The 57,671-nt window shown below is 45.2% G+C and carries 52 protein-coding genes (2 of these 52 running past the window's edge); 15 read left to right on the top strand and 37 right to left on the bottom strand.

What is annotated here, in order from left to right:
* The 4 genes from GT360_RS15510 to GT360_RS15495 form a co-directional block, all read right to left on the bottom strand.
* Positions 1 to 470, bottom strand: the start of a protein-coding gene (locus tag GT360_RS15510; protein ID WP_164649873.1) for a serine hydrolase domain-containing protein. It extends 763 nt beyond the left edge of the window; only the first 470 of its 1,233 coding nucleotides appear in the window; its start codon is at positions 468 to 470; the stop codon falls past the left edge of the window.
* A 166-nt stretch (positions 471 to 636) separates the two neighbouring features.
* Complete coding sequence (locus GT360_RS15505; protein ID WP_164649872.1) at positions 637 to 1,677, bottom strand: nickel/cobalt transporter; 1,041 nt, start codon at positions 1,675 to 1,677, stop codon at positions 637 to 639.
* Positions 1,678 to 1,733: 56 nt separating this feature from the next.
* Positions 1,734 to 2,411 (bottom strand): DUF1007 family protein, encoded by a 678-nt coding sequence (locus tag GT360_RS15500; protein WP_164649871.1) that lies wholly within the window; start codon positions 2,409 to 2,411, stop codon positions 1,734 to 1,736.
* Positions 2,412 to 2,563: 152 nt separating this feature from the next.
* Entirely contained in the window at positions 2,564 to 3,520 is a 957-nt protein-coding gene (locus tag GT360_RS15495; RefSeq protein ID WP_239502672.1) for a LysR family transcriptional regulator, read from the bottom strand.
* 121 nt (positions 3,521 to 3,641) lie between these two features.
* On the opposite strand from GT360_RS15495, the gene GT360_RS15490 reads away from it, so the two are divergent.
* Both GT360_RS15490 and GT360_RS15485 read left to right on the top strand, forming a co-directional pair.
* Positions 3,642 to 4,463, top strand: coding sequence for a DUF4437 domain-containing protein (locus tag GT360_RS15490; protein WP_164649870.1), 822 nt, complete (start codon positions 3,642 to 3,644; stop codon positions 4,461 to 4,463).
* 66 nt (positions 4,464 to 4,529) lie between these two features.
* On the top strand, positions 4,530 to 5,048 hold the full coding sequence (locus tag GT360_RS15485) for a DUF3299 domain-containing protein (RefSeq protein WP_164649869.1): 519 nt from the start codon (positions 4,530 to 4,532) through the stop codon (positions 5,046 to 5,048).
* A 142-nt stretch (positions 5,049 to 5,190) separates the two neighbouring features.
* Here GT360_RS15485 and ppsR read toward each other — a convergent pair whose 3' ends face one another.
* Positions 5,191 to 6,012 (bottom strand): posphoenolpyruvate synthetase regulatory kinase/phosphorylase PpsR, encoded by an 822-nt coding sequence (gene ppsR / locus GT360_RS15480; protein WP_164649868.1) that lies wholly within the window; start codon positions 6,010 to 6,012, stop codon positions 5,191 to 5,193.
* 173 nt (positions 6,013 to 6,185) lie between these two features.
* Between ppsR and ppsA the strand changes: the two genes are divergently transcribed.
* Positions 6,186 to 8,555 (top strand): phosphoenolpyruvate synthase, encoded by a 2,370-nt coding sequence (gene ppsA / locus GT360_RS15475; protein WP_164649867.1) that lies wholly within the window; start codon positions 6,186 to 6,188, stop codon positions 8,553 to 8,555.
* Between the two features lie 98 nt (positions 8,556 to 8,653).
* Here ppsA and GT360_RS15470 read toward each other — a convergent pair whose 3' ends face one another.
* A complete protein-coding gene (locus tag GT360_RS15470; RefSeq protein ID WP_164649866.1) occupies positions 8,654 to 9,985 on the bottom strand; it encodes an MFS transporter in 1,332 nt (443 codons plus the stop codon).
* A 320-nt stretch (positions 9,986 to 10,305) separates the two neighbouring features.
* On the opposite strand from GT360_RS15470, the gene GT360_RS15465 reads away from it, so the two are divergent.
* Complete coding sequence (locus tag GT360_RS15465) at positions 10,306 to 10,500, top strand: hypothetical protein (protein WP_164649865.1); 195 nt, start codon at positions 10,306 to 10,308, stop codon at positions 10,498 to 10,500.
* Positions 10,501 to 10,602: 102 nt separating this feature from the next.
* On the opposite strand, the gene GT360_RS15460 is transcribed toward GT360_RS15465, so the two are convergent.
* Positions 10,603 to 11,850 (bottom strand): DEAD/DEAH box helicase, encoded by a 1,248-nt coding sequence (locus GT360_RS15460; protein WP_164649864.1) that lies wholly within the window; start codon positions 11,848 to 11,850, stop codon positions 10,603 to 10,605.
* A gap of 105 nt (positions 11,851 to 11,955) precedes the next feature.
* Positions 11,956 to 12,336: a winged helix-turn-helix transcriptional regulator gene (locus GT360_RS15455; RefSeq protein WP_164649863.1), complete on the bottom strand. Its 381-nt coding sequence runs from the start codon at positions 12,334 to 12,336 to the stop codon at positions 11,956 to 11,958.
* A 150-nt stretch (positions 12,337 to 12,486) separates the two neighbouring features.
* On the opposite strand from GT360_RS15455, the gene GT360_RS15450 reads away from it, so the two are divergent.
* Complete coding sequence (locus GT360_RS15450; protein ID WP_164649862.1) at positions 12,487 to 13,029, top strand: nuclear transport factor 2 family protein; 543 nt, start codon at positions 12,487 to 12,489, stop codon at positions 13,027 to 13,029.
* Positions 13,030 to 13,093: 64 nt separating this feature from the next.
* Here GT360_RS15450 and GT360_RS15445 read toward each other — a convergent pair whose 3' ends face one another.
* Positions 13,094 to 14,056 (bottom strand): linear amide C-N hydrolase, encoded by a 963-nt coding sequence (locus GT360_RS15445; protein WP_204274592.1) that lies wholly within the window; start codon positions 14,054 to 14,056, stop codon positions 13,094 to 13,096.
* Between the two features lie 374 nt (positions 14,057 to 14,430).
* On the opposite strand from GT360_RS15445, the gene GT360_RS15440 reads away from it, so the two are divergent.
* Positions 14,431 to 16,020, top strand: coding sequence for a CehA/McbA family metallohydrolase domain-containing protein (locus GT360_RS15440; protein WP_164649860.1), 1,590 nt, complete (start codon positions 14,431 to 14,433; stop codon positions 16,018 to 16,020).
* Positions 16,021 to 16,081: 61 nt separating this feature from the next.
* Positions 16,082 to 16,471 carry a hypothetical protein gene (locus GT360_RS15435; RefSeq protein WP_164649859.1) on the top strand — a complete coding sequence of 130 codons (390 nt, stop codon included), beginning with the start codon at positions 16,082 to 16,084 and terminating at the stop codon, positions 16,469 to 16,471.
* Positions 16,472 to 16,524: 53 nt separating this feature from the next.
* Here GT360_RS15435 and GT360_RS15430 read toward each other — a convergent pair whose 3' ends face one another.
* The 4 genes from GT360_RS15430 to GT360_RS15415 form a co-directional block, all read right to left on the bottom strand.
* The gene (locus tag GT360_RS15430; RefSeq protein WP_164649858.1) at positions 16,525 to 16,941 is read right to left on the bottom strand and encodes a VOC family protein; all 417 of its coding nucleotides are present in this window, start codon (positions 16,939 to 16,941) and stop codon (positions 16,525 to 16,527) included.
* A 220-nt stretch (positions 16,942 to 17,161) separates the two neighbouring features.
* The gene (gene guaD / locus GT360_RS15425) at positions 17,162 to 18,538 is read right to left on the bottom strand and encodes a guanine deaminase (protein WP_164649857.1); all 1,377 of its coding nucleotides are present in this window, start codon (positions 18,536 to 18,538) and stop codon (positions 17,162 to 17,164) included.
* A 231-nt stretch (positions 18,539 to 18,769) separates the two neighbouring features.
* Positions 18,770 to 19,399, bottom strand: coding sequence for a DUF1349 domain-containing protein (locus GT360_RS15420; RefSeq protein WP_164649856.1), 630 nt, complete (start codon positions 19,397 to 19,399; stop codon positions 18,770 to 18,772).
* Positions 19,400 to 19,540: 141 nt separating this feature from the next.
* Entirely contained in the window at positions 19,541 to 20,401 is an 861-nt protein-coding gene (locus GT360_RS15415) for an SDR family oxidoreductase (RefSeq protein WP_164649855.1), read from the bottom strand.
* A gap of 150 nt (positions 20,402 to 20,551) precedes the next feature.
* Here GT360_RS15415 and GT360_RS15410 point away from each other — a divergent pair, with 150 nt between their 5' ends.
* Positions 20,552 to 21,478 (top strand): LysR family transcriptional regulator, encoded by a 927-nt coding sequence (locus tag GT360_RS15410; RefSeq protein WP_164649854.1) that lies wholly within the window; start codon positions 20,552 to 20,554, stop codon positions 21,476 to 21,478.
* On the opposite strand, the gene GT360_RS15405 is transcribed toward GT360_RS15410, so the two are convergent.
* Positions 21,475 to 22,119, bottom strand: a complete 645-nt coding sequence (locus GT360_RS15405; protein WP_239502671.1) for a flavin reductase family protein — start codon at positions 22,117 to 22,119, stop codon at positions 21,475 to 21,477. The genes GT360_RS15410 and GT360_RS15405 overlap by 4 nt on opposite strands.
* 301 nt (positions 22,120 to 22,420) lie before the next feature.
* Here GT360_RS15405 and GT360_RS15400 point away from each other — a divergent pair, with 301 nt between their 5' ends.
* Positions 22,421 to 23,746 (top strand): patatin-like phospholipase family protein, encoded by a 1,326-nt coding sequence (locus GT360_RS15400; RefSeq protein ID WP_164649853.1) that lies wholly within the window; start codon positions 22,421 to 22,423, stop codon positions 23,744 to 23,746.
* A 66-nt stretch (positions 23,747 to 23,812) separates the two neighbouring features.
* Here the strand turns inward: GT360_RS15400 and GT360_RS15395 are convergent, their stop codons facing one another.
* A complete protein-coding gene (locus GT360_RS15395) occupies positions 23,813 to 24,967 on the bottom strand; it encodes an amino acid permease (RefSeq protein WP_164649852.1) in 1,155 nt (384 codons plus the stop codon).
* Positions 24,968 to 25,471: 504 nt separating this feature from the next.
* Between GT360_RS15395 and GT360_RS15390 the strand changes: the two genes are divergently transcribed.
* The 3 genes from GT360_RS15390 (at position 25,472) to GT360_RS15380 (ending at position 27,577) form a co-directional block, all read left to right on the top strand.
* Positions 25,472 to 26,158: a DUF4336 domain-containing protein gene (locus tag GT360_RS15390; protein WP_164649851.1), complete on the top strand. Its 687-nt coding sequence runs from the start codon at positions 25,472 to 25,474 to the stop codon at positions 26,156 to 26,158.
* 115 nt (positions 26,159 to 26,273) lie between these two features.
* Positions 26,274 to 27,059: a polysaccharide lyase family 20 protein gene (locus GT360_RS15385; protein WP_164649850.1), complete on the top strand. Its 786-nt coding sequence runs from the start codon at positions 26,274 to 26,276 to the stop codon at positions 27,057 to 27,059.
* A gap of 116 nt (positions 27,060 to 27,175) precedes the next feature.
* Positions 27,176 to 27,577 carry a globin gene (locus GT360_RS15380; RefSeq protein ID WP_164649849.1) on the top strand — a complete coding sequence of 134 codons (402 nt, stop codon included), beginning with the start codon at positions 27,176 to 27,178 and terminating at the stop codon, positions 27,575 to 27,577.
* A gap of 19 nt (positions 27,578 to 27,596) precedes the next feature.
* Here the strand turns inward: GT360_RS15380 and GT360_RS15375 are convergent, their stop codons facing one another.
* From GT360_RS15375 to GT360_RS15360, 4 genes are all read right to left on the bottom strand, one after another.
* On the bottom strand, positions 27,597 to 28,703 hold the full coding sequence (locus tag GT360_RS15375) for a lipocalin-like domain-containing protein (RefSeq protein ID WP_164649848.1): 1,107 nt from the start codon (positions 28,701 to 28,703) through the stop codon (positions 27,597 to 27,599).
* Positions 28,703 to 31,177 carry an ABC transporter permease gene (locus GT360_RS15370; RefSeq protein ID WP_164649847.1) on the bottom strand — a complete coding sequence of 825 codons (2,475 nt, stop codon included), beginning with the start codon at positions 31,175 to 31,177 and terminating at the stop codon, positions 28,703 to 28,705. Before GT360_RS15370 ends, GT360_RS15375 begins: the two co-directional genes overlap by 1 nt.
* 7 nt (positions 31,178 to 31,184) lie before the next feature.
* Complete coding sequence (locus GT360_RS15365) at positions 31,185 to 31,865, bottom strand: ABC transporter ATP-binding protein (protein WP_164649846.1); 681 nt, start codon at positions 31,863 to 31,865, stop codon at positions 31,185 to 31,187.
* 259 nt (positions 31,866 to 32,124) lie between these two features.
* Positions 32,125 to 32,643, bottom strand: coding sequence for a nuclear transport factor 2 family protein (locus GT360_RS15360; RefSeq protein WP_164649845.1), 519 nt, complete (start codon positions 32,641 to 32,643; stop codon positions 32,125 to 32,127).
* A gap of 241 nt (positions 32,644 to 32,884) precedes the next feature.
* Here GT360_RS15360 and GT360_RS15355 point away from each other — a divergent pair, with 241 nt between their 5' ends.
* On the top strand, positions 32,885 to 33,193 hold the full coding sequence (locus GT360_RS15355; protein WP_164649844.1) for a DUF1330 domain-containing protein: 309 nt from the start codon (positions 32,885 to 32,887) through the stop codon (positions 33,191 to 33,193).
* A gap of 68 nt (positions 33,194 to 33,261) precedes the next feature.
* Here GT360_RS15355 and GT360_RS15350 read toward each other — a convergent pair whose 3' ends face one another.
* Positions 33,262 to 36,336, bottom strand: coding sequence for a hypothetical protein (locus tag GT360_RS15350; protein WP_164649843.1), 3,075 nt, complete (start codon positions 36,334 to 36,336; stop codon positions 33,262 to 33,264).
* Positions 36,337 to 36,445: 109 nt separating this feature from the next.
* Positions 36,446 to 38,251, bottom strand: a complete 1,806-nt coding sequence (locus GT360_RS15345) for a bifunctional helix-turn-helix transcriptional regulator/alpha/beta hydrolase (protein ID WP_164649842.1) — start codon at positions 38,249 to 38,251, stop codon at positions 36,446 to 36,448.
* Between the two features lie 291 nt (positions 38,252 to 38,542).
* Here GT360_RS15345 and GT360_RS15340 point away from each other — a divergent pair, with 291 nt between their 5' ends.
* Positions 38,543 to 40,063 carry a DUF1800 family protein gene (locus GT360_RS15340; RefSeq protein WP_164651123.1) on the top strand — a complete coding sequence of 507 codons (1,521 nt, stop codon included), beginning with the start codon at positions 38,543 to 38,545 and terminating at the stop codon, positions 40,061 to 40,063.
* A gap of 4 nt (positions 40,064 to 40,067) precedes the next feature.
* Entirely contained in the window at positions 40,068 to 41,405 is a 1,338-nt protein-coding gene (locus tag GT360_RS15335) for a DUF1501 domain-containing protein (RefSeq protein WP_164649841.1), read from the top strand.
* Between the two features lie 74 nt (positions 41,406 to 41,479).
* On the opposite strand, the gene GT360_RS15330 is transcribed toward GT360_RS15335, so the two are convergent.
* The 16 genes from GT360_RS15330 to mukF form a co-directional block, all read right to left on the bottom strand.
* Positions 41,480 to 42,742: a metal-dependent hydrolase family protein gene (locus GT360_RS15330; RefSeq protein ID WP_164649840.1), complete on the bottom strand. Its 1,263-nt coding sequence runs from the start codon at positions 42,740 to 42,742 to the stop codon at positions 41,480 to 41,482.
* 171 nt (positions 42,743 to 42,913) lie between these two features.
* Positions 42,914 to 45,394 (bottom strand): hypothetical protein, encoded by a 2,481-nt coding sequence (locus GT360_RS15325; protein WP_164649839.1) that lies wholly within the window; start codon positions 45,392 to 45,394, stop codon positions 42,914 to 42,916.
* A gap of 268 nt (positions 45,395 to 45,662) precedes the next feature.
* Positions 45,663 to 46,316, bottom strand: a complete 654-nt coding sequence (locus GT360_RS15320; RefSeq protein ID WP_204274601.1) for a cupin domain-containing protein — start codon at positions 46,314 to 46,316, stop codon at positions 45,663 to 45,665.
* Positions 46,317 to 46,430: 114 nt separating this feature from the next.
* The gene (locus GT360_RS15315) at positions 46,431 to 46,943 is read right to left on the bottom strand and encodes a DUF6653 family protein (protein WP_164649837.1); all 513 of its coding nucleotides are present in this window, start codon (positions 46,941 to 46,943) and stop codon (positions 46,431 to 46,433) included.
* Between the two features lie 15 nt (positions 46,944 to 46,958).
* Positions 46,959 to 47,600 carry a GyrI-like domain-containing protein gene (locus tag GT360_RS15310; RefSeq protein WP_164649836.1) on the bottom strand — a complete coding sequence of 214 codons (642 nt, stop codon included), beginning with the start codon at positions 47,598 to 47,600 and terminating at the stop codon, positions 46,959 to 46,961.
* Positions 47,601 to 47,620: 20 nt separating this feature from the next.
* Complete coding sequence (locus GT360_RS15305) at positions 47,621 to 48,118, bottom strand: YbaK/EbsC family protein (protein WP_164649835.1); 498 nt, start codon at positions 48,116 to 48,118, stop codon at positions 47,621 to 47,623.
* A gap of 98 nt (positions 48,119 to 48,216) precedes the next feature.
* On the bottom strand, positions 48,217 to 48,759 hold the full coding sequence (locus tag GT360_RS15300) for an NADPH-dependent FMN reductase (RefSeq protein WP_164649834.1): 543 nt from the start codon (positions 48,757 to 48,759) through the stop codon (positions 48,217 to 48,219).
* Between the two features lie 111 nt (positions 48,760 to 48,870).
* A complete protein-coding gene (locus tag GT360_RS15295; protein ID WP_164649833.1) occupies positions 48,871 to 49,278 on the bottom strand; it encodes a GNAT family N-acetyltransferase in 408 nt (135 codons plus the stop codon).
* Between the two features lie 32 nt (positions 49,279 to 49,310).
* A complete protein-coding gene (locus GT360_RS22070; RefSeq protein ID WP_164649832.1) occupies positions 49,311 to 49,703 on the bottom strand; it encodes a GFA family protein in 393 nt (130 codons plus the stop codon).
* A gap of 52 nt (positions 49,704 to 49,755) precedes the next feature.
* Positions 49,756 to 50,307, bottom strand: a complete 552-nt coding sequence (locus GT360_RS15285; RefSeq protein ID WP_164649831.1) for a cysteine hydrolase family protein — start codon at positions 50,305 to 50,307, stop codon at positions 49,756 to 49,758.
* A 47-nt stretch (positions 50,308 to 50,354) separates the two neighbouring features.
* Positions 50,355 to 50,702 (bottom strand): SH3 domain-containing protein, encoded by a 348-nt coding sequence (locus GT360_RS15280; RefSeq protein ID WP_164649830.1) that lies wholly within the window; start codon positions 50,700 to 50,702, stop codon positions 50,355 to 50,357.
* A 30-nt stretch (positions 50,703 to 50,732) separates the two neighbouring features.
* Positions 50,733 to 51,206, bottom strand: coding sequence for a MazG-related protein (locus GT360_RS15275; protein ID WP_164649829.1), 474 nt, complete (start codon positions 51,204 to 51,206; stop codon positions 50,733 to 50,735).
* Positions 51,207 to 51,776: 570 nt separating this feature from the next.
* Positions 51,777 to 52,172 carry a DUF3465 domain-containing protein gene (locus GT360_RS15270; RefSeq protein WP_164649828.1) on the bottom strand — a complete coding sequence of 132 codons (396 nt, stop codon included), beginning with the start codon at positions 52,170 to 52,172 and terminating at the stop codon, positions 51,777 to 51,779.
* Between the two features lie 267 nt (positions 52,173 to 52,439).
* Entirely contained in the window at positions 52,440 to 56,894 is a 4,455-nt protein-coding gene (gene mukB, locus GT360_RS15265; RefSeq protein ID WP_164649827.1) for a chromosome partition protein MukB, read from the bottom strand.
* Positions 56,891 to 57,625, bottom strand: coding sequence for a chromosome partition protein MukE (gene mukE, locus GT360_RS15260; RefSeq protein ID WP_164649826.1), 735 nt, complete (start codon positions 57,623 to 57,625; stop codon positions 56,891 to 56,893). The genes mukB and mukE overlap by 4 nt, the downstream gene beginning before the upstream one ends.
* A protein-coding gene (mukF, locus tag GT360_RS15255; RefSeq protein ID WP_164649825.1) for a chromosome partition protein MukF crosses the window boundary here: on the bottom strand, positions 57,606 to 57,671 show its 3' portion. The gene runs 1,272 nt beyond the window's last position; 66 of the gene's 1,338 nt are visible here — the last part of the coding sequence; its start codon lies off the right edge, out of view; the stop codon is at positions 57,606 to 57,608. Before mukF ends, mukE begins: the two co-directional genes overlap by 20 nt.

The following is a 57,671-nucleotide window of genomic DNA, read 5'->3' as shown; positions in this document are numbered from 1 at the left end:
TAATGTTTAAGCGGCTGCATGACGTCAATTTTCCCTTCCGCCTCAAGCATTGCGACTAACGTTCCCACGATGGTTTTGGCGTTGCTCATCCAAACATGGCGGGTGTTGTATGGCATGTTGAAATGCTCAAAGATCACCTTGCCGTTTTTGATGATCATCATCGAGTTCACTGAAGGGTTATCACCCTGCATCAAGCTCCCTAACTTTTCATCTTTATACAGAGTACCGTAAACTTGATTTACATCGACGAGATCACGAGGGAGAGGCTTCACTTGTTGAACAGTGCGCTTGACAGTCGCCTGAGGCAACACCTGATCGAGGTTCTGCCAATACCAAGAAGCTTGCTCGCTCGGATACATGAACTTAATCATCGAAAACTCGGCAATGTATTGCTGGCGAGTTTCAGGGCTGATGGCTAATGCGTTTGCGCTCATGGCTATTGATATCGCTAGGGCTGTCTTTTTTAGCATGGTGTGTTCTTCAAATTAATGAGGTTATGAAAAACTACACCCTGAACGAAATCTGGAATAGGTCAGTTAACGACATGCAGATTAACCATACTTGGAAACTAATTGTGAGGGATTAGGATGGAACTAACTAATATCATCGAGATTAACTCAATTGGCCAAACCTCAATCAGACAGCAAACACCGGAGATATCCCAGAAGCATTACCACCCAACAGCAGTATCCCAATCAACATCAGCAATACACCTCCCACCAGCTGTGCATAGTACCCCGCCAGTTTCACTGATTGACCACTCCTATTACTGCCTGCGGTCAGATAGCGATTAACGATCTTCTTACCCGTTAAAGTCATGATAGCGATGATTGATGTGGTGAGCGCAGTACCGCCCGCCATAGCTAGCGCGGAGATAACCCCCATCCAATACATACCGACAATGTTAGCGAACAGCAAGACCATGATCGCACCAGTACACGGTCTGATACCGATGGTGATGATGATTCCAATGTACTCGCGAAGGGTTGAAGCTTGGTTGATGGCTTGTGGGTCTGCGACGTGTTGGTGTCCACAGCCACAATCGGCGCTGTGGGTATGGTTATGTTGCTGCTGAAGCATTAGTGATGGAGAGGCTGGGTTGAGCTTAGTTGCTCCGTCGACCGCTACCGCTGACAATGCCTTAATTTTCAGTTTTGGCTTACGCAGCGTTTGAACGATCTGCTTTAGCGCTTTGCCACACAGCATAACGCCCATGACCACCACCAGCATGAAGCTCAATGAGACAAACGTTGTCGCTTTATCATTCACTGTTTGCATTGTTGCTTGGAATCCCCAAACCAACACGCTCACCAAAGCAATAGCGACCAACGCCTGACAGATAGCTGAAATGATGGTTAGGTAAAGACTCGCCTTCACCTTGGTTGGATGAGTGGCGAGATAAGTCGACACAATCACTTTGCCGTGACCAGGCCCCAATGAGTGCAGCATACCGTAAATAAAGCTAAACCCTATTAGGTAACTGCCTGCCAACAGCGGGTTCTCTGTGGCATCATAAAGAAGATCCGCCAGCTCGGCGTTCACATCACGCTGCCACTTACCCGCTTCTATCACCAATGTCGGCCACATCTGCCAAAGTTGATAAAGCCCAATCGCCAATAGCGCCAGAACGGCAAACGCCACGACTTTGCGGTTGGTTGTCACTCGATTTTTCGCCATGTTAGCGACTCTCCGTATTGATTCTATTTTGCATAGCTATACAGCTTACTTTGACATTAAGGCATTGAAGCACAGTGGATTTCTGCAGTTTGAGTGAACAGTTCACCAAGTGTGTTATCGGGATCGGCATCTTCTGGCAATGACATTGCGTAGCTCATTTGCTCTGGCGTTGGGTTTGGTTCCACGATATTGAGTGAGCACTGTCTTGCTAGGTCGTTAGAGAGGCTGACGTGCCTGTCCGCTCTCCAAGACATATCAACAAAGTGTGTTTTGTCATAAATCATCAAACGTAATGAATCTCTTGTCACTGGCTGAGGCTTTGCCAGTGGTAAGTAGTAACTCAATACGAGCTTCGCTCTGTCTCTCTCCAGCTTTTCACTATGGCCGACTCCATAACGAATCGGAGTTTCTCCATCGTAAAAATAGGTAAAATAGTGCTCGTATAGAATATTATCCATGAGTGAAGCGGCAATATTTTGGAACGTTTCATCAATACGCTCCGGTGATATGTCCTCACCATCAAGAACATACGCGGAGGTCATGGCATCAAATGACCACTCCATGGTTAGCCCGTTGATCATGCCATTTTCCCCTTCAATCGTGGTTTTGAGTTCGATCCACGAATGGGGGTGGGCATGCACATGTTCATGAATACCAACAGAGAGACATAAGGCGAAGAGCGCAAGTAGAGGCCTTTTGATGAAAGAAAGCTGCAGAGTTTTAAATAATCTCATGACAAAATTAAGCACTGTTTAAACGACGTAAGGTTATAACATAACGATAGACGTTTTTCATGGTCGATTTGAGACAACTATCCTGCAACAGGGGCTTGATCCGATTGCATTAGTCAGAATGTCAGAGACAAGCTACTTTTAAAATAACAGCCCTATTCAAAATAGGTCCATTCATTCTCTTTGAGCAACCCTTTCTCTATTAAGCGCTCTCGCAAATTCCCTACCCGTTGTTTTAGTTCATCTCTAATCAGTCGAACCGCCGGTGAAATCAGTTGCCGGCTAGGCAGAACCAGCCACATCTCAGTTTCAGGGATCGTATAATTGGTCATGATGCGACTAAGACGACCGGCTAACAGATCTTCTCCAACATCAATGGCAGATTTCTTCGCAATTCCGACGCCATCAACACACCAGCGCCTTACGATATCGCCATCATTCACAGCGCGATTACTATTTACCTTAACCTTGTACCTTTGTTCGGCTTCAAACAGCTCCCACCCATCGTGAACAACTTCATATAACTTATAAAGCAAGGTATTGTGCTGCGGGAGTTCTTCAATGGTTTGAGGTGCGCCATATTTCTCGATATAGCTGGGAGCGGCACAAAGGACATGGGGGATATTACAGATTTTAAACCCATATAGGTTGGATTCGAGAGCGGCCTCTTTGGTCATCGCTCTGAGGGCAACATCGACCCCATCTCTATAAAAATCAGTGCGACTGTCACTGGCATGTAGCCTCAGCGATACTGAGGGGTGTTGCTCCATCATATCATTAAGCAACTCACGCATCAGATTGCGTCCCATCTCTGATGACACCGCTATTTTAACTTCGCCACTCACTGAGTTTTGTTCTTCATTAATTAGGACTTGTCCTTGCTGAAGCAGCTCTAGTGCCTGATAGCAAAGTGGCAAATAACGCTCTCCTTCCGGCGTTAAACGTAACTTGCGTGTCGTTCGTACGAAAAGCTGTGTGCCTAAAGATTGTTCTATCCTTTTTAAAGAGACACTCGCGGCTGATGAACTCATATCTAGCTGATTAGCAGCAGCGGTAATTGAGAGTAGCTCGGCAATTTTCACCACTACTTGTAAATCGGAAATCTTCATCATGCCTCTATGTTGTCATTTTATTATCCACGTTTTAACGAAAGTGTATTGAAGATTTGCCCGTTTATCGAGTTAATCATTCCAAATACTATGACAGCCATCCAAACACGAAAGAGAAAAACAAATGAAATACTTACTCAATGCCTCAACAATAACACTGGTTGCAACTCTCCTGTCTTCACCCTCTTTTGCAACTGAAAGTACCTCAAAAGTTGTCGCCGCCGATGACATTGAATGGGGTTACCTCAATCCTTTGCGTGGTGTGCTGAGCCCTGGCGCCGCTGACCTTTGGGGCGATCGAACAACCGATACGGCAACGGGTATGCTAGTACGATTCAACAAAGGCTTTGAGTCTCCTCCGCACATTCACAACATCACTTACCGCGGTATCGTGATTGATGGCCTGATGCATAACGACGATCCGACTGCTGCCAAAATGTGGATGCCAACAGGTTCGTTTTGGACACAGCCTGCTGGAGAAGATCACACCACCGCGGCGAATGGTGAAAACAACCTAATCTACCTTGAGATTGACGCAGGCCCGTATTTGGTTCAGCCGTCTGCTGAGGCATTTGATAATGGTGAGCGACCGCTTAACTTGCATACCAACAATATTGTTTGGTTAGGTAGCAGCGATTTACATGATATCAATGTTGAGGGTGTTCAGGCGACTTACGTATGGGGAAACGCTGCGGAAATGAATGGGTCAATGATCAAGCTACCTTCTGGTTTTGACGGTTCAATCAATACGCAAGCACCAGAGTTTCGCGCTGTCATTATTTCTGGTGACGTCGAATACCGCTCCGAAGATGCAAAGAAAGAGACTCACTTAGCAGCGGGTAGCTATATCGAATCAACGGGTAATTTTACTCACCGAATTGTTAATGACTCGGAAAGTGAAGTGACAATCTACATTCGTACCAACGACAAATATCAAGTTAACTAATCTTAGCTTCCGAGCCCCTTATCACTACGAGGGGCTTAAATCCCACTTAATAAACCGTGCAAATCCATGCGATATTTACTCTTTGTCTTCACGTTGTTCCTATCCGCTATTCAACCTGCCAATGCAGTCATCAACTTGGAGTCTCGAACGTTAGTTGAACTCGAGTGGGCAGACCTGATTCCTCAGCAGCAAAAAGAACGAGCTTTGCAACTTGCTTCCCAAGTCGTCGATCATAGCGGTGATCTTACTCAGCAAGCAAAGTTAGGAGATGTAAGGAAAGATCTAAATGGCGCTGAAGTAAAAATCCCTGGTTTTGTGATTCCGTTAGAAGGCGATCAAAATACAATCACCGAGTTTTTACTCGTCCCCTTTTACGGTGCCTGTATCCACGTTCCACCTCCGCCACCGAATCAAATTATTCACGTGAAGTTTGAGGAAGGTGCCCCAACAAAAGATCTTTGGGATATTGTCTACATCACCGGTACGCTAAGAGCCGAGACGCTATTTACTGCGGATATTGATGTTGAGTCTGGTTATACCATTGATGGCGCATCATTGGAGCTGTATGACAAGGCACAAAGCTGAAACTTACTCATACTCAAGGTTCAAGGTCTGTATACTATTGGAACCTTGAGCCGACATATGAACGATAACTACAAGGCAACAATAAAACTGGCCGATCTAAATTCGTTATTTCACAGACAGCATTCACTCATGCCCTCTATCCTCAGACAAGTCTGCGCTTCAGACCCGTCTGCTCTAAAATTCGAGTCGAGATCTCTTCAACAGATAGTGATGAGGTGTTGATGTAGGGGATCGCCTCACGCCTAAATAGCCCCTCAACTACGGCAAGCTCTTCCAAACACTGTTGGTGACTGGCGTATTCACTGCCAGCAAGCCGATTTTCTCGAATCTCCGTCAACCGCTCCGGCTCGATGGTCAAACCAAACAGTTTATAGCGATAGATTTCAAACTCTGGCAACAAGCGCATATTGCTCATGTCTTCGGCAATGAACGGATAGTTCACAACTCGAAGGCCGAACTGCATCGCCATGTATAAACTGGTTGGGGTTTTGCCACTGCGAGAGACGCCAAGCAAGATGATGTCTGCTTGTTCGAGATCGCGTAACGAAACCCCATCATCATGGGCTAAGGTGTACTCTACCGCAGCGATACGGTCGAAATAACGGTCACTGTCTTTGGTGACACTGCGTGAGCGTTGCAGTTTGGGCTGCGCTGCTAAGCCCAAATCTTGTTCCATTTTTCCTACGAAACCACCCAACACGTCATACAACTCAGCAGGCGCTTTGCTGAGTGCTTCTCGGATTTCTGGTAGCACGATCGAGAAAAACACCAAAGGTTTGGTGCCTCTTTGAGAGAACGAAAGCTCAATCTGCTTAATCAGCTCTTCAAGTTTATGATTCGACTCAACAAAAGGAAAAGTTCGTTCATGAGCTTGAAACGAAAACTGGCCTAAAACGGCGTGCCCCACAGTTTCGCAGGTGATTGCCGTTCCATCAGAAACGTAGAACACGTCACGAATTTGCATTTAAATTTTAATCCTTCAACATTTTTTGAATACTATAGCTATCAATAACAAAATTATAAATAAACACTAGCGAATACTTAGAACTTGGTAACAAAAGCGCAAAGCTTGCTAACAAGTCTTAAGATACTCGCATTAATCCCCCTACACAAAATGCAAAGATTCAGGAGATGAACATGCATAATTACACTCTTTGGTTTGACGGACTGTCAATGAACGATGTTGATAAGGTCGGTGGTAAGAACGCCTCCCTCGGCGAGATGGTGTCTAACCTCTCTAGCGCAGGCGTTGCTGTACCTAATGGTTTCGCTACCACGTCTTATGCTTTCAACCAGTTCCTTGACCACCAGGGTCTCGATACGCGTATTCATCAAAAGCTTGATGAGCTGGATGTAGAAAACATTGAACAGCTGCGCGATACCGGTCAGATGATTCGCCAGTGGGTGCTTGACGCTCCCTTCCCTAACGAGCTCGAAGCACAGATTCGTGAAAACTACGCGACGCTGACTGACGGCAATGATGAAATTTCGGTTGCTGTACGCTCATCTGCAACAGCCGAAGATTTGCCTGATGCCTCTTTTGCAGGTCAGCAAGAGACCTTTCTAAATGTGAAGGGTATCGATGCCGTGCTTGAAGCAACCAAACACGTTTACGCTTCGCTGTTTAATGATCGCGCCATCTCCTACCGCGTTCACCAAGGCTTTGATCATCGAGGCATCGCACTGTCTGCGGGTATTCAACGTATGGTTCGTTCAGATAAGGGCTCATCGGGTGTGATGTTTACGCTTGATACGGAATCAGGCTTTGATCAGGTGGTGTTCATAACCTCAGCTTGGGGCTTGGGTGAAATGGTGGTGCAAGGTGCGGTCAACCCAGATGAGTTCTATGTACACAAGCCGCTTTTAGATGCGGGCCAAGCGCCGATTGTGAAGAAAACCTTTGGCTCCAAACTGCTTAAAATGATCTACTCTGAACGCCAAGAAATTGGTAAGCAAGTAGAGATTGTCGACACCAATGCCGAAGAGCGTCGTCAGTTTTCTCTCACAGACTCTGAAATTACTGAGCTTGCGAAACAAGCCATGATCATTGAGCGCCATTACCAACGCCCAATGGACATCGAGTGGGCGAAAGATGGCATTGATGGCAAACTCTACATTGTGCAAGCGCGCCCAGAGACGGTGTGCTCCCAAACCGAAAAAAACGTGGTTGAGCGATTCCAACTGCAAGATAAGTCAAAGGTGTTGATTGAGGGGCGTGCGATTGGTCAGCGTATTGGCCAAGGCCGCGTGCGTATCGTCGATTCGCTCGATCAGATGTCACTGGTTGAAACCGGCGACGTGCTCGTGACTGATATGACTGACCCCGATTGGGAGCCAGTGATGAAGAAAGCCTCGGCTATCGTCACCAACCGTGGCGGTCGTACCTGCCACGCGGCCATTATTGCTCGTGAACTAGGCATCCCTGCAATTGTTGGCTGTGGCGATGCCACTAGCAACCTTGCTGATGGTGATGTAGTCACAGTGTCTTGCTCTGAGGGGGAGACGGGCTATGTTTATCAAGGTGAGCTGCAATTTGACGTGCAGCGCTCTTCTGTGGATGAGCTGCCTGTCCTTTCAACCAAGGTGATGATGAATGTCGGTAACCCTGAGCGAGCATTTGATTTTGCACAATTGCCGAATGAAGGGGTAGGTCTAGCGCGCCTCGAGTTCATCATCAACAAGATGATTGGCGTTCACCCGAAAGCACTGCTCAACTATGCGCAGCAATCTGCCGAGGTGCAAGCGCAAATTGATGACAAGATGCGTGGGTACTCTGATCCGGTAGAGTTCTACATCAGTAAATTGACAGAAGGGATCGCAACGATTGCTGCCGCGTTCTGGCCTAAGCGTGTCATCGTTCGCATGTCTGACTTCAAATCCAACGAGTACAGCAACCTCATTGGTGGTCAAGGCTTTGAGCCACATGAAGAGAACCCAATGCTCGGTTTCCGTGGAGCCTCGCGCTATATCTCCCCTGCATTTGAGGACTGCTTCAAGCTCGAAACGGAAGCCCTCAAGCGTGTTCGCAATGAAATGAGCTTGAAGAATGTTGAAATCATGATTCCATTTGTTCGCACACCAAGTGAGGCTGCGTCTGTCATCGATCTGTTGGCTAAGTTTGGTTTGCGTCGTGGCGATCAGGGTTTAAAAGTGATCATGATGTGTGAGCTGCCATCCAATGCTGTCTTGGCGGAGGATTTCCTACGCTACTTTGACGGTTTCTCAATTGGTTCCAACGACATGACTCAGCTCACTTTGGGGCTTGATCGCGATTCTGGCGACGTTGCTCACCTGTTTGACGAACGAAATCCAGCCGTAAAAGCGATGCTTAAAATGGCGATCGATGCTGCGACTAAAGCGGGTAAATACGTGGGTATCTGTGGGCAAGGCCCCTCTGACCATGATGACTTAGCTCAGTGGTTAATGGAGCAAGGGATTAGTTCTGTGTCATTGAACCCGGACACTGTGGTGGATACTTGGATTAAGTTGGATAAATCGCAGGATTAAATAGCCGGCTATTTTAGTCGTTTCATTGTGTTAACAGATGCTAGCGTTATCGGCTGGCATCTGTCATTTTCCAGTAATTATTGCCCCTCAGCCGCACCTCAAAATATCGCCTGTTTCTTATCTTTGACGTAAAAAATGACGCCCACCACCACAAATAAGAAGGTGAAGTAATAGAAAAACGAAGATAACGAAGCAATAAAATCAATATGTTGCTCGATTTCAGCTTCACTGAAACCCTGAGAAAGCACTTTGTAGTAGTACGCGTAAAGAATACCTATCGTGCCGTATCCAACATTGAACATCAGGCCTTTAAAGCTCAGTACCGTTGCTCGGTTGTGTGACTCGGTCTTTTTGTTTAAGTGGTAGCTGATAAAGATATTCATAGTCATGATGATAAAGATGAGTATCAATGCTGGAATTACGCCGTAGATGGACCAGCCTAAACTAATCCAATAGTAGGTTGCCATCGTGGCGATACCCATAACCAAAATAAACGCTTTAGGCGACATGCTTTCAGCTAATCTTCGGCTCTGACCTGCGAATAGGATTTTTAGTACACTCACCCCCGCCCCAATAAAGCCGAAATAAATTATGGGAATGTCGATAGCGCGATAGTACTGGCTGTCCATTGTCAAAAACATGCGCGATGTGTGCTCAAACAAGGCGTAGTAGAGCAGAATAAACAACACATAAGGCGTTGCCATCACCCATCTTCCGGCGTTTAATGTCAACTTAAGGCTTGCTTTCATTGTGGCAATTTTTCCCGCACCACTCACAACGGGTTGATACTCTTCTTCCATATCAAAGGCCGCATAGATAGCCACCAAGGCAACGAGCAAGGTGGCGAAAACGGGAATACGCATTAGGTCCCGCGTGCTTTCCGGTGTATCTAAACCAAAGAACTGAAAGATATGCGCCATGAAATCGACGTCATACATCGCCGCACCAATCAGTGTCACGAAGATCCCCACTGTTGACGCTATGCGAAGCTGAATTTGCAGTACGCGCGGCCACAGGTCTTCATTGCCTTGCTCTTTTAACGTGTCGTAAGCCAGCGCTTCATCGGCGCCACTCGCCAGTGCCATAGCGAGCCCGCTCAACACGCGGTTAACGAAGAACACCATAAACACAATGGTTGAGTTACCCGTTGGCACAAAAGCGATCATTGCGATTTCGATAAACATCACTAACGAAGAGAGGACCACCAGCTTTTTGCGGCCGAGGGTGTCAGCAAATGCACCCGAGGGGACTTCGGCCAATACGATGGTTGCGGCCCAAACCACATTGAGCATCGCGAACTGTGACAGGGTTAAGTCATAATCTAGATAGAGAAGTGTGAATACTGGGTAGTAGAAGCGGGCAAAATAGCTACTGCGGAAAATTAAGAAATTGCGAACATTACGGATCAGGAGAATGTCTTTTAGTGTCATGCTCTCTTCTCCTTCGTTGCCCAAAAAACTTGTTATCTCAACAAGTGTAGAGAAGAGTTAAAAGTTTAGGTGACTTTCTTCATGCTAGATCCTTAACCCTGTTTGATAAAAACTTAGTGAGCGCGCTTCCGATTGAGTATCTTCTGATGTAATCATCAAGTGAACAGACACACTCGATATAAATATAACGCATATCTACTATCGAATTTCATCATTGGCACGAATATACTCAGCCCGCTATTCTCCATCTTGTTTCCCGACCACTCCCAAGTTATGACACGCTGGGAGTCGCTAATCCAACACTATTAGGTGAAGAACTCATGAAAAAATTCGCTGCTACTATTCTACTATGTACTCTGTCTGGCTCTGTATTTGCGGGGATCACACACCGCGCAGATGATCGTCAAGAAGACCGTAATGATAGACAAGATACACGAGTTGAGTGCCGTGTTGATGAGGGTGCTGGGAAAGATAAGCGTGATTGCAAACAAGAAGGTCGTTCACTAAGAAATTAAGTGCGAATAAAGCACTACTTTGCGATTAATTGATACCGATTAAAAACAGAAAAAGCCCTGCATAGGGCTTTTTAACGTTCTAATAAGCAGTCACGTAGTGTTCTAATTACGCTTCTTTTTCTTTTTGCCTGTGCCTTCTGGCTTCGCTCGAGGCTTCATCGGCGCAAAGTAGGCTTCACTTTGATCTTCTTCTACTTCAAATCCAGCGACTTCCTCGCGCTCTAGGCGGAACTTGTTCTTTTTCTCGATAACCTTGAAGTGATGGTAATCATCGTAATCAATCAAAGAAAGACCTAGACCCACTTCACCAGCACGGCCACTACGTCCGATGCGGTGCATGTAGTCTGCTGGGCTGCGTGGTAGGTCGAAGTTGATTACAACGGGTAGCTTTTCAATGTCTAGACCACGTGCGGCGATGTCTGTGGCAATCAGTACTTGGATTTCACCTGATTTGAATCCCTCTAACACACGAGTACGAGCGCCTTGGCCTTTATCACCGTGGAAGACTTCTGCGGTAATACCACGATTAGAAAGCTTTTGCGCTAGATGGTTACACGCATTCTTTGCGTTAACAAAGATAAGCGCCTGACGCCATTGGTTCTGTTTAATCAGATGCGCCAGTACCGCAGTCTTCTGACCTTTGTTCACGCTGAACACGCGCTGCACGAGCGTACTCGCTTCTGCGCTTTGCAATTGGACTTCAACTGGGAAATCAAGCAACCCTTTAGCCAAATCCGTCACTTTTTCAGGGAAGGTCGCAGAGAATAGCAATGTCTGCTTCTTCTCTGGCAGTAGATCGAGAATTTTGTTTAGCTCTTCAGTAAAACCAAGACTTAACATGCGATCAGCTTCGTCAAGAACCAAGGTTTTTACTTGGTCTAGCTTAATCGCATTGCTTGATACGAGATCAAGCAATCGACCCGGTGTCGCCACAACAATGTCACTGCCACCACGAAGCTGCTGCATTTGTGGGTTCACTGATACACCACCGAATACAGCCACCGTTTTGATCTCGTTTCTTAGGTGATAAGAGTAAGACTTAATGTTGTACGCCACCTGTGAAGCAAGTTCGCGGGTTGGTACCAAAATTAGGTGAGAGACGTAATTGCCACGGCGAGAGCGCGTGTTTTCTTGCTGATAAATGTTTTGCAGGATTGGCAAAGCAAACGCAGCCGTTTTACCCGAACCTGTGTTAGCACCACCAATCAGGTCTCGCCCTTCAAGCAGGTGAGGAATCGTGTGTGATTGGATTGGTGTCGGTGTGGTGTATTCCAACTCGCCCAAACGTTCTACTAGGGTTGGAATCAGACCAAGGTCGGTAAATGTTGCTGGCTGTGTATTATCAGTCATCACTAAAAGTGGCTCAAGGCTAAACAAAGGGCGTGTATATTAGTCGATCTCGCGCTTCGGCGTTAGTAAAAATCGTACTAAATAGGGTTATTCGTATTGTTCGGCTTAGTTTCTCGCATCATAGACTTCGCGCGCCTGTCTGATTGCATCATGATGTTCATCAGCCCAACAAACAAGTTCATAGAGTGGCTTAACCAGCTTTCTGCCTAAATCAGTCAGTTCGTATTCCACTCGGACAGGCACTTCTGGGTAGACTGTTCTATTTACATACCCATCTCGCTCAAGGTCACGCAGGGTTTGAGTCAACATGCGTTGTGAGATCCCTTCTATTCGCGACTTGAGGGCATTAAATCTATCTGAGCCATCCACCAGCGCAAAGAGAATCAGCAGTGACCATTTATCCCCTATCTGTGAAACAACATTGCGCACGGCACAATCTTCATTGTTGTGAAAAGTTCGTCTCTCTGAGGTTTCTTTAACTGTCACTTGTTTGCTCCTTGTTCGTTATTTCACGCTACAACGGTTACCAAAATGTGCCTAGCGCAGTAAATAGTGCCTTCTTGTTATGTAGGTTACTATTAATTACTATGGTTATCAATCTATACCAAAAGGACAAAACAGCCAAAGGAGTTCACCATGCTTAAATCACTTATCTCATTCGTTTTACTTGTTGCAAGCACAGTAGTGTATGCGCAATCTAAAGACACCTTGATTGTTGATTTACCCTCACTAAAGAAAGCCAACTGGACAGAGCAAGAGCTGGCAAATGCGGAATTGGTGACAGATTTCGTGCAGCATCTGATGAACAATCACGATTTCGACTACGTGATGCAGCACTACAACGACAGTGCGTATATCCAGCACAACCGTAACCTCCCTGATAAAGTCACTGGTCTAGTCGGCTTCCTTGAAGAGTTTGTCGAGGAGTACCCGGACTATGCTTATGATGTGAAGCATATTTATGTCGATGGCGATTACGTCATCTTCCACTCCCATGCCACCTTAGAGAAAGAAGATCGTGGCAACGATGAAAAAGGTATGAACATTATCGACACTTGGCGGATTGAAGATGGCCGAATTGTGGAGCACTGGGACTCTATTCAAGCGCTTGATTTTTCGATGCGAGTGTATTCGCTAATTAGTGGTGGGGATATTGCCAATTCAAACGGGGTTTTCTAAACACTATGGGGAAATAGAAAGCCCAAACTGTTTAATTTGGGCTTCAAACGTTAAACGACTCGACTTACATCCAGTCAATCATCTCTGCTGGCTGCAGTTGTGCATTAATGTTGCCATTTAGATGAAGTGGACCACTGACTTTTGTCATCAGAATCGGTGCACCTTGTTCGATGTTTAGACCATCAAATTCAACGTAGAATAGTGATGGGCTTGATGCTGATTCAAAGTAATAACGGTTACTGCTGTGATCTGCGTATGTGCGCCATAGCGTTGCAGAAATATTTGGGTGATCGGGATCTGCCATTCCTAAAGGAACGCCGGTCGAACGCATTAGTGAGATGGTTGCGGCTACCGCTTCTTCACCATCCGTGAATTTAGGCGTAGTCTCAAGTAAGTAGCTGCTACGTACGTATCGGTCAGCAGCATTGATTGTACCAGGAAGCGCACGGTTACCACCGACCAACTTCCAGTACTTGTTGATCGCGATTTGCTCGTCATACGTTGGTGAGTTTGTCATTACCTTAAACTCCGAACCATGATGGATCACTAGCTCACCATCAATGTATTCAAGGATTGCAGAGTCACCCGAAGTATCAGACAAAGAAACGTGCGCGGTCGCTGGACGACCATTAGCTAGCAAAGGTGCCGCAATCACAAAGGGCAAGTCACCTCGCATCGCTTCAACGGCTTCACTCACTGTCGCAAAGTTATCAAGGAAGTACTGTGTCCATGCACCCACTGAGATCTTTGGTTTGTCAGACTGAATGTAATCACCATAATCAGCTTCAGCGAAATACAAAGCGTTCGCTGACAGACCTTTCTCATTCATGCCGTCGGTTGACGCAGCGTTGTACATTGCAACAAAGAACGATGCGTATCTTGAAGTCCAAGTGATCGCATTATCTAGTCGACTTCCCACTTGCTCACGACCTCTTGGTAACACATAGAGGTCAAAATCTGATGTTGGGTCATTCCAGTCCATGCCACGACCCGTAATGAACTTTCCTGATTCAGTCTGATAAATCATGCGTGTGCACATAGTTACTTCTCCACAAAGGTTTTCAGTATTGCAGTCGCTTGCATTCAAGATTGAACTTGCTCGCGACCAACTCGTTAAGTTGCGGATAATTTAAAGAAGAATTTTCGATGTGAACAATCACGGATGACGGATGGAACTCGTCATGGATAAGGTGTAAGCCGTACTTGATGCAAACAACAACCGCTAATAATTGATGACTATTAGAGAAGAAATAATTGTATTCATATCTGTTACACGTTTTCTACGCAACATATCACAGAACCAATCTCCACTATTTAGCAGTCAAATAACTGAAATCAATTTTTCACAATACAAATCTACATTACCGCGTCCTTTTAATTGTTGTACTAGGAAAACTAGAAATGAAAATGAGTAAAAGCGCGGCACTTGTCGCTATCGCACTGCTTGCAGGGTGTTCATCTGATGATGATAACTCAACACCGAACATCCCTGAGGCTCGCACAGGTGAATGGTTAGTTGGAGATCTTCACGTTCATAGCGCAGTATCTAATGATGCGCGTGATACCACTGTGAACATCCTTTATCACGCGTTTGACGAGTTTGACATTGACTACGTTTTCTTCTCAAATCATATGCGTGACGAAGGGAACGACCACCAAGACAACGACATCGGTCGTCACCTATACGCTAATCGCCTAAAACACTATGAGCTGCCAGAGCTTCGCTCTCTGCAAAGACGCTTTTACGAAGACAAGATTCTGACAACCACCTTCGAGTGGGACTTCCCTGGTTTTGAGCACTACAACATCGCTATTGTTACTACACCTGATCAAGATGATGAACTGATTGAAGCAGTGAAGCTATTTGAGTACAAGTTCAGCGAAAAGAACAACATTGATCAATTCGACCCTGCTGATGTCGCTCGTTGGGAAGAGTTAGGGATTGAACGCTACAATACTTCGGCTAACGCGGCAAAGGCACTCACTTGGCTTAAAGAAAACTTCCCTGAAAACAGCTACGGCATGTTAAACCACCCTCGCCGCTATGCCGATACTTACACCTTGGCAGATGTTCGAGATCTCAACAACCTAGCACCGAACGTTTTCTTCCTAATGGAAGGTATGGTGGGTGGTCAGTTCCACCCGTACGATCGTGGCGACTATGCGGGCAGCAGTGCGGGCCTATATGGCGGCGCCGATCCGATGCTTGCGGAAGTTGGCGGCTGGTGGGACGCACTACTTAGTGAAGGTCGTCGCATTTGGAACGTCTCTAACTCAGATTATCACTTTAAAATCAGTGCTAACGGCCAATACACCAGTGGCTATTACCCAGGTGAATACTCTAAAAACTACACATTTGTCACTGAACAAAAGGATGAATTGGGTCTTCTAGAGGGACTGCGTTCAGGTGAAATGTTTGGTGTGACTGGCGATATCATTAATGCGCTTGACTTTACGATCAGCGCAAACGGAAAAACCGGTTACATGGGTCAGCAAGACTTCACTGTCTCTAAAGGCGATGAAGTCACTGTCTCTATCCGTTTCCAAAGCCCTGATTTCAATAACCAAGAAATCTACGTCGGTGACGGTATCTTTGGTGCGCACCAAAATCCTGGAGTCCATCACGTCGACGTTATCTCAGGCAGTGTAACTGGTATGGTTGATCCAACATCAGAAGAGTACAGCTCAACGGCAAACTCAGATGCTCAAGTTGTTGCAAGCTTTACTGAGCAAGATTGGTATCTTGACGACGAAGGCTACTACTCGATGTCGAAGACCTTTATTGCCGAGGGTGATCAATACTTCCGCTTACGCGGTACAGCTCTTGATTATAACGAGTATGGTTTGACGGTTGATGGCGAACCACAGAAATGGGAACCACTGGTTCAAGGTGATGAAGAGACGACCTATCAAATCCAAAACCGAGCAAACCGTTTGATCTATCGTGATGTTTGGTTCTACTCAAACCCTGTTTACGTAAACGTTAAATAGACCAAAATCTACTCATAAAATGGAGCGGTAACATACCGCTCCCTTAACTAAGGTAACTAGCATGCGTTTATTTTTAGGATTGCTGTTCGCAATAGCATTTAATGCATCCGCTTGCTTTGACGAGCGCTTCCATCAACTCGGCGGGCCTAGTGGTGCGCTTCCTGATGGTGTCGAACTGAACATTCCTGTCGTCGTTGAAGGAGATAACGGCCAAATTGAGTTTACTGTTGATATTGACTCGCCAACTGATATTGAAGAGCTTGCTTTCAAACTACTACCTAACCCACGAGTTGATCTTGGTGAAGAGGAAGATCTACTCATTGTCGGCAAAAAATCCCACCTAGTGAAAGGCCAAGTCACACCAGGTACTCGGGGCGCTGTTCGAGTTTTAGTCACAGGGCGTATAGGCGATAAGGATTTTCTCACAAGCCGTTTTGTGATGGTAATGTAATTTCACTTAGGGTCAGAATATAGCTACCAACTCTGACCCGTTTTATCGATATACTACATTTTACTTTCATCCCAAAACGCCGCTTCGATCTTGTGCCCGTCTAAATCCCTAACAAAGCATCCATAGTAAGGTGCACCATACTCAGGCCTTGGTCCGGGCTTACCATCGCATATAGCACCTAGCTCTATTGCTGTGTCATAGAAAGCATGTACAGCCTCTTGTGAAGGCGCAATAAACCCGAAGTGAACGCCGTTAGCTACCTGTGCAGGCTTTTGATTATAGGGTATTTGGACCCAAAATTCTGGGAATCGCTTTCCGTAAGCGACAGCGATTTCAGGCACTTCCTCTTGGCGACTGGCACCGATGGTAGCCAGAACTTTGTCGTAAAAATTCAATGCGTCTTCGAGCTTGTTTGTGCCTACTGAAATATGAGAAATGATGGAAGGGATATCGTCGGTGGTTTGAGACATAACAGTGTTCCTTTTGTTGTTAAAATTACGATTTATATCCCATAACAATAACATTTGGACGGAAATAGCACGAGTGAGCAAGCACTCCAGCACCATATTTAGTTTTGTCCAACTCATTACCTCAAAAAGTGCAACGCCCTATATTTTTGTGCGCTGCACTTTGTATTTGAACTCTGGCTAAATAAGTTCAGTCTTATAAACAATGCCTATTGTCTACAACCTATCTATTTGCTGAACGCTCCTGAGAGTATGCCAACTTACCAGCAATATAAGTCGCACTCACGTTTCGATCATCTCCAAGCATCATCAACGCAAACAGTTTGTCTTCAAGGTCTGTCGAATACTCAAAGCGTAGCTTTTGTAAGTCTGTTGCTGACCAATTCAACACCACAAAATCGGCTTCTTTGCCCTTTTCGAAGTTACCTACTTTGTCGTCAATACTTAAAGATTCAGCACCGCCCAACGTCGCCAAATATAAGCCTTTAAATGCGGATAACTTTTGACCCTGAAGTTGCATTATTTTGTAGGCTTCATTTAACGACTCTAACTGTGACAAGCTCGTTCCAGCCCCCACATCAGTGCCTAAGCCAACACGAACGTTCATTTGCTCTGCTTTCTTGAGGTCAAACAAACCACTGCCTAAAAACAAATTGGATGTTGGGCAAAATGAAATGACCGAATCAGTTCGTTGAAATGATTGCCACTCTTCGTCCGTAAGGTGCACTGCATGAGCGAATACCGACCGCTGACCTGCAAGACCATAGTGTTCATAAACATCAAAATAGCCTTCTCGCTCCGGAAACAAGGATTTCACCCATTCTATTTCATTCTTGTTTTCAGATAGGTGGGTGTGCACATAAACGTCGGGATATTCCGCTTTCAACTTGCCAGCCAATTTAAGTTGCTCTGGTGATGATGTTGGAGCAAAACGTGGCGTAATCGCGTATTGAAGTCGTCCACGATTATGCCACTTCTCTATCAACGATTTCGACTCGTTATAACTTGTCTCAGGCGTATCGAGTAAGTAATCGGGGGCATTTCTATCCATCATCACTTTACCAGCGATTAGCCTCATATTCTTGTCCAGAGCTTCTGTAAACAGCGCATCCACTGATTGCGGGTGCACTGTTCCAAAAACTAGAGCACTCGTCGTGCCATTTTTTAGTAACTCATGGACAAATAGAGCAGAAATGCGTTCAGCATGACTTGAATCCTCGAACTGTTTTTCTGTTGGAAATGTATAAGTCTCCAACCATTCAAGTAGTTGCTCCCCATACGCAGCAATCATTTGAATTTGAGGATAGTGCACGTGGGTATCAATAAAGCCAGGGATAATCAACTGACCCCGATGGTCAACAATGTTGTCAAACCCACGGAGATCAGCCTCCAAAGTAGGCTGTAGAGATTTTACTTTTCCATCTTCAATCACCAAGATCGCATCGTCGAAGTACTGATAGGCTTCTTGGACATCACTAACTTGTGCAGGATCTTCTAAGAAGTGTAGAAAGCTAGAACGTATCACTTGCGTTTCCGCAAATGCATGATTTGAAAGTAAACTAGTGCTAAGTAAGGCGAGCTTTAAAGCTTGTTTGTTCATAAACCACTCCATAATTGATCAATATTGAAGAGGTTTTTGACTTATAGGAAAAAGTCCTTGTAGAAATCATCATGTCGTACAACCGAAAACCAAAAAAAGCATTAGTGACGTAGCGAAAACTATGCCAACCAAAGTCAGCTTTGTATTTCGGTGTTATTGGCTGTTTTTCAATCATTTGGCACCAAGTTGGCGCAAAGCTAGAGTGCAATGCACCAACATTGGTCCACAAAGTTAAACCGCATGCGCCAACCACTGGCATGGCTGTAAACTCATCTCAGCAAACTGCGCTGTGAATGATGAATCCAGCGGGCTACACGCATACACACCAAAACGTACCGTATTTGTTGCCGCCATTGGAGGGTTGCACTGCCCCATCTCCTTGGTGGTTTCACCCAGTTTGTGGAGATGAAAAATACGCATTTGCTTGAACGTGACACCATCCAATGAAGATTCAATCAAGAAGTCTGGGCCTCGGCGGCTCAGTCGATACCAAATTTCTTTTGGTAGTGGGATATCCGTTGTAGCCCAGTCTGAGTAACCTAGATTAGTTACGACACTCCCTAGCCTCGAAAACTCATCGTTCTCATACTCGATGGAAGCCTTAAACCAGTTTTCACTATCCAAATAGAGTATCACGCCACACTGGTCAAACTGGGCTTGATAGTCAAAACTGACCTTTGTAGTGAAGGTGAAGTTTTCATCGGATTCTATTTGTAATGCCGGGGCATTATCGTTTCGAAAACCGTAGTAGGAACGCTGCCAAAAGTCTGTCTCTGGCTCTGTGGTGATGGATACCGAGTTTGACGTCACCTCGCTCAGCTTAGGCTTAAAGATCCATTCGCCAACTGTAAAATCGACCATCAATTATTTCTCTTGTTACTGGTTATGTATTGTGACTCTTATATCTTGAACCTATGGGTGCCTTCAATAGGTTCTAAGTCAACTTGAGAACAAAAATCAACAAAGCCTCCACTTGGGAGGCTGTGTATCAACGATAGCAATTTACTTTTCAACCACAGCAGCAAACTCTTCTGCGAATGCACGGAAAGTTCTTGGTTTTTTGCCTGTTACTTTTTCGACAGTATCAGTCACATCGGTGTAGTGTCCTTCACCGAACCAAGCCATAATTTCAGCGAGTTTTTCAGCGCTCCAATCATCCAATCCTGCTTCTTTCATTCCGCTTTCTGCGGCTTCTTGAGAGACTGCAACATATTCTATTTTCTTGCCTGATGTTTCACTCAGGATCGCTGCTTGCTCTGCGAATGTGAGTGCTTCAGGACCTGAGATTAGATAAGTTTGATTTTCATGGCCTGATTGCGTTAGCGCGGTCACGATAACGGCGGCAACGTCACGAATATCGATAACGCTCTGTTTTGCTTGCGCTAATGGCAAGAAAAACTGTCCTATCGCATTGATCGTTGGCAAGCTGCCGTATAGGTTTTGATAAAATGAGTTTGGCTGCACGATGGTGTACGCAATGCCTGATGCTTTTACCATATCGTCAGTGATTACATGTGTGCGGATTATTTCAGAGCCTGCATCCGCTTTTGCCCCCATACCGGATAGCTTCACAATTAACTCAACCCCTGCCGCTTTTGAAGCTTCTACAATGTTCTCAATCCACTGTTTATTGCTTGGGTGAACTGGCATCGCAACGTAGATTTTCTTGATACCGGTAAGCGCTTCAGTCATGGTCTCTACGTTGTCGTAATTACTTACTCTTACCTGATTGGCTTCAAGGTCTAATTTTTCAGCTGCAGATGCGTTACGCGCCATAATACCAAAACTCGCGTTTGCTTCTTTGAGTTGACGAACCACTTCTGAGCCTGTGTTGCCTGTTGCGCCTAATACGAGAATATCCATGTTGAACCCCTTCTAATCAATACTGTTTTGTGGACCTGCGGCACACTGTGCTGCGTTGGTATGGGTTTACTATAGTCAAACCCAAATATGTTGATTAGATGGTTAAAATGAACTTTACTATCCCATATATGGGACAAGCAAAAATGAGCTATGAAAGAGTTATCCGCATTACCGCTGTTTGCGAAAGTTGTAGAGCTAAAAAGCTTTGCCGAGGCCGCGCGCTATTTGAACGTGCCGACTACGACTGTGAGTCGTAAAATCCAGCAACTGGAGCAGGACTTAGGGGGGAAGTTGTTAAACCGCTCCACCCGCTCTTTGTCGTTGACAGAACTTGGCTCTCAAGTTTTACCTAAAGCACAGCTAATTGCCGATACGGTCAGTGAGCTTTACAACGAAGCCGAGGAGATGGCCCACCAGCCCGTTGGCACCTTAACTATCACTGCCCCGAAAGCGCTTAGCCAGGATACCTTAGCTCCAATGCTTGCTGAGTTTCGCGCTCTTTACCCCACCATTAAAATCAACTTGGCCTCATCGAATCGCTTTCAAGACTTGACCAAACAGAGTATCGATTTTGCTTTTCGCTTAGGTCCACTGCACGACTCGAACTTGATGGCGCTGACACTTTCTAACGTCAAATATGTTTTAACGGCTTCAAACACGTTTCTCGCAAAGTATGGGGAGCCAGATCACCCACTCGAGCTCTATCAACGCCCTTGTATTCACAACCATGTAGACGGTTATTTCCTGCCTTGGCGATTCGCGTACCAAGGTGAAGAGATAGAAATTAGCAGTAATTCAGAGCTGATCTCAGATGATTTTAATGTAACCAAAGCACTATCAGTGAAAGGCGCAGGAATTTGCTACTTGCCCCACTCTATGCTCAGAAACGAGATTGCGAAAGGTGAGATGAAGACTGTGTTAGATGAATGGGTTCCACAAGATAGGAGCATGTTGCTGGTCTATCCTGATAAACGCCACCTTCCCCTCAAATCACAGCTCTTTCTTGAGTTTATGCGCAGCAAGCGACCTGAGTTTGTGGAGATTCTATCGGGACAATCGCCTAGCTCAATAACCTAACCGAATATCTCTGGTTTGGTATTGGGCTTGGCATAAGTCAGCCGACCAATACCATTTATTACGTGGTAACTATCAAGACCAGAGACTGCAACTGTATCGAGGGATTCGATATCAATATAGCCTCCCTCTGAAACAGCTTCTCTTTCTAAATAGAGTTGTGTGATCTCTCCAATGAGCAGCATCACCCCATTGAGCTCAATGGTTTGGCTACTGACCAACTTTAGAGAATATTTAAGGCGACTTTCTGCAACAAACGGCGCAAGAACCCCTTCTTGCCATTCTGGGGTCAGCCCGACTTCTTCGAACTCAGAAACATCACTAGGATAACGCGCTGATGTTTGGTGGGCTTGTTTCCAGATAGCACTGTTGACGTGGTTGATGGTGTACTCGCCGGTGGTGAGAATGTTCTCCAGAGTATCGCGTGTAACGGTGTGAGGCCGTGAGATCATGCCGAGCAATGGTGGGTTTGCACCAAGATGGAAAACCGAACTGACGATTGCGAGGTTGGTTCTGCCATTGGCATCAACGGTTCCCACTAGGTTGGCACTTTTGAATCCCGATAAGCTGTTCACCAAATTGGCTCGATAGCGGTCATCTAGGTTTTTTATATCATCACTGGTCACTTTCATGTTCATGGTCATGAGGCACTTGCTCTTCTTAAGTGTTTGTTTGTGGTTTCATTACTCGCTAGTGGTGATATTCGATCAGTTTTGCATTGCTCAAGATCATTTCGTGAGGTTTAGTAGCATTTTTAAACCTCTAAGTGGCGACTTTTCCGTGGCTTCATTATTCTTTTTGGTATATCTGTTATTCATGTTGCTGCGGACATTTTTACTGTATTTTCCTGCACATAGCGTTTGGATATCACACAATAAAACGAGTTAAGTCCAAAACGAGATTTAACTCTCCAACTGGGAAAACAGCCCGATGATAAGAACACTGATGACATGCGGTTTAGCTTTGATGATTACGGCGTGTAGCTCAACGCCTGAGCGCAACGCTGCACCAGCGAATATGGTTGCAACGCAAGGTGTTCTGACTGATCCTGCAATTAGAATTTGGGGTGATGTGCCCTACTCTATCGAGCAAGCCATCATCAATGAATCCAACCGACGCGACTTTTTTGACCTCTCATTGATTGTCGATGAAGGCGGTAAACGTAAACCTCAACATCACCTAACTATTTCCGGTGGCGGTGCCAATGGCGCTTATGGTGCAGGAATCCTCAATGCGTTGAGTGACAGTGGTGAACGTCCAGAGTATCGATTAGTCACGGGGATCAGTACTGGCGCCATCTTGGGGCTTTACGCGTTCTTAGGTGAAGAGTATGACTACAAAATCAAAGAGCTCTACACCGAGCTTTCCGATGAAGACCTCTATGACACTCGCTACATCTGGCAGCTATTTAATAGCTCATCTATCTTGAACACCGAGTTATTCAGTGAACGTGTGCGTAATGAGGTGAACAGAGAGCTGTTAGACAAGGTGAAGCACGAGTATTTGCGTGGTCGCACCTTTCTCGTAAAGACCACTAACCTTGACTCCCAACGTCCTGTTATCTGGAACATGGGAGCGATAGCCATGCATGATAGCGAAGAAGCTGAGCAACTGTTCGAGAACGTCATTATCGCCTCTGCATCCATACCGGGGGTTTTCGAGCCCGTTCAAATCCCCGTTTATGATGGCGACCAAATCTATGATGAAATGCATGTCGATGGCGGTGTGATATCACAAGTATTCTTTGTACCTGAAGGTGTCGACATTGGCTCTTATTCGGCCATTGAAGATCGACTGCTATTTAAAGCTGGGTTGACGGAATTGGATGAAAGAACCAATCATATTTGGTTGATAAACAATGGCCGTTCAGCAGCAACATGGCGAGCCACCGATCCAAGCTTGATGGCTATTATGGTCCGCTCGATTGCCACTATGATTAAGTTTCAAAGTCGTAGCAATTTAGCGCTTATCTATCAGCAAAGCCAAGAGGCGGGAGCTTCATTTAATCTCTCTTTCATTCACAATGATGTACCCGACCCGGCTTCTGATGCACCATTTAATCGAGAGTATATGAGAAGCATGTATTGCTACGGTTATGTACAAGGGCGAGATCCTGAGCATTGGAGTCATACGCCGCCTGATTACGAAAAACTGCAGAATCTTCATTCGGAGATAGACGAAGATGCAAATATCGACACTTTTGATTGGGACGGTGTTGCAGTTGGGTTGAATGCAAAGATCAAGGAATGCTTGATGGGTCTGACGGATTAATCGCCGCATTTAGTCAAATAGCGCGCCAGAGTTTGCTGGCGCGGATAATTTGTGAGTTTCAGCGATTTAGAGGAGCTGTGACACCAAGAGGAAGCCACCAAACATCAAAGAAAAAACCATCATTGGTACACCACCCTCTGCGGTATAACTTTCAGACTCTGTTTTCTCTTTACGCAGTTTGTGTACCATTGCCAAAGGAATGAATACTGCCAAGAACACAAGAATGATCCCTGCATAGCCAAGCACCGCGAGGAACTTGTCTGCAGCCAGCAGCGAGCCCGCTAACGGCAGAACAAAGGTTAGTGCATAAGTAACAGCTTTGTTCTGATTGAACATGTCGCGGTTTTGATTGAACAGCGCCATCGCAACGCCAAAGAACGATGTCAGCAATGCGAGCCCGGTAAATGTCGAAAGCAGAGAGGCAATCCAGCTTGATTTATCAGAGAACACGGCGATAAGACCGCCTACACCATCAATCTGCCCAAGATGCTGAGCATCGAGATTACCGACAACTGCATATAGCCAAACCAAGTAACACACCAACGGAATCAGTGAGCCCATAATCACCATATTACGCAACTGCTTATTGGTCGCGCCTGCGTTATATTCGACTAATGATGGAATCACGACTGCTGAACCAAAGCTGGTGAAGAGTACTGCACTGGTTTTAATCAAACCGATATGATCAGGATCGAGCACACTCCCATCGCGGCTTAAATCCATGTCTGGTACTAAGAAGCTGAGGGTCATGACTAGGCTAGCAATCATGACGAAAAAGAGTGAGCGATTCAGCTTATCAATAACCCCCGTGCCGCAGGTGATGATTAAGCCAGAAATGAGAGTAAAGAGAACTTGGCTCTGAGTTGGACTAAATTCGAAGCCCAAGTTTTGAGTAAACTGACTAATAAGATCAGCTGCGCCTAAGATGTAGGCCATCAGCAAACAGATGAGCAGTGCGTAAAGCAAACCATTGGTTGCTACTTGCCCCGGAAGTCCCAGTGTTTTTCGGGCAACGGTGTTTAAACCCAAGCCTCCGCCAGTTTTGATGGTCGCTTCAAGCAATAATAGCGATGCGTAGGTAGTTCCGAAGCAGATAAAAATCATTAATAACGTCCCGTACAGTAGGCCAAATTGAGCCAATACCATTGGGATCGCGAGCATGCCAGCACCAAGCGCCGTGCCAGAGATAATTAGGGAGCTCCCTAGAAGTTTTGTGTTCATGTTTTCGTACTTAAATTTTGATGTTGTAAACAGACTGAAATGTCTAGATGTGCGCGTGCCTAGCGCGATGGCTAACAATCAAAAATAATACGAATAGTGGGCTTTATAGCAGGTGTGACGCTGGAGCAGCGCTAACTGAGAGTGGGTTGTTGAGACGTTTGATTGAAGTACAGCCAATACATGAGGCGACCCTTCAGTTGGCTCAATAATTGGGCCAGATGTGATTTTGAAGTTCATTGTGTTGTCCAAACTACATAGACAATCCTTTGGATTAAAGCAGTCTTCCGTCGACTGCTGGCTCTTTGAATTTAAGAGACAGGCCATACTAACCATCGTGGGTGATGAAATGCAATACGGTAAGGTTTAGTTGGCTACTAAGTAAACACCGAACTTCCCACACTTCTCAGCCAGTACTTATGTCGAGCAAGTCTAATTATCCGTTAAACACAAGTGATAAGGTAATGTTATCGTACTCAGGTGGACAATATTGCTACGGAAAACAACATGGAAATGTTAGCTCAAAATATATGGATATTCGACGGCACCTCAGTTCAATTTTTAGGTCTCCCCTTTTCAACTCGGATGACCATTGTGAAGCTGTCATCTGGAAAGCTTTGGGTGCATAGCCCTATTCAACTGTCTGAATCAATCAAACACCAAGTTGACGAGCTCGGGGAGGTTGCCTATCTCATCGCACCCAATCACTTGCATCATTTGTTCTTACCTGAGTGGCTTTGTGCCTATCCCAACGCTCAACTCTTTGGGACTGATGAAGTCATTAAAAAGCGTAAAGACCTTACCTTTAGCGAAACATTAAACCAGTCGCAAAACTGGCCTTGGAGTGACGATATTGATCAAGAGCTCTTCTCCGGTTCACCTCTGATGGAAGAGTGTGTGTTTTACCATAAAGAGTCCAAGGTGCTCATTGTCACTGACTTGATTGAGAACTTTTCCGGCCAGGACTTTACTTACTGGCAAAAGCTCGTTGCCAAATGTGTTGGAATATTAGCTCCCAATGGGAAAATGCCGCTTGATTGGCGTTTGAGTTTTATGTTTGGCAAAACTGACGCTCGTCAGCATTTAGAGCGCTTGTTGGAGTGGGATACGAAAATTCTAGTCATGGCCCATGGTGTGATCGTTCGAGATAATGTGAGTGCATTTTTGGAGCGGGCGTTTAAATGGTTAAAATAGCGATTCACGTAGCAAAACTCCATTGTGGTTCCGAATATGCCCCACTTCGATTACCAACCTATGATATCGTCTTTGCCTACGCTGAACCGCATGTTCGATATCCTAGCTGGTATTCATGATTCAAACTATCGCTTTCATATTCATCCTATTACTTTCTTCTTTCAAAGCACACGCAGAGATTGATTTAGAATGTCCGGTCTTAGATACGAGGTCGGAACAAAGCCAACATTTTGAGAGTGACTTTAGTTCCCTTAACGGTTGGGGAGCCCACTTTAACTACCCCCACTCAGCTCAAATCGTCGATGACCCAATCGAAGGCTCAAATCAAGCATTGCGTGTAGAGTTGCAACCCGGTGATGTTTTTCAAACTCGAACAGGTGAAGCATATCGAGCCGAGATTTATGAAACCTACAGAGCACCCTTCAATGCTGAAATGCAATACCGTTTCAGAATCTTAATTTCAGATGACTGGCAATTCGATAATGTCAGGGCCTTGATCGCTCAATGGCATGCAACGCCCGATCGTCATCTGGGTGAAATTAGCCGTAGCCCAAACTTGGGTATCGAACTTAGAGACAACCGCTTCCTGATCAGAGGTCAAACTAGCGATCTTGCCGTTAACCTGCACAACAAAGAGGGTATGGTGAGACAGCAACACTATTTGAGCGAGCCGATAAAAACAAATCACTGGTATCAATTTGAAGTGAATGTGGTTTGGACACCACAAGATAGCGGCTTCCTTCGGGTGAGTATTGATGATGAGGTCGTCGTTAATTTTAGCGGACCGACAAGCTACCTCGATTGCGTTGGCCCCTATTTCAAAACCGGGATATATCGTGATGATACGCCCAATACATTTGTGATGTTTGTTGATGATTATTCAAGAAAAGCCTTTAAATAACGCTATTGAGAACTCACTCATCTAGTAACGCCAATTCTGCATGATAGAGGGCTTCGATATCCGTCAACTGAGCTACAGTAATACTATATTCTGTAGTTTAGAGATGAGGATATTCCATGAGCTATGGTGAATCATTCCGAGCAAGCTATGACCGATGTAACATCGACGAGGACTTCCTCACCTTTTTTCTTCAACACTTCTGTTCAACCAACCCAAGGTTCGCTGAACGCTTCTGTGGTGTAGACAGCGAGCAACAAACAAAAATGCTCAAAGCATCAATTATCCTTGTGCAAAACGCCGCTGAAAATCCGTACATACGGAACAACGTAAAAAGCCTAGCCAAGCGTCACAAGGAGATGAACTTAAACATCAAACCAGAAGAGCTTGTGGCGTGGCGAGAGAGTCTATTAGCAACAGTCGCAAACTTTGATCCTCTTTTTGATGATGATATCGACCAGGCCTGGCGCGCAACGTTGGAACTGGGGATAGAGATAATGAGTAAGCACGCTATTGATTGAAAGCTATCATTCAGAGCGCTTAATAGCCCGTTAACTCCATATAACCCAGTCCTTGATGAGTGCCGTCTATTACAACAGGTCCTTCCCAATAAGGCACTGAAAGCGGCATTTTCGCTTTTGGGTTGAGAGCTGAAATGCTAACGTCTATTTGCTGACTTGGAATCTGAATGATCCATTGAGTGGGGTAGTCCCTTCCCTCAATATCCGTATTTTCAACCGCAACCAAGCTGACATCTTCGTGCTTCATATTAAGACCTGAGCCATCACTGCGCATCAATCTCGCATAGGAGTAATTGCTTTTACCTGTTTCAGTATCCCTTAACTGGAACACCACCAAACTCGTCTCTTCATCAAGTCTAAGAGCAAACCAGTCCCAGCCTTGTTGAGTATCGAGTAAGAACTGAGAGCTCCATTCTCGGTCAATCCATCCCTGCCCGGTGACTCGTCGCGTCACGCCATCAATCGTGACCTCTCCAGAGACTTCGATAAACGGTTGGCTGTAATAATAAGACGCCACCTGCCCATCTGCGCTTTTCTCACTGTAACCTTGCTCGCCCTGCTTTTGATAGGACGCGTGACTAGTCAGTTTTAGTGAGTAGCTAAATTGCTCTGATTGTGTTGTTAACGTTGCGGGGAAAAGATCTTCTCCCTTCGAAGTCCACTGCCAGTCATCGATGTAAACGCGAAATGGTGACGCACCGACACCGGCAAGTTCTGCCTGATCACGCGACCATTTTTCGTCAGCATAGTGAATCGTCTCTGTCGTGACTGCGCTATGTGCCATGTAGATTTGTCGGGTTTGCCAAATGGTATTTTGCTCTTGGTCCGGTGATTCTGGTGCGGCAGCGAAGCGAAATTGCGTCCACTGAATACCTAGTGGATTACCTTGGTCATCTTCCAAGTTAGCGGTTAAATACCACCACTCGTGACGATACGTCGGATGGGCTTGATGATCTTTTGGAAAGGTGATGGGGTTGCCTTCGGTGACTTGCGCAAACAAAGGATCCTCTGATTGTGATTCACTGCCTCCCAACAACGTTCCCATTCCAGATGGTTGGTGCTCTTCACACCCTGAAAGTACGATACTGCTCAATATTATGGGCAGGACTAACGCTAGTATTCTCATCACAACACCTCGCTTTGTAGGCTTGAGACCACAGGCTTACTCACAAGTCGCCATAACGGGATGAGTGTGGCAACAACGGCGACAACCACAGTCATCGCCGCTATGGTTATCGCATCACTCCAACTCCACACGTATTGTAAGCTCCAGCCGAACGCTCGAAGCGTGACAATGTCGGTTAACACATAGCCCACCAACGCACCTAAAGGCATAGCGATGATCAACGTGAACATGACCAATGCGGTAATTTGACCCACCACCATTGCCATCAACTTATTACGACTGACCCCAAGGGCGAAGAGTCGTGCTATCGCGGCTTTGCGGGCATCCAATAACATAAAGCATGCAGTGAACAATCCAATCACAGCCACCATCAAGGTCACACCGTTTAGGGCTCGAGTAATCGCAAATGTTTGAGAGAAGATATCCAGTGCGATGGCTTTGATTTGTGCCTGGTCGTAAATCTGGCTTGGATGTAGCTTCAACTCTTCCCGAAGTTGATTGTACATAACTTGCTGATCGCCCGAGATTTTGATACCTAAACTGGTGGGTACTTGAGTAAAACCACTCTCCAACCAAACTTTGGGGGCAAGGAGTACTTCACCATTTGGTGAGCCGTAATCGTAGAAAATGGCCCCCACGACGAGTGATTTATCCTTAAAACTCTCCAATTGCAGTTCGCTTTCCAATGCTAGCCCCAATTTTTCTGATGTTGGCTCGCTGATGGCAACAATCTCTCCTCTGTAGAAGCGAGGCCAGAAATTCCCTAGCTTTGATTTGAACACCATGGTTTGCTCTAACGTGTCTCTATCTTTTGTGCCGAGCAATATCGGTAAGCCTTCGGCATTATCATCCACATAATATTGTTTGTAGACGGTTCCAACGTTATCGAACTGCTCTAACGCCCTCTCTACATTTGCTATTTCTGATTGAGCTGGGCTGACGTAAAGATCAGCATGTAATCTCTGCTCTAGCCACTGTTTTAGTGTGAATTCAAAACTGCCAACGAGTGTGTTCATTCCAAGGTTTGCCGTGACTGCTAGCAATAGTGCCATCATGGCGAGTGACAGGGGGGAAATCAGTTCTCGTAGCTCTGCGAACAGATAATTAAGTAAACCTGGTTCGGTGTGTTGTTCACACCATGCAGCCAACACAGAAAGTGTTTTGGGAAGATACAAAGGAATGGAAACCACCAATACCCCAAGCCATGCCATTGTAAATCGGTGATGTTCGCTCACCCACAACCCGCATAGCGCTATCGATGTGAGTGCAACTCCAATGACCAACAGCTGACTATTATTGCCCTCTTCCGGGATTTGATAAAGACCGCCATGGGATGAGAGCGGCTGACGGACTCTTTGCTTGAAGTGTTGCCAGCAAGCCAACAGTGTTGATGCCAATGTGAGCAAGAGTGCCTGCGCTAACCACTGCCAATGCCACGTGCCGGGCAATAGTGTTGCGCCATAAAGCTGTTCCAGAGTAAGAGCAACCGTTGGATGTAACCAATGGCTAAGTTGTATACCAAAGATAAACCCTAAAGAGGCACCTACTGTGACTAGAATAATCAATTCAATCAGCAGAGCCGCAAAGACCCTGTTAGCCCCAAGACCAGCTTGCTGGACCTGAACTAATAGGCGGTTTCGCTTGAGTAAACTGTATTTAACGCCGTTATAAGCGATGAACAAGCCCACCAAGAAAGCCAACAAGCTCATTGCCGTAAGGTTTAGATGGAAACTGTCCGTCAACGCGCCTAAGTCAGTGCTTTGATTGTTTGCAATCCACTGACCTTGCTCGCCTATTGTCTTTTGCCAACGCTGACCCTCACCTCTAGAATCAAAGACGGCGATATAACTTAGCTTCCGTTGCTGATTGAGAATTTGCTGTGCGAAGCCAATATCCATTAGCATTCGAGTACCTAGCTGCCAATCATCGGGTAAAACAGCAATTTTGGTCGTCTTGTCATCGAGGACTATTTTACTCTCGCCACCGAGGCTTTGATATTGCGACTCACTCATCATCACGATCGGTTTACCTGCAAGTAATTCAGGTAAAGGCAGCACACTATCGAACAAAGACGCATTTTGCTCATCTGAGTAGCGCATTCTTGATGTCATCGCGGCAATTAAATCGCTACCTTGCACTTTCCAGCGCTGACCTTGTTGGTCCCGAACACGGCCTTCAATAACGGGGAGCGAAGCACTTAACCCTTGTTGTCTAAGTTTGAAGTACAGTGACTCATCTAAGTGACTTTGACCGACCGAGGGGAGAATTAAGTACTTCGCTTGCGCCCCCAACTGCTCAGTGGATTCAGCATAACTGCGTTTAGCATTGAGGTTGATGGCTTGAACGGAAACAAACAGCGTGACGGCGAGCACAATACCAATCAGTATCGCTGCCGCTTGCAAAGGCGCTTGACGATAGTGGGCCGCAAACAATTTGAGCGCAAGCTTGGTGTGGCTGAGCTGAATTGCGTTCATAACGGTGCTACCCACTACTCATTCGATGCAGTTGACCATTTTGTAGACGCAGCTGCGTCTGCATGTAATCTGCGCATTCGCCACTGTGTGTCACCAACACAATAGCAGTGTTACTTTGAGCCGCAATATCACTAAGCAGTTTCATGACCTCTAGGCCTGCATTCTGATCTAAATTGCCTGTCGGCTCATCGGCAAGTAACAATGATGGTTTGTGCGCTAATGCTCGAGCTATTGCTACTCTCTGCTGCTGGCCACCTGACAGAGCTGACACGTGTCGATTCAGAAGATGACTGATGCCCAGAATTTCGATTAAATAATCACACCAATCGTTCCATTTCTGTCGATTTAGATTGAGGGAAAATGCTATGTTCTGCTTAACATTAAGGGGAGTCAGTAAGTTGAATTGCTGGAAGACAACGCCTAATTGCTGATAGCGAAATTGGCTCCACTGTGCTTCTTTCCAGAGCCTTGTGTCTTCCCCATTTAACAATAACTGCCCTGCACTCAGAGGTTCGAAACCTGCGATTAAATTTAGTAGCGTACTCTTACCGCTACCACTTGCCCCAGTTAAAGCCACACTCTCACCAATATTGAGATTAAAATCTACCTCTCGAAGAACATGGTGGGTCTCCTTACCATCGATAAAGTGTTTGCTGCCACTATTTAGTGTGACCAATGAGCCTCGCATCCTCTCCCTCCATAGTCATAACGAGCCCTGCTATTACAAGTATGCTTTTTCACTGTAGACAACTATGGTGAAAAAGCGATTTATCGCCAGAAATTAGTGACTTGTACGGTTAAAAGACCCAAGGGGGTCACTCGATTATTTGGATTAAATTCGGAGTTGTGACGAGAGGTTTTCTAGGACGAGAAAAAGCCAAAACAAACCGCGTGCTAGGGTTTTGACACACGGTTTAGTCCATAAGATACATCTGACGCGCCAGTGATTATTTGTCGTGATACGCCTTAGACACTGCATAGCTATCTTCAAACCAATGCCAACGTTTCACTTTTCCATCAACAACATGTACTCGAACGGCCCAGCTGAAAACGCCCGTTTCCTCGCCAGTTTTTGTCACTATCGCGCTCATTGTGCCCATGAACACGGCATTTTCGCGATTTGAAAAGCTGTAGTCTGTTGTCCAACTCGTCACTTTGAGACCTTCGCCAAAGGCAGGCATAAACTCGCTAAAGACCTTATCTTTGGGTCCCCAAGTGCCAATCCATGGGATAGAAAAGTCGCCTTCATTATGCCATTGGAAATCATCAGCCATTAGCGCTTTCATTGCCTCTGCATCACCACTTCCGGCAGCCTCTAGGAAAGCTTTGGCAACCGCAAGTGTCTTTTCAGAGTGAACTTCATGTTTCTCATGCTCCATTGTTCCAGCCTCGCCAGCAAAGGCATTGGAAAAGGCAAAGGTCATCAACAGCGTGAAAAAAGTGACTACCGAAGAAATTTTGCTCATGTTGAGTTCTCCATTATTTGTGTAGTGGGGTACATAACGTGATCTAACACCTGTTTTAACGTAGTCATCGAATTGCTTATTTTCAAATACTCAGAGATCAGTAGTCACGGTTTAAGCTTCCATTATCAACATAAAATTGAAATTGTTTCCTCCACATGTCGCATTATCATTCATGATAGTGATGACTATGCTTAAACCTCTTTAGAAATGACACGTAATCAAAACAAACGAGGGAAACATCATGACGACTTATTATTCTGTACTTGAAGTAACGCCAACCACAGACGAATGGGTAGCCGATTATATTGGACCAGCCAACAAACTGGTGGCTCAATATGGTGGTAAGTATGTAGCCCGCACAAACAGCCACGAACGCCTCGAAGGACAAGGGGAAGACCCTGCATTGCGTATCATCATCGAGTGGCCGTCACGTCAAGCAGCCGTCGATTTTATGCGTGACCCTGAATATGTCCCGCATTTGAAAGCTCGGACCGAGGGCTCTGTCAGCCATCACTATCTCATTGAAGGTAAAGATGATTTGGCAAGTTAACTTTGAGTTTTTTAGTAGGGTAAGATCCCCCAGCGCTGCAATGAGCGTCGCTAGGGGATTCGCTACTACTATTGTTTTTCAAGCTCGATGCCAATAATTCGACTTACCGGCTCACCTTGCTCTAGCCATTCGGGCATTGCTAGCACGCTAATAGAGTCATCACTGTCTGCGACGATAGCAAAATATTCATTCCAGCCCTGTTCTTCATAGAATGAAATCGTCAATGTTCCAATAGAGGTGGTGTACCAACTAAACGGTTGTGTGTAATCGTCTGCTGTTTCAACATAGACTCCCTCACCGTCAGCATTAAACTGATAAGTAATAGGGCTGCTATTTTCATCCTCATCGGGTCGACTGACCGTCATTCCAGAAACAAACTCATAATCAACCGGTACATAATTACATTGGTGAGCGGCATCGACGAAGTCGAAGAAATTTTTGGCTTCCAAACCAGAAGTCTCACCAGTGTCTTGCTCTGAACATATACGATAAACAGGATCCACTATTTGTGCTAGTCGCTCTTCGGCAGCTACCTCACTCAAGAACAATTGGCCGATATCGGTTGTCCAACTAAAGTTAGTCTCATCAGTATTCATGGCGTAGGTTTGTAACATCTGACGATAGTAGGAGTTATACCAACCCCAGATATTTTCCGGGTCTTGAGGAGCAATAAGAATAAGGTCAGGCCCGACACTCGCAATATAAGAATTTTCTAGTACGCCGCCCTCCGTGAGAGTCACTGGCACAATACTAGGCAAAGTGTCACTTAATCGCGAATCTTGAGTTACTGCATACCACTGTCTTGGGTGAGCGGATTCCGAGTACTGAAAAGAATCATTTGGCAACACTGCAGCATAGCGTGATAGACCAGAAATCATCGACTCATCAATATCAGACAAAGCAGTACCAGAGCTCAGCGCATCCTGCACTTTACTAGGTAAATCGGTGACATTTTTACTTCCCCACTCATCGAAAGAAGTGGTTATCCATATACCATTACCAAGACGATTAATGACTCGGTAAGATTGCCCCTCATCAAAGCTGTCGGTCGTAAAGTCATAACTTGCCAAAGGTTGATGCGCCCACGTAACGTATTCTGTTTTAACATCGTCACTAAGTTGTTTAAAAACTGACATATATGAGTGAAATAGGAGCCCAGTTGGCGCTTCTTCGTTAGTAAGCTTTATTGGAATCTCATCTGACAACACATAACGATCACCTCGGTAAGTAGTTTGTCCGCCCGCTTTTTCAGTTATTATTTCATACCAATAGTTTGTCAAATTATCCCAGTTGCCAGATGTAAAGTTAAAGTCTGCATATTCTTCATGCTTAACTTTTTGCGGATTAGCCCATACTGGATAAGCATGGAACAAGGTGTAGTTTTGACCTTCACCAACAGTGAGCTCCCAAAAAACATTTGGATTACCATCGGCTCCCCAATCTTGCTCATCATAAATATAAGTCGTTAGGAGGTCCTCAATCGTGGTCTGATTCAAACTGGAATATTGAGAGACATAAGTTGCCTCATCATCTAGAACAAAACTTGCTGTATCGTATTCTTTGAAGTCAGTGACATAAGTATATTTGTCGTCATCGCTGGAGATTGTTGTTACAAGGTGTTGAACAACATCGATACCCGCCAAGTTCTCAGGGTGACTGCGGGCGCTTAAATCGACATTATCAAATGTTCTTCCGAACCCATTACTACCTCCTTCCAAAGCAGCGTCACTTTCATCCACATAACGCAGGTAATTTTCAGCAGTCTCTGTTCGAGTGCCTATGTCGAGTGTACTACCGATAAATTGAGCATCACCATCAAGGTTGAAGTCGAAATCGAAGGTGCTAAGTCTAGTAAAGCGGTTTTCAAATTGTTCATCAATAGACATCGTTTTACCATACTCATTTCCACCTAGTGTTAAGTAATGGGTCGTTGTTGTGGTACGAGTCATACCAGAGTTTAGGGTTTCAGTTTTTTCTTGAACTGCGATATCAAGCATCATTTCTTGTTGATGGTTAAAGTGCAGGTACGCCATCACCGCTTGATTTTCCCGAATGGTATCCGCTACAGACTTTGAGGCATCATCTGGATATGCATCGTTGAGAGTATCGATACCATCAGCATCGGGGTCCCCTGCTAATGAAGCATCAAGAGGGTATCCATCTAGACTATCTTCAACACCGTCGTTATCGTCATCACTATCTCGGTTGTTACCTATCTGATCATTATCGGTATCTAACCATTCGGTTTTATCATTAACAAAGACATCAGCGTTGTCTCCTATACCATCGCCATCAGTGTCGATCCATTCATCTTTATTGTTATCATCCCAGTCAAGGCCTGCAGCAACACCATCACCGTCGTTATCTGTTGCTAAGTCAATTCCTGTAAACGGGTTATCAAGATCGTCAAGTTCATCGGGTTCAGTCGCGACCACTTGCTGCTTAATTATGTGATTAACCGAGTCTAACTGTCTCAACATTTCAGATGCCTGATCACTATCTATATTGTCCAGCATGTCACTAAACTTACTTGGTTCTAGCGATAAAATAGTGTTGGAATCAACGATGCTTTGTGCAGCGTAGAGTGCAGCTTTGTCACCCTGCTCGACATAGTCACCAAGTACGTTAACAACATCAATTCCGAGCTCTTCAGCAACTTCTTCAGTGGCTTTTTCCATTAACTCTTTATAAGAAGTGTCCGAATCAGTTTGCTGCATCTGAGCTAACTTGATATCAACCAACGTTGATAGCGGTGTCACGATGGCTTGCCCTGCTGGGGCTGACATCATAAAACCTGAAGCGACGGTGATTCCATCGGGTGTATTATCCGTAATGGTATCTTCATCAATCGTCTCACCCGAAATTGCCTGTACGATCAATCGTACTGACTCTGCATCTATATTTTCCGGTACAACGATTTCAGCTTTGCCTTTATCACCAGTAAATGCCCAAGGCTCAAGCTCCTCATTAAGCAAAAAGTCAGGTTCACTGTCGAGCCAAACTTGTGCGTTGCGCAGATAGCCGTCAATAGCCTGGACTTGAAGTGTATTGGACGCTGTTGTCGTGGTACTGTCATCATCACAGCCACTTAGCCCCAAAGCACCAGCGACCGCCAACGTCAATAGTGTGAGTTTACTGTTCATCTTCGCCTCCTAAGCGATTTAATGATTATTTCTTCATAAAAATCCTAGGAGCCGTATTTGTCCCTCTCATCACCCAAATAGGTGATGAAATGAGTTGTATACCGAAAAATCAGATCGTGGTCACAGTATGTTTTTGTGCACTTTCTAGCACGTCATTCCAGCGAAAATATACTAAGAAATGGCCTAAATTTGGCTCCTCACGCAGAGTGGCATTTGGCAATTGCTGAATAAACTTCCTGGCCAAGCTAATCGGGACATGTTGATCTAATACCCCGTGCCAAAGGGTTATAGGACACTGTATGCTCTGCATATTGATATTCCATGGGCGACTTAATAGCACCAAGTCCTGAGCAAAAGATGCTGTACCTTGACGTAAAGCCTCACGAAAGGCATGAATAAAATTGTCCGTCACTGCGGGCTCAGAGAGTGCGACAGCATCACTTTCACACAAGTGGGGATAAATTTGGTCAAAATATTTCTCATAATCTTTCACAACGCTACTCGCAATCAACTTGAGTAACGGCGTCAAAACCTCCGGAGACCGAATAGCAATTTGTGCCAAGAGTTTATTGCTCGACTTGATCCCGTGAAATAAGTTTATTGGCTCATAAGGTGTAACACTACTCACTAATGAAAGATGATTAACTCTTTCACCCAAATACGACGCTATTGCCAATGCGTAAGGTCCACCGCCGCAATACCCGAGAACTGAAGCATTGTTTACATTTAACTTGTCTAAAAGTGCCTCAACATCAACCGCAAATGACGATAAGGTACGATTTGGATGAGGGCTCGATAGCCCGTAGCCAGGTCTATCAATGGTAATCAAACGTAGTTGGTGCTTTTTTAAAGGAAGCACGTTTGGATGCACTTGGTAGCGAGAGCCTGTGCTAGGTGGGATAAGAATAACCACATCGTCACCATCGCAACCAACATCGCTATACGACAGTGTGCGGCCATCTCGCAAAAAGATCGTTTGATTATAACTTTCTAATTGATAGCGCCCCAGTGTTTCTCGCTTCTTATAGTCACTAACGTGCTGAAGCTTCGTGTTTGCGATTAACGTTCTAACAAGGTCACTTTGCCGATGGCACCCTGTTTTCTTGAATATTGATTTGAGTTGGGTGCGCACTGTATTGATTGTCACATGCCGGTCTTCACTTATTTGGTTGAGGCTTTTGCTCGCCAAAAGGCTTTTCGCTAACTGAGTTTCAGCCTGTGTCAGCTTATAGCGCTTACAAACATCAACCAAATCAATATCTTCGTTAATACAAATATTAGCTATTAACACCATCACACTGTTTTGTTGAGATTGCTCTCCCTCCAAGCGAGAAAAGTTCATGCTTGTGGGCTGTGATGTGTAGCTTTCACTGAGTCGCATCGTCACCGTCTTCTGTTGTGCTACAGGTGCTCCCAATAACGTTAAATTACGTTCAAATTGACGCTGAAGAAAGGCATTGCTTAATCGAAATCCATTTTCACTTAATGTCATCAAATTTGTTTGTTCAATAAACATTTTGGCTTGATGGTTATACTGTAATAATTCACCAGATGCCTTAAATAGTAAGGCAGGTAAGGGAATTCGTTCAAAGAGGTTCTCTTTCAGTTCACGCTCAGTATCTGTCTGTTCTAACTTAAAATTAATTTGCGCGCTTCGTTCAAGGTGACTTATTAAATCAACGAGAAACACATTAGATTTGTTAGACGAAGCGTCAAAACAATCAGACGAAAAAGAACCGCAACCATTGGTACCTAGCACTGCAGATTGTAAGTCAATGATTTGATCTTCTACCGCCTGTGAAGACAAGGCATCAACAATCTTCTCTAATAATGTAGGCCAGTGACTCGGATCTAGGGCGCTGTCGTAGATTAATTCTACCAAACGATGATCTAACTGTTGATTTCGTTCCTTCATAGGAAGAATCCCTGTAACATTTTATTACATTTTATGTCACACAAAACTGCTTTTCTAATTGAGAGGTTGCTTAATTGCAACTGATCACATAATGATCAACTGAAATCAAGTTTTGGCAAAAAATAACCGACCTTTGATGCCAAGAGGTATAAGAAAAATCTATGTAAAATTGCACCATAATCTCTCATATTAATCACTGAAGCAGTCTCACAAAGCCACATTTTGAAACAGTCATTAGGCGACAAATCCGTATATTTTTTCTCTCTATTCCAATAGAGAGAAAAAGCAGTGATGAAAGAAAGTAACTTCGAAAGGTCATCGAGAATCCTTCAGCGATGTACCTTTGGCCCTTCAATTGATGATATCAAGCAGTTCGAGAAGTTCGACAGCATTGAGGAGTGGGTATATAACCAAGCCAATAAGCCCGTGTCTAACTGGCTTAAGATTTACGAGCGTATTGAAAAATTAGATTCAAACCCAGCTCCAGTCCAGTGCTTTGCAAGTAGTTGGACGGAGATGACCATGATTGAATCTGATAATGTTGACGCACTGCGACAACGAATGGCTTACGTTTTATCTGAGTTGTTTGTTGTCAGCGTGCAGGACCCTGCATTACAGGCCGGAGCAAGACGACGTTACCTATGTCAGTATTACGATGGGTTAGCACTCAATGCCTTAGGTAATTTCCGTGATCTGCTCAAATGGGTGTCTACGTCTCCAATCATGGGGGAATACCTAACATTTATTGATAATGTATCCAATGAAGAGCACGCGCCTGATGAAAACTACGCTCGCGAACTCCTTCAGCTGTTTACCCTTGGGCCTAGTAAACTCAATGGTGATGGCACGGTTGATCATGATGCTTCAAACCACCCTATTCCAGCTTACACTCAAACCGATATTGAAGAGCTAGCACGCGTCTTTACCGGCTGGACTTTTGATAGTCGTGGCTCAGGTTTAGACCGTTACGCCTATCCGCTAGAAGTGAATGAGAGCAATCACGATAGAGGTGAGAAGTACATTTTAGGTAAGCGTTTTCCAGCGAATGTTGACGCGGAAGACGAGTTGGATGCAGTGATTGAGCACCTGATGAATCAATCAAACCTCTACACCTTTATCGCCAAGTTCTTTATCACTAAATTGGTCACGAGCAACCCGCGCCCAGCTTATGTTCGACGTGTTCGTAACGCGTTTAAAAACTCTGATGGTGATATGACGGCATTAATCATTGCCATCCTGACTGATCAAACAGCCTTAAACAGTGGTGATACTGATGGCAAAGTGCGCGACCCTATGTGTGTGTTTGTTCACGGCATGCGTGCACTCAAAACTGAGCTCAATCGCGCTGAAAAGATGTGGCCTAGTCCTTTCAATTGGTTTGATCGTTTAATGCCGATGTCGGGGCCATCTGTATTCTACTACTATCAGCCAGACGACTCGCCAAACACCCCTGAATTTAACGATCTCGATGCGCCTGAGTTCAATGTCTATACCTGGCAAGACATCTATCACTATGGGCACATTTACAGAAACCTACTCACGATTCAAAAAGAGCAAGACCGAGAGTGGTTTATTGATAGCGAGTATTTCAAACTTTTCTTGACGAAAAACGAAGATGGCAACTGGGATGATGAAGCCCTTGTTGATTACCTAAACACTCAGCTTTTTGCTGGCCGACTCTCACAACACGCGCAAAACGCATTCTATGAATTTCTGAGCCATTGTGTGAACCGTAGAGAGACATCATTCAACGACATCCGAAACTTGATTATGCACGCTCTTCTATCTCCAGACTTTGTCATCCAGGACTAATATTATGAAATTATCTCGACGTACATTTATGCAGTCCGGTGCCGCTTCCTTTGGTGTTGGTGCACTCAGCCTCTCTCCTTTTTCTGCTGTTGCCGATTGGCACCAGTGTGGGCAATCCTTTAAAGCAGTTGTCGGTATTGATTTAGCGGGCGGCAACGATGGGTTTAACATGTTTGTCCCTGCTAGTGGCGATTCTGCAACGCAATATAAAACTATCCGTCAATCACTTGCGCTCGACAGTGCAAATAGCATTGCTCTTGAAGGCTCAAACTTGGCTATGCACTCTTCTATGTCCGCACTCAAGAAGTGGTGGCAAAATAGTTCAATGCTGCCAATCCTCAATCAAGGGCCGCTGATTAAACCACTGACTAATCAGACGATTGATACAAGCAACTCCCCTACTCATTTATATAGCCACTCACACCAATCTACGATGGTGCAATCGCATACCGCGTCAACTTGGGTGTCGAAACAAGGCTTTGGTGCACTAACGGCTAAAATCCTTGAAAAGATGCCTTTGAGTATGCAAGACATGCCACCGCTATTTGATATTGCTGGCACGCAGGTTTGGACCAATGCGCTTGAAGCACAGGCAACCAGTGTTGGCGTGAAGCCGCCTAGTAACATCTTCAGCGAAGATGAGGGCTTTGATGTGACTCTGTTCAATAACCTCCATGACAAGTCACAACAATCAAATGTGTTTAAACAGCATTACGCACACTTGGCAACAGAATCGCGCGGTCTCTACCATGAATTTAGCTCTATCTTTGATACAGATACTGGCGACGACTTCCCACAAACGAAATTAGGTCAGCAGTTGGCGACCGTATTTAAGTTGATCATCAATAAAGATAAGTTCGATCACCCTATTCAGTATTTCAGTTGTAAGCTAGGTGGCTTTGACACCCACTCTAACCAACTTAATGCACAGACTGCTCTTCTAGAAGAGTTAGCTGAAGCGCTTGATGCATTTCATACCGCGCTAGAGCGTCATGGGTTGCATGATAATGTCGTCAGCTTTACGCACTCAGAGTTTGGTCGTACCCTCACGCCCAATGCGACACAAGGTACTGATCACGGCTGGGGTAGTCACTCTTTGGTTATGGGTGGCGCAATCGATGGTGCTCGTATATTGGGGGATTACCCAGACTTGAGCGAAAACAGTGAATACTTACTTTCACGAGGCCGTATCATACCCACCATCGCGAGTGACCAAATTCACGCGACGATTCTATCTTGGTTAGGATTAAGACCTTCGGGTATCGACCTGCTATTTCCTGCGTTGAAACGTTCAAGCAGTGAGTTCCCGAGTCAAACCTTACCTCTGTTTAAGCCCTGCTAATAGGCTCATACAATATAAACAGCGCAAGCTTTTGGCTTGCGCTGTTTATATTGTATGGCGATATTTCTGATGATTTACAGCGTGTTCTTATAAACTTCACCGTCTTTCATGATGACTTTTTTTGTCTCATCTTTTACAACGCACTCAACACCTTCAAGCGGATTGCCATCAATGATCAGAAGGTCTGCATACGCGCCCTCTTCAATTCGACCCAGCTTGCCTTGTTGGTATGGGTGTTGATAAGTAGAAAGTTCAAACAAACGACCGCAATTCGATGTCGCCATACGCAGCGCAGTAATCGTATCGAAGGTCTCCTCGATTGCGCCTAACTCTTGCATCTGCGTTTCGTGGACGTTGGCAGTACCAACACAATCTGTACCATAAGCCAAGTTTTCAATGTTGTATTTCTTAATCAAGTCAGCGGATTTAAACATCGCCTTGCCGACACGCTCGGTTTTGCGGTAAGTCTCTTCATTAGGTAGTGGGATCTTACGCTCGGCAATAAGAGACGAGGTAAAGTACGAAGGTACCACCCAAATGTCTTTCTCTTTGATGATCTGAGCAATCTCGTCATCCATAATCGTAGCATGTTCGAAACATTTAACGCCCGCCTCAGCCGCTCGTCGCATTGCAGCGGCAGTATGAATATGTGCTGCTACATAAGTGCCGTAATCAGAAGCAGCTTCAACCGCTGCTTTCATCTCATCAAGAGTGAACTGCAGAGTATCTAGCGGGTCGAACGTCGATGACGCGCCACCACCCGCCATAATTTTGATTTGCGATGCGCCCATGAACAGCTGCTCACGCACCGCTTTCAACACTTCAGAGCGACCATCTGCCACCTTAAAAGTACCTGTTTTCATGATTGGCGAGTCTTCGTGACCATTTGCTAAACGCTGTTGAGCTTGGTTTTGACGATAATCTGAATGACCACTGGTTTGAGAAATCGCAGCTTGTGATGGGAAGATGCGCGGCCCTGTTGCGTAACCACTGTCAATTGCGTTCTTTAGTCCCAGCGTGTTACCGCCTACGTCACGACAAGAAGTAAAACCACGCATTAGCATCTCTTGTGAGATCTTTGCGGAGCGAATCGCCATCTCTTCGCGAGTCATCGCATCGAGCACACCAAAAGATTCAGACAAAGTGATGTGCACATGAGCATCAATCAGACCCGGCATCACAGTACCACTGTTTGCATCAATGATTTCATCGACACCTTCAGTGCTTACCTCGCCGATTTTGGTAATGAGATTGTCTTCAATCAGTAGCGACACATTTTCAATCAGTTTGTTGTCGACACCGTTAAATACATTCGCGTTAGTGATTAGTTTTTTCATTTTGGTTTCCCCATTGAGTTGTTTTTGTTGATGGGGAAATATTAAGACGAGAGGATTTTTAAGAATTGCCATTTGATGACAGTTAGGAACTAGAAGTGAATATTGAAAAAAGGCAGATACGTCCGAATTAGTACCTGCCTTAATTTGCTTGTCTAAATGTTCTCAGATGAGTTAGTTCCAAGTTACATCATATGGGAGCCAAACGCCTGTGATATCGATAAAGTAGGTGTTCCAAACCTCGCTTGGATATCCATCTTCATAGTCATAAACGATGACGGCTGCACCATGCACCTCTCCGTTGGTAAACTTGTGATAAGCTGCGATCACTCTAGTAAAGTCACCATTGGTTAACACCAAATGACCATCGTCATTAATTGACCATGTATATTCACGAGTGCTTTGCATCTCTTCAGTCCATGTTTGGCGCTCCGCATAACCGCCCTCATAAAGATCCCATAGTCGAACTTCAGTACCCGAGTTTTTTCTACGAGCAATCAAGGTATCGTTCAAATCATCTTCTGTGAAAGCTTGAGTTCCACCACAAGTCGCGACATGTGCCTTAAAAGCAGCTTCAGTTGCTTCATCACCAATAAGCTCAATCTCGCAACTTTCGAATGACTCCAAACTTCTCGCTCCTCGCAGCGCTTCACCTATCACTCTTAGCCAAATGGCTTGCTCACCCAGGTCTTCTTCAACGAACCCATCCACCAAGGTAGGTAAATCATCAATATACGGCCCCCAGTATTCAGCGTAAGAGTATGACTGCTCATCAATATAGGTCGTGTACTTCTGGCCCGCGCCGTCAAATGTAAAGTCATAGCCATCGACTTCCATGTGCTGCCATGTCACGTGAGTACGTATGTCGTTCTCTGAGTAACGGACTGATCTTTCGTCCCATGAGTTAAATGCGTAGCCTTCATCCGCATCATTCAAAAGTTTGAGTTCCGTGTCGTCGTCAAGAATGTATTTTGTTCCAGCACTGGTGTAGACCTTGTTATCATTTTCATCCGGATAATCCGTGACTTCCCATTCTTGCCAGTAGTTGATCACTTCTCCCTCATAATAGTCTTGCCAAATAGCCTGCTTCCAAGATGTGGAGTCAACGTCTGACTCACTGTCATATTCGTTGGTGATCACTTGGTTGAACGAACCATCAGCCTGCCAATCATGAGAGATCACTTCCTTGTCAGAACCATCAAAGAAATCCCAGTACTGGTATACCTGGCGATATGTTGCGTACTCAAAAGGGTCGGACATCGCTATGTCATATTCAGTAAATTCGCGGGTGCTATAAGTGTATTCCGAGGTAATTTCAGTGGTTTCCGTCATTCTTTGCAGAACATCAACTCCGGAGAGATCGTCATCATCGACCGCTGTCATCAGTTCCTCTACTGAATCGTAATCAAGCATACGGCCACTTGGTTCAGACCAACTTGCATACTCACCAGCGGCTTCATATGGATCATCTTCATCGATATAACGCGTAAAGGAATAAGTTTCCACACCATCTTCAACACTACCTTCCCCTACATCGTAGAGAAGTGAGGTAAAGTTGATGGTGCCATCTCGATTGAGGTCTGACTCATAAAGAATGGTGGCGTAAAACTCACCAGTGCTGGTGTCTTCAACGCCTTTCTCTCGTAATCTGCTGTAAAGAGTCGGTGTACCTTCTATGTCTCGATATGAGTCCTCTTCTGTCTCAAAGGTAATGGTTGTCCCTGAGACGACTTCTTTATTGAAGCCCATATGGTCTAGCGTTACAGAGGAAGTTGTATTGTCCGGCGTGTAGGTGGAAGAATCCGCGAAAGACTCATAGGTGACAACAGAGCCGTCAGGTGAGTCACTGACAACTTGCTGAACAACAATTTCATCTTGCTTCTTATTCTCAACAACCTCGGTCGCGAGTGTGAGCAGATCATTACTGAGCGAATGATTTGCGTCGATGAAGTCGCCTTTCATTAGATTAGCCAAATCCTCATCCGTGTAATCGTCATCGATATCCAGCTCTGACTTTAGCTCTTCCAAACGCTCCATAACTGTGCTGTCGACCAGAGCAGTGATTTGAGCAACTAGCGCTGAAAGATCTTCTTCGTCTAACCCTTCACCCACAAAACCCTCTAGTGTCTCGGCAACTTCCTCATAGACTTGTGTGGTAAATGGGTTGATCACTTGCCCCTCGACTTCATCACCATTGGCGACCATATCTAAAGTAGCTTGATCAAGTGGAGGCATACTCAGTGTTATCGAGTGAGAAGTTTGATCTGCCGAGAAAATGGTCTCTAGTTCCCCATCTTCAACGAGCTGCTGCAGGGCCTCAACTGATTCCGGAGGAGTGTCTCCAACATCGACAGATTCATTCGTTAGTTTCGCAAGGATAGGCAAGCCAACCAGGTTACTGGCTTGCTCCTCGGTAAGAGAGAGCGTGTATTCACCTTTGTGGTCGGTTTGAGCTTGAGGATCGCTATCATCAAGCTGCCCGTTTCTATTTGCGTCGATCCAAACCAATGCATTGTAGATGTAACCATCTATGACACTGCCGGACAGACTGAAGTTTTGCGTGGAGTTTGTCGATGACGTACTGACATCATCATCGTCACATGCAGTGACGAGCACTGACAAGGAGAGTGCCAGCGCAACTTTGTTGATTTTCATATTTTCTGCCTTGACGTTGTTAATTTTTGTTAAGCGTTATCGACAGCAGACATCCAATAACTAGACAGAAATATAGAAGCGGTAATACAAGGAGGCCAAAATACAAACTTTTATATGTGACAACGATCCCACATTGATGATGCGTAAAAAATAATACTCTCAATAATACAGTTACTTAGCGAGTGTACCATTTTTGGTTCTGAAAGCGCTTACTGAGGTAAGGTGGAACCTTCAAACAACAGTCAGACATTTGACGCGATTTAATCAGTTACAAATGTCCTGTTTTCACCAAAATCACAGCACCGTCTTGTTTGGTAAACGGCGTATGTTGACTACTGTGCGGGCTTCGAATCCATGTTCCTTGTGGATACTCTCCATGCTCATCGTAAAAAGTACCTGACAGGACAAATATTTCTTCACCACCCCAATGTTGATGTGCATTAAATACCGTATTTGGCGCCCACTTAACCAAGGCGACATGCTCAGTTTTGTGGTCATGCAATGGCATCACCGTTAAGCCATCGACTAAGCCGGGGTGCCAAATTTGATTTTCAGTATCAATCACAAATTGACTCGAGTCTTCTTTATCAAACTGCTGAAGCTTAACAAATATCGTCGCGCCCTCTGGGCCAATCTTTGGAGTATGAGCGGTACCTATAGGATTACGGACATAACTCCCCTGCGGATAATCACCATGCTCATCGGAAAAGACTCCTTCGAGGACAAAAAATTCTTCCCCACCATCGTGAGTGTGGGGTGAAAACGCACTGTTCGGTTTATAGCGAACGATGGATGTCGCACGAGCAACTTCACCCCCAACACGGTCGAGCGGCATGCGCTCCACACCGGGCATTGGAGATGAAAACCATTGGTAATCTTCCGGACGGATAACGACTCGCTTTTCAAAGTCGGCATTGATCAGTGTTTGCATCCCTATTCCCCATTTTGCTCATTGTTGGATTTCCAGCTCAGCATCAACATGTATCACTTAGTCACTTTCTAGCTCAGTTTGAACGTATGTGGAAATAAAATCGCGTTACGACTTATACCAAGATTGATAGATAGGGTTGAGATCTTTGACGTCTTTATATAGCCAAACCATTCGGTCAACAAACCATGCTTTGGTAAACATCAAGTAGAGGGTGCTGATCATCATCAGTAATGTATCGATAGAATACAAGCTGTAAAACCAAAATGGTAAGCCGACGAGTTGAAGAAGGATAATGCCTTTTGCCGTTTTGAGGTGATGCTTGGGAATCAAACTCTCATTTTTTTGATTAAGATAGACGCGCTCGCCAAATGTCCCCATCGATGCCCAATTGTTGGTGGTTGTCGGAGCAGAAAAAAGTCGTGGGTTAAGCCATGTCCACAAAACTACGACGCCAAAAAGTAGCAAAGTCCACCAGCCTAGATGCTCACGAATACCGATTACAAAAGTAAACATAGGTAAAATTGAGAAGCGGGAGTACACACTTAGTGGACTGGAATGGCGCTGCCATGCACTCTCATCCATCGACATCAGTTTTTCAGCAGCTTTTAAAATATCCATTATTAATCCATCGAGCTAACTTGCTGGTCGAGCTTTAAATCTTAACACCGTTTTGTACTTATCTGGTGTCACTCGCCTTGGATCGGACAAGTAGATTTCTCGATGAAGTTTGGTTAATCGAGTCAAACCCTGTTCCTTAGCAAAGCTTTCCATTTGAGCAAAACTTGCAGGCTCATCGTCATAAGGGCCTAGGTGTAGCATTTGAACGCACATACCTTCCTCTGCGACTACAAACTCAACAGAATCTAACAACACGTTGGGTTTCTTTGCCTTCACTAATTCTTTTATCTGGTTGAAAAAGGCTTCATCTACATAGTCTGGCTGACGAATCATCAACTCATAGACGAGGTCATCCTTTTTTAGCTCACCGTCAAAGATAGCCTTCGCCTCATCGGTGATGTCCCACTCACCTTCTAGAGGATAGATAGTAAAATCGACATAGTTTTGCGGTGGGCAATCTAATTTTTTTAGATTCATTTTTATGCCGTAAGCCAGCGAATACAGTGCCTCTACACGCTTAGAGAAATCAGAATGGTTCGGGTTACCTTGCCCCTTGATGACAATGAACTTAAATGCGGGAACGTCGATCAACTCTGGTTTAGATTTTGGCAAGTAAACCGTTTTCTCGTGTTTACGCCATTCATGCTTAGTAGCCATAGTGATTCCTTCTCTTGCAACTAAAACTCTAGATATTCAAACTCATTACCAAAAAGCGATAGACACTTAGCAAACTCACCTTGTGTCAGCTCCAGTGTTTGAGTATTCAGGTTAGGATGAAACTGCACATAGTCACTCTCAGCCACCGATTTATGTAGGATAAGCTTGACTTGGTTTTGATGATCATTCAGTAAACCAAAGGGAGAGACAGCGCCCGGCGTTAAACCCAAGATTTCTACCAAATTCGCCTCATTGGCGAACTTCAACTTCTCATCAAGTAGAAGCCCCAGTGATTTTAGATCAATGGCGAGTTCTTCTGGTGCAACAATCAGATAAAACCTTCGCGATTTTTTGTCCTTGAGGAATAGGTTTTTAACCTCAATGCCTTTCGCGCCAATCTTCTCTTGTTTGGCCTCTTCACAAGTGAAGACAGGCTTGTGCTTAAATGCCTTGAAAGCAATAGCGTTGTTTAACAGATAGTCTTTCACTTCTATCGGTGTTTGCTTGTTAACATCCATTTATGCAGTTTTCTCCAAAGCCGTAACTGTGATTTGATTGTGCCTAGGGGACAAGGGTAAACGAGCTGCCCATACTCCCCCGCTAATTGCGCTGATGGTTATGAGTTTCTATCATCAATAAATTCGACAAAGCTAGTCATATGCCTCTTCAGCCTTTCCTCGACCGTGGCATCGACTATCTCAAATTCAGCGTTGAATACACTATCTACACCTGTGATCGTCATTTCATGGACGGGATGGATCGCAGAAATTGTTGAATCAAACACCAATTTGAAGTGTGCTTGTGCTCTTGCGCCACCCACAGGGCTGTTGGCCTGAGTGATGATGGTCACCGGCTTACCCTTCAAGCACGAATTGAACGCCGGCCTTGAGACCCAATCAATGGCATTTTTAACGACAGCAGGAACACTATGATTGTACTCAGGCGAACAAACGATAATGCCATCGGACGTTTCGACATCTTCGATCAATTGAAGAATATTCTCTGGCTTATCTTTGGCTAGGTCTTCACAGTAGAATGGTAAAGAATTGAGTTCTGGCAAGATATATTGATGCTCTGGAAAGTACCCTTTAAGGGCCTTCAAGATGGCGATGCTTCGACTCTTTGAATGAAAGCTTCCTGATAACAATAACAACTTCATCGTTTTATAATACCCTTTGTAGATGATGAGCTAGTATGCCAACAGAGTACCTAAAGTACTGTGCTTTATACAGTTAAACTGACTGGGTAGTCACCAAATCAGTAGTGGACGCTAATGATCATTTCCAGCATAAATCCACATAGGCTCAGTTTTACCCGCTCTCTCAAACCCGAGGGCTTTATAGAAATCGACCGCTTCCCCATCAGCCGTCAGCATTTGTTGGTGGAAACCTTTGTATCGGGTTTGCATTAATTCCATCATTTTTCGGCCAACGCCCAAACCCTGAAAGCGTGGATCGACCAACATGTGTGGATAGTACACAACTAAATAGCCATCAGAGATAGCATTGCCGATGCCGATAAGCTTTCCATCTAGCCGGGCTGTTACCAATGTGTCTGAATTTAATAGTGCTGGAATTAACTTGTCTGGAACCTCAGCAGAAGACCAGCCATTGGCTTGGTATAGCTCAACAACTTCTGCGACTTCTAAGTCATTGCTTATTTTGACCGAAACTTCCATATCTCTCCTATTGAATAAATGCGAACACCAATCTAACTTTGTAAGGTTTCTTTGCTTTTGTGGGCAAGTTTATGAGCATTCGGCTCCCAGTTTTTGCCATCAAAATCAGATATTAAAAGCTTGGTAATCGCGGTATCTATGCAATTCACGTTTATATCCATTCCATCAGGGTTTGAACGCGGTACATAGAAGGGTTTCATCCCACAGACTCGACAAAAGTAATGCTTCGCTACATGTGTATTGAACGTGTAAACTTCTAACTTCTCTCGACCCTTAAGCAATTGGAACTTTGATTTGGGGACAATGAGATGAAGATAGCCAGATTTCCTGCATACTGAGCAGTTGCAAAGATCGGCCTCGATTATCTCTGGCGCTTCGACCGAGAATTGAATTTCACCGCAGTGGCAGCTGCCAAAATATTCCATTATTTCCTCACTGAAAGACTATGCTTTGTAATCCTAACATTACTAATCACTATTAAGTATCTGTTAGCCCTACGTCCAATAAGTCGCCAGCCTCAATCGCTCTAATTTTGACACCGAAACTCGACATACTAGGTAACGTGGCATTGTGGTGTTCTCGAATTTGAGCACCTGTGGCGTGTTCCTTATCATGAGTGGTGTGAGCATCTGAAACCAAAGTTACGGAATAACCTAATCCAGCTGCCCGACGAACGGTAGTATCAATGCAAAACTCAGAGGCATAACCACACACAATGATACTATCAACGTCAAGCTCATTTAATACACTTTGAAGATTAGTATTCAAAAACGAATCTGGTGTTGTTTTACGAACGAAATGATCACAGGTTTGAGTGACCAAACTAGACTGTAATTCCCACCCCACGCTCTTGTACTCAATAACAGACTTGGGTTGTTCGTGCTGGATGAAAATAACAGGTGCAGATTTACTACGCGCCCATTTCGTAACTTGATTAATATTGTTGAGTACAATTTGTGATTCAAATGGTTGAGGCTCTGGGTCGAATAGAACCGACTGAACATCAATAACTAATACCGCAGGTTTCATTATAATCCTCTGATATGGAGAGCGCCTTAAAGCTTTGTCATAGGAATCTACACTATGGCTAGATGATTTAGGGGAGCCCATCCAGATTCTTTGCTACCCTCAATTTTTTGGCACCAAATCCAGCCATTGAGCTCGTACTCCTTTAGCAAAACTTCCCCAACAGCCAAAGTATGTTCTCTGGCACAGTAGTCCTGAAGCACATGGACTTTGAACTGCCCGAACTCAAGTATTTGCTTGGGTACCCAACCTTCCTTCTCTGCTCCACGACAAAATACCCAGTTTGGCCAATTACCGTCAGGATCAGACTCTTCGACAAACTGAAGTTCTTCACCTTTGCGCACCTCTATTGGAGACTCAGGTGCATCCGAATAACTCTTAACTACCGTGTACATCATTGTGTTCTTGTTCCTTCATTCACATAACCATCACTTAAGGTGCTCTAGTTCAACAATGTCTATAAGGTCGACTTCACGACCAAGAATACGCTTATACTCCAATAACTTGTCAACTGGAATCACAGAAACCTCAATTCCTTTGTAAGTTCTAGCGACTGATGTGTTGAAGTCTGTTTCTAATTCAAACCACACTCCATCAGTTGATTGGATTCTTGTACCTGGGGTTAAACCAATCTCGATCTTTTGAGTGCGGTATATGAGCTGCAGATACTCTAAATCCCAGCCACCTTCGACGTAATGAGTTAGAGGCTTAGATATAAAATCAACAACATTTGGTAACAATTTCTCTGCGTCTGATTTATTAATGTATAAATCAATATCCGCAATTTCACGACTTCCGCCATGGAGAAACGCAGCGAAACCACCAACTATTTGGTACTCAATCTGATTCTTCTCGAGAATGTCTTTCAGCCAAAGAAGAGCGTCTCTTACTTTATCGTTCACTTATGATCCTTCATGATGATTTTGTGTCCTAATGCTAAGCTAAACTGCACAAATCCTTGGCATATACGTCGCGTAGCAAAATGCTAGTAGTTGAGTGTCTTGTTATACGTTATCTCTATGAATAAGGAATTTTGTAGTCAATAGTATTAGCCCAACTATGGCTGGGGCCAATATAAAAGTAGAAGTCTTTATCGACCAGATGAGAATGAGCCTATCATAGTTATCTGGTCCCGAATAATCACTAACAGGGAAGTAATAGATCGCAAACCACAAAGGAAGGGAATACAGAGTCGTGTGAAATTTAAACTTGTCTGCTAAGCCTAATTTGTTCGCTTTTTTTACATATTGATGGCAGCAAAATATACACATCAACAACGAAACCATCATCACAAAAAATAAAGTATACCCAATAACCATGCCCACATTTTTCCCCTTACCTTTAACTCTCTACTATGGTGTGAGCAATGCAATATCCAAACCGCCACACAGCTCAAATGACTCAATTCAACGGCTAGCAAAAATGTCCCGCGTTACAACGAGTCATTCTTGAACCGTTTTTTCTGTGAATTGCTACTCGTACTTCTTGCCATTATGTTTTAACCAACCATGAGGGTGTCGATTGTTTGGATCATGGTGTGTCCAGTGCATGACACCACCTTTGTTATTCCACTCATACTCACCGTAAAACTCCACACTGTCGCCCAGCTTTAGATCTGGGATTCTAGGAGCTAAGTCTATATTATGCGCAACAAGTAAGGTTTGCTTGCTGTTCAGTTTCAATATAAATTTTTGATGCCTGCTACCGTCATTATCGTCAGGTAGCAAGCGAATTACTTTACCTGAACCTTGAACTTGAATATCACTTTGACGGTTTTCATATACTTGTTTTAATTGATAATCGTTGGCTTGGATACCTATCGAAGTTAAGCACAAAACTGCTGCAAATATCGCAATTAATCTCTTCACCTATTCTTCCTTCCGACTCATACAACACTTTATTTAAGACAATGAGCTGTCTCTTTAATTACATTTTGCCGCACCATGCTCTAGAGCATCATTTAAACATCAAAAAATCAGAAACTTGCCTAAGTACATAAAAACACCAATGCAACATAATGCATACTTGTTTATATGACTGCAAAGATTAAATGCTTTAACTTTGTTCAAGGACAAAAAAAGGGGAGCTGATTAGTTCAGCTCCCCTATCTTCATGTGACTCAAGCAAGTTCGGCTTTATACCTCTTCAAGTACTTCCTGCTGAGCTTCCGCTTTATCCGTCTGTCCAAACCCCCGCAGACCAACCACGTGTACGTGCTCGTGGTCTTTGAACACTTTACGCACTAGTTTGTACGTAGTGCCCTTCTCTGGGCTAATGTTTTCTGGTGCGGCGATGAGAAGCTGCATGTCTAGGCGGTCACACAGCTCGAATAGCGTCGAGATCGATTTCGCATCGAGACGAGCTGCCTCATCAAGGAACAGTAGGCGACATGGGACGATGTCTTTGCTACGTAGACGGCGTGACTCTTCTTCCCAGCTTTGAACGACCATCAATAGGATTGACTGACCGGTACCGATCGCTTCACCCGTTGATAGTGCGCCTGATTCCGCTTGTAACCAACCATCTGAGCCACGGTTGACTTCCACGCTTAGCTCTAGGTAGTTACGGTAATCGAGCAATTCTTCACCCAATACCTGTGGCGAGCGCTGGCCCATATCGATGTGTGGGTTCACGCGTTGGAACAGTTTCGCCATCGCTTCTGAGAAAGTAAAGCGAGACGTTTCGAACAGATCTTTGTGAGCGTCTTGCTGCGCTGCAAGGCTTGCAAGCAACACTTCGTGGCTCTCACGCACTTTCACGTTCAAACGAACGCCGTTAACCTGACCGAAGTTAATGTTTGATAGACCTTGGTTAAGCATACGGATGCGGTTCTGCTCGCGCTGAATCGTCTTCTTGATGATGCTCGCCACTGACTCAGAGCTAATTGCTAGTCGGTTTTCACGCTGCGTGAGCTCTTCTGTTAGTCGAGCAAGCTCCACTTCCATCTCTTCAATCGCTTCTACCGGATCATCAGTATGAATGATGTCTTGACGAATACGTTCGCGTAGGTGCTGATAAACTGCGATGTAGAACAGTACTTTACGCTCTGGACGTGCATTGTCTTCTGATAGACGCAGTGCATCACGTAGGTCTTCATTGTCAGCCACCGCTAGACGCAACGCACCTAGAGATTTGTCCGACATAGAGCGAAGCTCATCGGCACTCATGTAAGCGAGCTCACGTTTATGTAGACGACGCTCTACATCGTTTTCACGCGCTAGACGTAATACTGAACACCAACCTGCTTTAGCTGCCACAACGAAGGTACGCAATTCAATGTACTCTTTTTGTACTTTCTTCATCCGCTTAGCAAGACCTTTCATCTCAAGCTCGGTTGAGGTGAGCGTGCGCTCATATTCGCTCTTACGGCTGCGAGAAGTGTGAAGACGCTCTTGTAGCTCGTCACGGCGACGAAGTGCGCGCTCTTCTGCACCTTCATCAGCGTTAACACCAAACTCTTGCAACTCTTGGCGGAACTCTTGAACGGTCTCTAGCTTCGCTTGGTGCGAGCTCTTCAATGATGCCAATACTTGGTTGTATTGGTTCATTTGGCCTTGAGACTGTTTTAGCTGTTCGCGAGAGCGCGTACGTGCGGCTTCAGCTTCAACCAGTTTGGCTTTGAGTTGCTCACTCAGTTCGCTGCTCTTGTTGAGAAGATCAACGGAGTCTGAATAGCTAAAGTAATGGCGACGCTCAACCAAATCTGCCAGTGCAAAGATCTTCGCTTTTAGGCTTTGTAGATCTTGGTCTGCTTGCTGGTATTGGTTTTGTAGTGCGTCGAACTGCTCAGGGTCAGCCTCTAGCGCATTGGCAATGCCTTCTAACTCAGTCACCGCTTTGTGGTGTGCATTGAGGAAAGTTTTCGCTTCTGATAGTTGCGCCAGTTTGCTTTCAAGCTCTTCGAAGCGCTCAACCAGTGTTTCGTCTTCAATAAGACGCATGTTTGGAACGATCTTATCTAGGGCAGTCAGTGCTTGCTTACTCGTGGTTACTTGGCTGCGTTGCTGCTGCTCTTTGCTTTCTAAATCGCTAAGCACACGTACAATCTGAGTGCGCTTATCACGCGCGACCACAAGGGCTTGCTCTGGGTCTGCGTTGAACGCAACTTGTATGTGTTTCGCCACGAAGTTATTGAAGGCTTGGAATAGACGCTGCTGCTTCTGGGCATCAAATGCTGCTTTCGCGTGTTGCTCAACCACGTGTTCGCGCTCGTTACGCAGTAGCTCTAGGCGCTGCTCACGAGCTGCACGGCCAAACAGGGGGATCTCTGGAAGGCGAGAGTAACGCATTTGGCGCTCGTTCAGGCGAACACACACTGCACCTTCTAGCTCTTCTGCGTTGAAGCTGCTGTCATCAAAGGCGTCAATGTCACCTTCAATGATGTACAAGTCTTCTGGGCAGTCATCAAGCTCAACCAGCTTCTCTTCGATGTCTGATAAATCAGAAACCACAATGGCATGACGCGCCGGGCCATACATTGCGCTGAAGTATGGCGCATCACCAATGGTGATATCGTCATAGATTTCAGATAGCAGTACGCCGCCTAGTGTATCGGCAAGGCCTTTAAGACGAGGGTCATTCGAACCGCCAGGTGAAGCTAGGCGTTCAATCTCGCTCTCTAGCTCGCTACGACGTGTAGCTAGTTTGTCTTTTTCTAGAGAGAGATTTTTCTCATCTTCTAAAACAAGCTGCATCTGAGACATGACCGCTTGGCTGTCTTCTAGCGCTGCACCGCTTTGCTCACGCAGAGTTTCTAGTGCATCGTGCGCTGCAATCCAATCAGGAGCGATAGATTCTAGGCGCTTAATTTCCGTGCTCAGGTCTTGCTCGTTACGGCGCTGTTCACTGCGCTGTTCGCGAAGCTCGTCTTGCGCTACGTCTAGAGTTTCTAGCTGCATTGCGTGACGTTCACGCTCTTGCTCAACCGCAAGCTCATCTTCAAGTGCTGAGTTAAACTGTTTTTGGTAGCCATCGACCAACTCTTTCACTTGGCGTTGAGTGTTGATATTGCGTTCTAAGTCGCGGTGTTGAGCGCGCCATTGCTGCTCGTTTTCAACGACTTGCTGCGCATCACGAGCTTGCTTGAAGATCGCTTTTGCTTGGGCAGCGGCTTGATTGCGCTCAACATTACCCAGGATGCTTTTCACTAGCTTATACGCTGTATCGAACTGCTCTGCAGCTGCCGAAGACATGTCTAGCTTATGCTTGATAGAAAGCAGTTCGTTAGTGTTGTTCGCTTCTTGATTCTTTAGCTCAGAAACCAATGCCTGAGCACTTTCTGCCGTCAGCGCATCGTCATCCAACAGTGACTTCGCTTTTTCAAGCGCTTGCACTGCTTGTTGGTATTGCAGCGCACGGGTTTGCTGTACATCAAGCGCTTGTTGGTAGTCAGCCAGCTGAGTCTTCAGGCTGTCCACTTCTTCCTCAGAAACCGTGGCTTGCTCTTCGGCCATCAAAACGCGCTCTTGCGCTTCTTCGACAACCATCATCTGCTCTTCAAGGCGCTCGCTAAGCTCTTCCAGATCTTCTTGATAACGGATGATCTTTTCTTGCTGACGCAGTGCGTTTTGCACCAATTGAAGGTGGTCAGATGCAGCGCGGTGATCAACCTCAAGTGCCGTTTCTTGGTCCATCAGCAACTCGAGCTCTTCTTGAACTTGAGTCATTAGCTGGTTCTGTTCAATCAGCGTTTGACGAGAGCCGAATAGCTCTTGGCGCAGAGCCATGGTTTGGTCCAGCTTCTTGCGGCGCTCGTTAGCATGGCGCATGTAGTCTGCAGCAACGTAGTTGGTTGACTCCGTGATCAAGTGCTTGAAGAGGTCACGGTCTGCCTGCGTGACCTTGATGGCTTCTAGCGTCATGCGGTTTTCACGCAGTGCCGATTCCATATCTTGGAACGCTTTCTTCACACCGCCGTTTTGTGGCAATAGGTAGTCACGTAGCGAGCGAGTAATAGCACTTGAGATACCACCGTAAAGCGATGCTTCAATCAAGCGATAGAACTTAGAGCGGTCGCTTGAGTTGCGTAGCTTCTTAGGAATCACGCCAAACTCAAACATTTGAGCGTGGTAATCCACGATTGAGTTGAACGCTTTGAAGTGAGTGCCTTCGTATTGCGCTACCGCTTCTTTGACTTCATTAATCTGACGTACACGCGCTTGGTTGTCTGATACCGCTTCTATAAGAATATCCGTTGGCTTCACATCCATCGGCAAGCCTTGGATAACGAAAGGCTTGATGTCCACTTTCTTATCACGGCCCGCCACTTGTTGCAGCTTAACCGCAAATAGGAGACGTTGGTTACGTGAGTTGATCACGTCTAGCGCCGCGTAACACGCACCCGCTTGAAGCTTACCGTAAAGACCTTTATCGCGAGAAGACTGGCTTGAGCCAGCTTCTGTGGTGTTACGGAAATGAAGCAAGCTTTGGTCTGGGATCAAGCTTGTGATGAAGGCTGCCATTGTGGTGGACTTACCCGCACCGTTACCGCCTGAAAGTGTTGTCACTAGACCATCGATGTCGAACGTGCGTGCAAAGAAGCCGTTCCAGTTCACCATGGTCAGTGATTGATATTTACCGCGTTGAATCATGCTTCATCCTCTAGCGCATGCTCAGGTTGTGTCTCAACCTCAATGTTCTCGTTGTCGCCCTGCTCTAGCAGGCTACCTTGGCTTGGCTCTGGCGTGTGCACTACCGCTTCACCATCACGGATCAGACGAAGCTGCGCTTCACGCATGTCATCACCCACACGCACATCCGCACCAAAGCGGAACACCGCTTCACTAATACGGAATTTACCTGTTTCACCAACGGTGATCACCATGCCTAAACGGCGAAGGCGGCGTAGTGACGTACGCACTTTCTCAAACAGTTTTTCTTTATCGAGATCAGAGCCTGATGCGCGGTTGGTCACCAGCTTCATCAGTTTTTTCTCATCGGTTAGCGTCATGAGCTCTTCATACAACTCTTGGTTGGTGAAGATACCTTCATGCGCCAAACGCTCTGGGCTAAGGTAAAGAAAACACAATACTTTACCTACCAACATATCAAGTTCAGATAGTACACTGCGGCTAATGAGTGACGTTGAACGAGGACGCAGGTAGAAAAAGCCTTCAGGGGCTTTTACTAGCTCTGTGTTGTAACGCTGATAGAACTGACCCAGCTCTACTTCAAAATCACAAAGTAGTGCGTGGTTATCCAGATCTTCGCTAGAGATATGACGCCCTGCACGCAACAAGCTGTCGAGTTGCGGGAACAGAGGGTTAGAGATTGCTTTTACCAGATTCTCTGGCATGTAGTCGTTAGTATCTGTCGATGACATTTGCTTGTACCTTTGCGCCAAAGTCGTTGATTGCCTGCCAATCTGG

This window comes from Vibrio astriarenae, from assembly GCF_010587385.1.
Classification (GTDB): Bacteria; Pseudomonadota; Gammaproteobacteria; order Enterobacterales; family Vibrionaceae; genus Vibrio; species Vibrio astriarenae.
The sequence above is the reverse complement of the archived record's forward strand: the minus strand, read 5'-3'. Positions and strand labels throughout refer to the sequence as shown.

What these genes read in the sequence shown, in the direction of transcription:
- GT360_RS15345 (WP_164649842.1), bottom strand. Translation starts at nt 38,251, where the DNA reads ATGAAGGAACGAAATCAACAGTTAGATCATCGTTTGGTAGAATTAATC.
- GT360_RS15440 (WP_164649860.1), top strand. Translation starts at nt 14,431, where the DNA reads ATGAAAATGAGTAAAAGCGCGGCACTTGTCGCTATCGCACTGCTTGCA.
- GT360_RS15430 (WP_164649858.1), bottom strand. Translation starts at nt 16,941, where the DNA reads ATGTCTCAAACCACCGACGATATCCCTTCCATCATTTCTCATATTTCA.
- GT360_RS15315 (WP_164649837.1), bottom strand. Translation starts at nt 46,943, where the DNA reads ATGGATATTTTAAAAGCTGCTGAAAAACTGATGTCGATGGATGAGAGT.
- GT360_RS15450 (WP_164649862.1), top strand. Translation starts at nt 12,487, where the DNA reads ATGCTTAAATCACTTATCTCATTCGTTTTACTTGTTGCAAGCACAGTA.
- GT360_RS15410 (WP_164649854.1), top strand. Translation starts at nt 20,552, where the DNA reads ATGAAAGAGTTATCCGCATTACCGCTGTTTGCGAAAGTTGTAGAGCTA.
- GT360_RS15325 (WP_164649839.1), bottom strand. Translation starts at nt 45,394, where the DNA reads ATGAAAATCAACAAAGTTGCGCTGGCACTCTCCTTGTCAGTGCTCGTC.
- ppsR (WP_164649868.1), bottom strand. Translation starts at nt 6,012, where the DNA reads ATGCAAATTCGTGACGTGTTCTACGTTTCTGATGGAACGGCAATCACC.
- GT360_RS15380 (WP_164649849.1), top strand. Translation starts at nt 27,176, where the DNA reads ATGAGCTATGGTGAATCATTCCGAGCAAGCTATGACCGATGTAACATC.
- GT360_RS15420 (WP_164649856.1), bottom strand. Translation starts at nt 19,399, where the DNA reads ATGGTCGATTTTACAGTTGGCGAATGGATCTTTAAGCCTAAGCTGAGC.
- mukB (WP_164649827.1), bottom strand. Translation starts at nt 56,894, where the DNA reads ATGATTCAACGCGGTAAATATCAATCACTGACCATGGTGAACTGGAAC.
- GT360_RS15350 (WP_164649843.1), bottom strand. Translation starts at nt 36,336, where the DNA reads ATGAACAGTAAACTCACACTATTGACGTTGGCGGTCGCTGGTGCTTTG.
- GT360_RS15400 (WP_164649853.1), top strand. Translation starts at nt 22,421, where the DNA reads ATGACATGCGGTTTAGCTTTGATGATTACGGCGTGTAGCTCAACGCCT.
- GT360_RS15305 (WP_164649835.1), bottom strand. Translation starts at nt 48,118, where the DNA reads ATGGATGTTAACAAGCAAACACCGATAGAAGTGAAAGACTATCTGTTA.
- GT360_RS22070 (WP_164649832.1), bottom strand. Translation starts at nt 49,703, where the DNA reads ATGGAATATTTTGGCAGCTGCCACTGCGGTGAAATTCAATTCTCGGTC.
- GT360_RS15360 (WP_164649845.1), bottom strand. Translation starts at nt 32,643, where the DNA reads ATGAGCAAAATTTCTTCGGTAGTCACTTTTTTCACGCTGTTGATGACC.
- guaD (WP_164649857.1), bottom strand. Translation starts at nt 18,538, where the DNA reads ATGAACAAACAAGCTTTAAAGCTCGCCTTACTTAGCACTAGTTTACTT.
- GT360_RS15460 (WP_164649864.1), bottom strand. Translation starts at nt 11,850, where the DNA reads ATGACTGATAATACACAGCCAGCAACATTTACCGACCTTGGTCTGATT.
- GT360_RS15465 (WP_164649865.1), top strand. Translation starts at nt 10,306, where the DNA reads ATGAAAAAATTCGCTGCTACTATTCTACTATGTACTCTGTCTGGCTCT.
- GT360_RS15395 (WP_164649852.1), bottom strand. Translation starts at nt 24,967, where the DNA reads ATGAACACAAAACTTCTAGGGAGCTCCCTAATTATCTCTGGCACGGCG.
- GT360_RS15375 (WP_164649848.1), bottom strand. Translation starts at nt 28,703, where the DNA reads ATGAGAATACTAGCGTTAGTCCTGCCCATAATATTGAGCAGTATCGTA.
- GT360_RS15470 (WP_164649866.1), bottom strand. Translation starts at nt 9,985, where the DNA reads ATGACACTAAAAGACATTCTCCTGATCCGTAATGTTCGCAATTTCTTA.
- GT360_RS15340 (WP_164651123.1), top strand. Translation starts at nt 38,543, where the DNA reads ATGAAAGAAAGTAACTTCGAAAGGTCATCGAGAATCCTTCAGCGATGT.
- GT360_RS15435 (WP_164649859.1), top strand. Translation starts at nt 16,082, where the DNA reads ATGCGTTTATTTTTAGGATTGCTGTTCGCAATAGCATTTAATGCATCC.
- ppsA (WP_164649867.1), top strand. Translation starts at nt 6,186, where the DNA reads ATGCATAATTACACTCTTTGGTTTGACGGACTGTCAATGAACGATGTT.
- GT360_RS15415 (WP_164649855.1), bottom strand. Translation starts at nt 20,401, where the DNA reads ATGGATATTCTCGTATTAGGCGCAACAGGCAACACAGGCTCAGAAGTG.
- GT360_RS15505 (WP_164649872.1), bottom strand. Translation starts at nt 1,677, where the DNA reads ATGGCGAAAAATCGAGTGACAACCAACCGCAAAGTCGTGGCGTTTGCC.
- GT360_RS15355 (WP_164649844.1), top strand. Translation starts at nt 32,885, where the DNA reads ATGACGACTTATTATTCTGTACTTGAAGTAACGCCAACCACAGACGAA.
- GT360_RS15280 (WP_164649830.1), bottom strand. Translation starts at nt 50,702, where the DNA reads ATGATGTACACGGTAGTTAAGAGTTATTCGGATGCACCTGAGTCTCCA.
- GT360_RS15495 (WP_239502672.1), bottom strand. Translation starts at nt 3,520, where the DNA reads ATGATGAAGATTTCCGATTTACAAGTAGTGGTGAAAATTGCCGAGCTA.
- GT360_RS15385 (WP_164649850.1), top strand. Translation starts at nt 26,274, where the DNA reads ATGATTCAAACTATCGCTTTCATATTCATCCTATTACTTTCTTCTTTC.
- GT360_RS15365 (WP_164649846.1), bottom strand. Translation starts at nt 31,865, where the DNA reads ATGCGAGGCTCATTGGTCACACTAAATAGTGGCAGCAAACACTTTATC.
- GT360_RS15330 (WP_164649840.1), bottom strand. Translation starts at nt 42,742, where the DNA reads ATGAAAAAACTAATCACTAACGCGAATGTATTTAACGGTGTCGACAAC.
- GT360_RS15310 (WP_164649836.1), bottom strand. Translation starts at nt 47,600, where the DNA reads ATGGCTACTAAGCATGAATGGCGTAAACACGAGAAAACGGTTTACTTG.
- GT360_RS15485 (WP_164649869.1), top strand. Translation starts at nt 4,530, where the DNA reads ATGCGATATTTACTCTTTGTCTTCACGTTGTTCCTATCCGCTATTCAA.
- mukE (WP_164649826.1), bottom strand. Translation starts at nt 57,625, where the DNA reads ATGTCATCGACAGATACTAACGACTACATGCCAGAGAATCTGGTAAAA.
- GT360_RS15390 (WP_164649851.1), top strand. Translation starts at nt 25,472, where the DNA reads ATGGAAATGTTAGCTCAAAATATATGGATATTCGACGGCACCTCAGTT.
- GT360_RS15295 (WP_164649833.1), bottom strand. Translation starts at nt 49,278, where the DNA reads ATGGAAGTTTCGGTCAAAATAAGCAATGACTTAGAAGTCGCAGAAGTT.
- GT360_RS15500 (WP_164649871.1), bottom strand. Translation starts at nt 2,411, where the DNA reads ATGAGATTATTTAAAACTCTGCAGCTTTCTTTCATCAAAAGGCCTCTA.
- GT360_RS15335 (WP_164649841.1), top strand. Translation starts at nt 40,068, where the DNA reads ATGAAATTATCTCGACGTACATTTATGCAGTCCGGTGCCGCTTCCTTT.
- GT360_RS15370 (WP_164649847.1), bottom strand. Translation starts at nt 31,177, where the DNA reads ATGAACGCAATTCAGCTCAGCCACACCAAGCTTGCGCTCAAATTGTTT.
- GT360_RS15405 (WP_239502671.1), bottom strand. Translation starts at nt 22,119, where the DNA reads ATGACCATGAACATGAAAGTGACCAGTGATGATATAAAAAACCTAGAT.
- GT360_RS15300 (WP_164649834.1), bottom strand. Translation starts at nt 48,759, where the DNA reads ATGAAGTTGTTATTGTTATCAGGAAGCTTTCATTCAAAGAGTCGAAGC.
- GT360_RS15490 (WP_164649870.1), top strand. Translation starts at nt 3,642, where the DNA reads ATGAAATACTTACTCAATGCCTCAACAATAACACTGGTTGCAACTCTC.
- GT360_RS15445 (WP_204274592.1), bottom strand. Translation starts at nt 14,056, where the DNA reads ATGATTTATCAGACTGAATCAGGAAAGTTCATTACGGGTCGTGGCATG.
- GT360_RS15285 (WP_164649831.1), bottom strand. Translation starts at nt 50,307, where the DNA reads ATGAAACCTGCGGTATTAGTTATTGATGTTCAGTCGGTTCTATTCGAC.